Origin of the sequence: Flavivirga spongiicola (assembly GCF_030540825.1) — a bacterium.
Classification (GTDB): domain Bacteria; phylum Bacteroidota; class Bacteroidia; order Flavobacteriales; family Flavobacteriaceae; genus Flavivirga; species Flavivirga spongiicola.
In genome coordinates this window covers 3,033,702-3,091,372 of the sequence record NZ_JAUOEO010000001.1, presented here as the reverse complement: position 1 = coordinate 3,091,372, position 57,671 = coordinate 3,033,702, and the positions used below count along the sequence as shown (strand labels likewise).

Genomic DNA, 57,671 nt, shown 5'->3' with positions numbered 1-57,671 from the left:
TCTTTGAGGTAATAAAACGTCCAGAAACATCAAATACAGTTATGTCGACCTTACCACTAACCTTTTCTTTAAAGGCTATAGAAAGTTGTTTGTCAAAGGGATTGGGGAAGACAGTTAACTGAAGTCCTAATGGAATATTCTTATCTGTTATTTTAGCCAATACGTTTGGTTGGATAAAGCCTTGACGAAGTATATAATTATTATTAATGTATGTTCCAATAACACTAGACTGTCCAACACTTTCCTGAATCACGAATGTTTCACCGCCATTCTCTGAAACACCTGACGTTCCAGATCTACCTATAGTGGACCTTACTAAATAATCTGATTGTGATAAAACCTGTTGTTGAAAAATACAGATAAAACATATTAATAGAACTAGTTTCATAATGATAAGGTTAATTGGTTATTGTAAAATTTTATTTTCGTAATGTAGTTGGTTAGCTACGAAACAAACATAATCATAAAATTGTATTTCATCGATAAAAAAATACATTTAATCGATATTTTAATCAAATCAGTAAGAATTTATGTATTTCAATAACATAAATACTTCTTGAAAAAACAAAATATTCCTACATGAACAAGTTTAAAGAAGTAAATCGGATGGTTTTATTTGTCCATACAAAAAAAGAAAGAGGTCATAAAAGTCAGGGCAGCCTCATTTTTATTTGGATAGATATAGGTGGTAGAAAAAAATTCAAATACGCAATTCTCAGAGCGTTAAAAAACCGTAAAATTTAATTATTGAATTTTATTTAATTGATAAATATCAAACTTTTAATCTTAGTTTCTTTTATTTATGTAGAAAAAACAGTGTTAATTCGCTATTATTGTATTACTAATCGTTCAAATTAAGTGATAGAAGCATTTTTATTTTTGTTTACTGGCATTATTGGTGTAGTTACCCTTATATTAATGATAAGCTCCTATCGTACTAATCCTTTTTACAATGCGTTTCTATTCATTATTATTGTAATAATTTCTATTCGCTTTCTAATACATGGTAGTTATGAACTCCAAATACAAAATACTTTTAAACCAGACAAAGGAGCCATTTCTTTGTTGTATTTAGTTATCGTTCCCTGCTTTTATTTGTATCACAAAAATCTCGCCTTTGAAAGTAGAACTTATAACCTTAAAGATTTAAAACATCTTATATTTATTGGGTTTCTTTATTTCATAAATACTAATGCAACCATTCAAGGTAGTTTTTTATTCCATTATGGGATGATCACTAATCTTGTACTTATATGTCTATTTGTTGCTTATTATGTCATATCCATATTCAAAATATTAAGCAAGAAAATATGGTTTAAAAAAGACCTTCCTATTAATAGTAAGCACTTTAATTTAGTTAAAAACTGGACTATTTATTTGTTTACCATTAATATATTGGGAGCCATCGCTGTATTAAGTTCCATTTATACTGAAATTAATTCTGAACAAAGCCCATCCGGGAAGTCTATGGCTGCTGTTTTATTACTTTTTTGGTTATTTATCTATTTTAAAATTTTAACTTCTCCGGAAATATTATATGGTTTACCTATACTTAATAAAAAGCTTATTAAATTCAATACAGTAAAAATTGAGAATAGTAAAATAGAAGCACCAACAAAAGATAATTGGATATTAGAAACTAATTCACAAATGAGTACTCAAGATTTAAAGCTACATAATAAAATTCAATCGAACATTAACAACTATATTACTGAAATAGATGCACTAAGTTCTAAATCATATATCTTCAGAGATCCTAAAGTTTCTATCTCTGATATATCAAATAAACTTAATGTTCCTGCTAGCCATATTGTTTATTTATTTAAATATCATTCTAACAGCTCTTTTTCAGAATATAGAATGTATAGTAGAATTCAAGATTGCCTTACTTTAATAGAGAATGATTATTTAAAAACCAATACCTTAGAATCTTTAGCATACAAAGTAGGGTTCTCTTCTTATAATCCTTTCTTTATAGCTTTTAAAAAAATAACATCTTTATCTCCCCTAGATTATATAAGCACAATAAAGAAGCAACCAACTTCTTAGAACAATAGCCTAGGTATTTGAGATTGGAGCTTATTTATCTTAGCCTCCAAATTTTGAAGAAATCGTTGATGAGCTTCAGACTCTGGGTTAAACGGTTTATGCTGAAGTCCTTTTTGAATCGTATCAATCTCTTCCATAACATTTAATGCTTCATTAGAAATCCAAACTTTTAAAAACTTCTCCCAAATGTAAATGATAGCTGTTTCGCTAGGATGAACCATATCATCTTTATAAAAACGATAATCGCGAAGCTCGTCCATCATAATTTCATAGGAAGGAAAATAGAACGATTGACGATTGACGATTGACGATTTTTGATTTATGAACTGATGAATGGCCGAAATTAAATGTGCTTTACTCCATGTATTCTCAATAAAACCATCTTTTATATGACGTATAGGCGATACGGTGAAAATGATTGACGCTTTAGAATTCACACTTCTAATTGAGCTTACTATTGATGCTATTGATTTAGAAATTTCATCAACCGAAAGCAATTCCTTTGTAAATTGTTTTTGTGGAATTTTATGGCAATTCGCAACAATTTCCTTGGTATTTACAGAGCGATATACCCAAGCTGTCCCTAAAGTAATAACGACATGTGTTGATTCCTGTATTTGTTGATTCGTTGACTTGATGTTTCTATTTAAATCATCTAACAACCTTTCTTTAGAGGCATTACTCAACTTTGAATGCGTGCTATAGCAATGCCATTGCTCATTATGAAAAAAAACTGCTTCTTCTGAATAGACCTTTTCATTTATAGCATGGGTTATTAAATTTTCAATGGCTTTGGGGTGAAATAAAATACCAAATGGGTTTTGAGTATTTTGAAATTTGAAATAGTCTAATTTATTACCAATGTTTTCTACAAAGCATGAACCAATTAATAGCAGATTAGATTTGTAGTCTATTGGATTTTTAGACTGTTTTTCTAATGGTATTTTTGTTTGTAGTTTCATCAATTTTCTCGTAAAGAGTCAAAAAACACTATATTTTCTTCTTTCTCGCGAAGGCGCTAAGTCGCAAAGTAAAAGGTCATTTCACCTATTATAAACCATTAACTATTCTGGTTATTCCTGTTTTTATTAAAGGACTATTGAAATTAATTAATAGCCCAAGTTTTAATCCTGATAGTTTTAGATATGTCAATAATTGTTTAGGATGGACAGGGTGAATCTCTTGTACTGATTTGATTTCAATTATAACCTTGTCCTCTACAATTAAATCAGTCCTAAATCCCAAATCTAATGTTTTATTTTTCCAAACAACTGGCAATTGCTTTTGACGCTCTACTTTAAATCCTTTTTCAGTTAATTCAGAAAATAAAACCTCTTCATAAACAGACTCTAATAATCCTGGGCCTAAATTAACATGAATATGATAACAACAATCAACTATTTTTGTAGCTAAATAATTCTCAAAAAGTTGTTCTTTTTTATCCATAAAACTTTGCGTCTCCGCGCCTTTGCGAGATCAGTTCAAAATAATTCTTAACCTCTACGCCGTCTTTGCGAGGCTAACTCAAATACTCCCTAGCTTTTGCTAATGCCTCATCTATCCCAGCAGGATTCTTACCACCTGCGGTTGCAAAAAATGGTTGGCCGCCTCCGCCGCCTTGGATATACTTTCCAAGTTCTCTAACTACTAGCCCCGCATTTAGTTCTTTACTTACTACTAGTTCTTTTGAGATATAACAAGACAACAACGCTTTTCCGTTTTGCTCAGCTCCGAATAACAGAAATAAATTATCAAACTGACTACCCAACTCAAAAGCAACGTCTTTTATTCCGCCTGCATCTAAATCTATTTTTTTTGCTAAAAACTGAATCCCATTAACATCTTGCAATTCGTTTTTAAGCTCTCCTTTTATATTTTTGGCTTTGTCTTTTAATAAAGTTTCTATCTGTTTTTTAAGGTTAGTATTTTCCTCTTGCAGATTCTGAAGTGCTTTTACAGGTTCTTTTGCATTGTTAAGCAAATCTCTCATTTCAAAATAAGCACGATTATTTTCAAAATAAAAATCTTTGACAGCATCATTAGTAATGGCTTCAATTCGACGAATCCCTGCTGCTACTGCACCTTCAGATACTATTTTAAAATGCCAAATATCAGCAGTATTTTTAACGTGTGTTCCTCCACAAAGCTCAATAGATTGTCCAAAACGAATAGCACGAACCGTATCGCCATACTTCTCGCCAAATAAACTCATAGCACCGTCGGCTATAGCCTCTTCTTTAGGAATATTTCGTTTTTCCATTAAAGGTAATTTTCCTGCAATCCTGGCGTTTACAAAATTTTCAACATCTCGTAGTTCCTCAATAGTTAGTTTCGAAAAATGAGAAAAATCGAATCGTAAATATTTCGAGTGCACGGCGCTTCCTTTTTGCTCTACATGTGTACCTAAAACTTCTCTTAAAGCTTGGTGCAATAAATGAGTAGCGGTATGGTTACACTCCGTTCTATAGCGTTGTTTTGAATCCACAACTGCTTTAAACGGTTCTTCAATATGTTTCGGTAAATTTTTAGCAAAATGAATAATTACATTGTTTTCTTTCTTCGTGTCTAGAATATAAATAACATCGCCATGTGTATCTTCTAAATATCCTTTATCTCCCACTTGTCCGCCTCCTTCTGGATAAAATGGAGTTATGTTAAATACCAATTGATACATTTCCCCTTCCTTTTTAGAAATAATTTTTCTATATCGGGTTAATTTAACATGGGCCTCAAGTGTATCATAGCCTATAAATTCTTCCTCTGCATCATCAAATAAAATAGTCCAATCATCCGTTGACATCTCACTGGCCGCACGCGAACGGTCCTTCTGTTTTTGAAGCTCAGCATTAAAACCTTTCTCATCAAGTTTTAATTCTTTTTCACTTAAAATAAGAGCCGTTAAATCTATTGGAAAACCATAAGTATCGTATAATTCGAAAGCTTTTTCTCCTGATACTGTATCTCCTTTTGTTTCTTCAACAATTCTGTTTAGCAACACTAAACCTTGATCTAATGTTCTTAAAAACGATTGTTCCTCTTCTTTAATAACATTTTCAATAAGTTGTTTTTGAGCTTTCAATTCAGGGAAAGCGGTTCCCATTTTCTTACTCAAGATATCAACTAACCTATAAATGAATGCTTCTTTTTTTCCTAGAAATGTAAAACCGTAACGTACAGCACGGCGTAAAATTCTACGAATAACATAGCCTGCCCCAGTATTACTAGGTAGCTGCCCATCAGCTATAGAGAATGCTACGGCTCTAACATGATCGGCTATGACACGAATGGCAATATCGATCTCTTCAATCTTACCATATTTCTTTTTAGTAATCGTTTCTATTTCCCGAATTAAAGGCGTAAAAACATCTGTATCATAATTAGATTGAACGCCTTGCAATACCATACACAAACGTTCAAATCCCATGCCTGTATCAATATGTTTATCAGGAAGGTTCTCTAAGCTACCGTTTGCTTTCCGATTATATTGCATGAAAACCAAATTCCAAATTTCTACAACCTGTGGATGGTCTTGATTTACTAAATCTTTTCCTGAAACTTTTGCTTTTTCTTCAGCAGAACGAATATCAACATGTATTTCACTACAAGGACCACAAGGCCCCTGCTCTCCCATTTCCCAAAAATTATCTTTTTTATCGCCTTTTAAAATACGGTCTTCAGCAATGTATTGTTTCCAAAAATCGTAAGCTTCTGTATCCATTGAAAGATTATCTGCATCATCACTTCCTTCAAAAACAGTGACATATAATATATCTTTATCAATACCGTAAACTTCCGTTAATAACTCCCAGGCCCAGGCAATAGCTTCTTTTTTAAAGTAATCTCCAAAACTCCAATTACCAAGCATCTCAAAAAGCGTATGATGGTATGTATCATAACCAACTTCCTCTAAATCGTTATGTTTCCCCGAAACACGTAAACATTTTTGAGAATCGGAAATGCGGCTATTTTTTGGTTGTGCATTTCCTAAAAAATATTCTTTAAAAGGGGCCATTCCAGAATTTACAAACATTAATGTAGGGTCATCCTTTAAAACCATAGGTGCAGATGGGACAATACTATGTTTTTTTTCTTCAAAAAAACTTAAAAACTTCGAACGTATGTCTTGTGACTTCATGTATTCTTATTAAAACCTTGTTTCTGTTAAATTCTTTTTAATGAAATGGTTAACTGCCCAGTCAAGCTGAGCACATGTTTTTATAATTGGCTGTAAAATGTCTTTTCATCCCCACATCTTGTCTTTTTATTACTCCGTAACGATGCTATGCAGCTCTAAAAAGCCTTCATTTGGGAATAAAATTACTATTTTTCACTTCAATCAAAAAAGTTTAAACCACTTCAATTAGAAACAATTTTTATATTTACTCTTATTATTTATTTTTAAATTTAGGGCATCGTCAACCTACAATGAGAAATAATCGTAAATGATTATAATAATTTTTTGTAGGTTTGTCCGTTTGCATATAAAATGCAATGATTGAAATAACCACAATTTAGTTGCAAAAATAGTATAATTTAAGACATGAGTAAGGTAAAATATTATTACGATTCTGAATCGCTTTCTTACCGAAAAATAGAGCGAAGAAAAAGGACCACTTTTAAGTATGCTTCCTTTTTTATTTTAGGTTGTACTTTTTTCTCTTTTATCATTGTTTTTATCGCAAGTCAATATATTGAGTCGCCAAAAGAAAAAGCCTTAAAAAGAGAGTTACAGAATACACAATTACAATTCGAATTGCTTAATAAAAAAATGTCTGAAGCCGAAACTGTTTTAGCAAACATAGAAGATAGAGATAATAATATTTATCGTGTTTATTTTGAAGCCAATCCGATACCTGAAGCGCAACGTAGGGCTGGATTTGGTGGTATTAATAGATACAGAGATTTAGAAGGATTCGATAATTCTAAATTAATAATAGAAAGTAATAAACGTCTAGACATATTACAAAAGCAAATTGTGGTACAGTCTAAATCTCTTGATGAAATAGCCATATTAGCAGAGGAAAAAGAAAAGATTTTGGCTGCCATTCCTGCCATACAACCTGTAAGTAATGAAGATTTAACTAGAATGGCTTCAGGTTATGGTATGCGATCTGATCCTTTTACCAAAGCTCGAAAAATGCACTGGGGTATGGATTTTACCGCACCAAGAGGCACACCTATTTATGCTAGTGGTGATGGGGTCGTTGTTCGTGCCGATTCTGGGTCTAGCGGTTATGGTAAACATATACGAATTGATCACGGTTTTGGATACATCAGTTTATATGCACATATGTATAAATATAATGTGAAAAAAAATCAAAAGGTTAAACGTGGTGATTTAATTGGTTTCGTGGGTAGTACAGGTCGTTCTGAAGCGCCTCACTTACACTATGAAATTTTTAAAGATGGTGCACGTATTAACCCTATAAATTTCTACTATGGCAGTTTAACTGCTGAAGAGTTTAACAAACTATTGGAGCATGCTTCTTTAGAAAATCAATCTCTGGATTAATGCATATAGATTTACCTGAAAAACGCTATTACGGTATTGGTGAAGTAGCCAAAGCATTTAATGTTAACACCTCTTTAATTCGTTTTTGGGAAAAAGAATTTGATGTCCTGAAACCAAAGAAAAATGCTAAAGGCAATCGTAAGTTCACCCCTGTAGATATAAAGAATCTTAAATTTATTTATCACCTTGTCAAAGAGCGTGGATTTACTCTTGAAGGTGCAAAAACTCATTTAAAAGAAGATAAAAAAGATACACTTTCTAATTATGAAATTATAAGCAAGTTGGAAGATGTGAGAAATCAACTAATCAAAATAAAACAACATCTTTAAGAATTGACCGCTATAACTAAAAAATGCATTTAATTATGTAACATTTTTTAAAATTAAGTGTCTCATAAGAGTAACCATTAACACATTATATTAAACTAATTTATTATGAAGAAATTTTTACCATGGATCGTCATAGGAATTCTTGTAATTGGTCTATATTCTTGGGGAAAAGGATTTAACAATACTGCTGTTGATCTTAATGAAAATGTAAAAGAAGCTTGGGGAAATGTCCAAACATCTTACCAACGTAGAAATGATCTTATAGGCAATTTAGTTAATACTGTTAAAGGTGCTGCAGATTTTGAAAAAAGTACCTTAACAGCGGTTATTGAAGCTCGTGCTAAAGCAACTTCTATAAGTATTGACCCATCAAATGTTACACCGGAACAATTGGCACAATACAATCAGGTTCAAGGCGGCTTGAGTGGTGCTTTAAAAAGTTTATTAGTAACTGTAGAACGCTATCCAGAATTAAAAGCAAATCAAAATTTCTTAAAGCTGCAAGATGAATTAACCAGTACAGAAAACACTATTCAAACTGCAAGAACACGTTATAATGAACAAATAAAACCATATAACATACACGTAAATAGGTTCCCTAATTCCATACTTGCTGGTATATTAAATTTTAATGAAAAGCCATACTTTGATGCTGAAGTGGGAGCAGAAAAACCTGTTGATGTAGAGTTCGATTTTAATTAAAAGTACATGTCAAAAATAGAAGATTTCCTTTCTAAAGAAGAAGAACAGGAAATCGTTGAGGCTATTAGAATAGCTGAACAAAATACTTCTGGAGAAATTAGAGTTCATATTGAAAAAACATCAAATGGAGATGTTTTTAATCGTGCTATGGAAGTTTTTCATTATCTTAAAATGGACAATACTAAAGAACAAAACGGTGTTTTAATTTATGTTGCTGTTGAGGATAAAACCTTTGTTATATATGGAGATAAAGGCATTAATGATGTGGTGTCTAATAACTTCTGGGATAGCACAAAAGATCTTATGCAATCACATTTTAAAAATGGCAACTTTAAAAAAGGGATCTCCGAAGGTGTTTTAAAAGCTGGTAAACAGTTAGAAACTTATTTCCCCTGGCAGCATGGTGATGTTGATGAATTATCTAATGAAATTTCTAAAGGATAAGTTTTAAGTATGCAGCCTTCAATCTTCATTTTTCAATCATTTTCCAAAACAAAAAGTCTTATCATTGCTTTAATAATAACGCTTTCCTCTTTTGTTAATTCTTATGCGCAATTTGACATTCCTAAAAAACCCAAATTTCAAACAAGTGTTTATGATTATGTTAATTTGCTTTCCTCTTCTCAAAAAAACAATTTAGAACAAAAACTTGTTAAATACTCAGACACTACTTCTACTCAAATAGTTATTGCTATAATAAGTACAACGAAAGGTGAAAATATTGGCTTATTAGCGCCACGATGGGGACACAAATGGGGTATTGGGCAAGCTAAAGAAGATAATGGTGTGTTTGTTTTATTAGCCAGAGACGATCGAAAAATCTGGATTTCTCCTGGTTATGGCGTTGAACACAAGTTAACAGCAGGTATTACAGGTGAGATCGTTAGAAATATTATAATTCCAGAATTTAAACATGGTGACTATTATAGCGGATTAAACAAAGGGGCTGATACTATTTTTCAAGTTTTAAATGGTGAATATAAAGGTTCTCGCAAAAAATCATCAGATAATGGTTTCCCAATTGGGTTAGTATTTATTCTCATTTTTATTTTTATCATCATCCTCATTTCTATTTCTAAAAATAGACGTGGCGGCGGTGGCGGTGGCAATAGATCTAATGGTATTGATATTTTAGAAGCTATCATACTTAGTAATATGGGGCGTGGTAGTTACAATCGAGGTTCATCTAGTGGTTGGGGCGGAAGTTCATCAGGAGGTGGAAGCTTTGGCGGGGGCGGTTTTGGAGGTGGCTTCGGTGGCGGGGGCTTTTCTGGCGGTGGCGCTGGAGGAAGCTGGTAGTTAAAATTCTAAAAAGCCATTATCTCTAATCTCTCCTTTAGCTCCTAGAGTATTAAACTTCCAACAAAAGACCATAGTAATACTATTTGCTGAGACAATTATATTTTAAGTTCTATTTTACAACTTTAGATTTGTTATTCATTGTATTAATCTTATCCGTTATAGCCGCCTCTATTATATCTTCCTCTATTCATTTTCATTCCACCCATTTTATTTAGTTTCCAGCTAAAATTTAACATAAAATAACGTTTTAAAATATTACTTTGGGAATCTTGAATATAATCAGCGCTCGCAATACGTCTTGCATTTGTATTTTGATTAAGTAAATCGTAAACCTTTAGAGTTAAAGTGCCTTTTTCTTTAAGCATAGAATAAGAAACAGTAGAATTCCAAAACCAAGAGCTTTTTTGAAACCCCGGAGCTACGTTTGGATTATAATTAAAACTAATATCATTTCGCCAATCTATTTTTTTAGAGGCTGTTGTTGTTGTTCTTATACCTAATCCATGAGTTAAAAATTTCTGGTCTTGAAAAGCATCAATATCAAAAGCGGTTTCGTTATAGGACAATCTATAGTTAGGTGATAATTCTAATACTTCATCCCAACTAAAAGTGACTTCTGCATTTGGACTAAATGATAGATTTTGAGATGCATACTTTACGTCGTTGTTAAAATTAATTACTTTATTGAAACCGCTTCTAAAACCTAAACGATATCTAATCGTTTTTGATGTATCTATTTTTATAGATTTATTTAATGAAGCATATGCATTTAAATTATAATTTCCATTTACATTAGTATAAGTCGTTCTTCTTATTAAATCTTCATCAATACTAGTTTTACTAGCTATTTGATTATCTGTAAAGTTTGCATTTACAGTGGCAAAAACACCTGTACGTTCCTGAAAATTAAACTTTCTATACCTTAAATTAAATCTGTGATTATTAGCTGGGTCTAACTCTGGGTTACCTTTTATAATATTTAAAGGGTTACTAACATCTTCAAAAGTTTGCAATTGTGAAAGCTCTGGTGAATTGTTCCTTAGATTATAACGAAATCTCAATGACTCTGTTTTACTAAAACGATAATTAATATATGCACCTAATTCTAATGCTTTAAAATCTTGTTTGCCACTTAACTGTTCTCTTAATTTATCTGTATTATCTAATGTTCTTAATATGTGGCTTGAACTTAAACTTGAAGTAAATTTTTCTTTTTTATAGGTAAGCTCAACCCCAGTTGTACTATTGGTATTTACATATTTAAAGTCTGAACTTAAATCTTCATTAATAAAATCATTATAATCTTGTGTAACCTCATCAAAATCAAAAGTATTTCTTATGTTTTTCTGAGTATTCTTATTATAAGCATAAGAAGCATCTATGTATAATTCTTTCCCTATTATTGGTAATCTGTACTTTAAACCTAACCTTAGGTTATCCGTTTCCACATTTCCATCAACTATTTGATTTCTAACTATACTATTTTGAAGAACATTTTCCATAGTAGTAGGATTGTATTCAAAAAAGTCTGTTCTTGAATCTAGATTGCTATCAGATTTATTTGATCCTATAGTATTAGACATATTAAGTCTTAAAAAAGAACCATTATTTCCAAAACGCTTTGTAATATCAAAATCACTATTAAATGACTTGTTGTTACCTTTATTTAATGAATATGAATTAGATTTATTTATTGTATCATTTTGCATATTTAAAGAAGTTTCATCTCTTAATGAGTTCCTTTCATTTTTAGAATAGTTAAATGATGATGCCACATTAATATAAAATGTAGAATCAATCTTTATTTCGAAGTCAAGGTTAGCCTTATGATTTTTATTATCTCTTAACGAAGACGATAAAGAATTAGAAAAATATCTGGAATCTGGTAAAATATTTTCTCTCTCTGTTATAGTTTTACTCTCTGTATTACTTTCAGAATAAAAATAATCTCCAGAAATATCAATCATTTCACTCAATGAATTACTAAAATTAGCTCCTGTATTTTTTGAAGTTGTAATTCCGTTACTGCCTCCTCTTTGTCGTCTATTAAAATTTCCAAGCTCCCCAAAACTAAACCCTGGTGAGTTAATATTATTACCTCCAACTAAGACACTAAGTTGTTTTTCTTTCTTAAAAGAATTTAACATTCCAGAAAACTCGTATCTGTCGTTTGTACCAATTCCAGCAGCTATTTTCCCAAAAAGACCTTTATTATTTTCTTCTTTTATAGTAAAATTTATTGTTTTACTTATTTTCTCCCCTTCTTCTCCCGCGAATGCTTCCGCTTTAGTTCTTGTATCTGTAATTTGAACTTTTCTAATCATTTCTTTAGTTAAATTCCTAGTTGTAATAGTTGGGTCGTTGCCAAAAAAAGGTTTCCCGTTAACTAATACTTTATCTACATCTTTTCCATTAACTTTAATTTTCCCATCCATATCAACCTCTAACCCTGGAAGTTTTTTTAATAAGTCCTCGACATTAGCATTCTTTTTAGTTTTAAAAGAGTTGGCATTAAACTCTAGTGTATCCTTCTTTATAGTTACAGGTGCTACGCTAGTTATTATAATTTCATCTAAAGCACTTGTATCTGTTTTAAGAATGACATTTCCTAAATCTATTTTCCTTTCACTTAAACTCACTGTTTTTTTAATAGTCTCATACCCAACATACGACACAAATAAATTTAAAGACACTTCTTTAGTTTCATCTTCTAATACGAACTTCCCATTTTTATCAGAAATTGTATAGCCAACCAAAGTACTATCTTTAATTCTTTCAACATGAATAGTGGCGGCTTCTAAAGGTAATTTTTCTGTCTCAGAGATTAAAGTTCCAGAAATTTCAAATGTTTTAGACTGAGAAAAGGTTAATCCAACACAGAGCAATACAGCAATAAAGAAGAAATTTTTTTTCATGTCACTAAGGAGCTTAAAATATGAAGGACGAAGATATCCTTGATATTAAAAAAAGACTCTTAATGAAAGCATAAAATATTGCTAAAAAAATGTTATTATTTTTTACGCATATACACACTAATAGGCACTCCGTTAAAATCGAAGTGTTCGCGAAGTTTATTTTCTAAAAAACGTTTATAAGGGTCTTTTACGTATTGTGGTAAGTTACAGAAAAACGCAAATTGTGGTTGCGGTGTTGGCAACTGCATAATGTATTTAATCTTTACAAATTTAGCCTTATAAGCCGGTGGTGGGTAGTTTTCTATAATAGGAAGTAAGACATCATTAAGCTTACTCGTTTTTATTTTTTTAGAACGGTTTTTATAAACCTCAACAGCTGTTTCTATGGCTTTAAAAATACGTTGTTTAGTTAAAGCTGAAATAAATATAATAGGAACATCTACAAAAGGTTCCATTTGTTGTTTAATAGCCTTTTCGTATTCTTTCATTGATTTGTGGTCTTTCTCTACCAAATCCCACTTATTAACCAAAATAACAATACCTTTTCTATTTCGTTCTGCTAACCAAAATATATTTTGTACCTGCCCATCAAAACCACGTGTGGCATCTAAAACTAACAAACAAACATCGGCATGTTCGATAGCTCTAACACTACGCATTACCGAGTAAAACTCTAAATCTTCTTTTACTTTCGATTTTCTACGTATTCCTGCTGTGTCAACTAAATTGAACTCAAAACCAAAACGGTTATATTTTGTATCAATAGAATCTCTTGTGGTTCCTGCTATATCTGTTACTATGTATCTATCTTCACCTATTAACGCATTAATAAATGATGACTTCCCGGCATTAGGACGACCTACAACTGCAAAACGCGGTAACTCATCCTCTACCACTTCTTCCTTTTCTGGTAATGCTTCAACTAAAGCATCTAATAATTCTCCTGTGCCACTTCCATTTATACTTGCAACGCTATAATATTCTCCTAACCCTAACGAATAAAACTCAACAGCATCTTCTGAACGTTTTGCATTATCAACTTTATTAACTACCAAGAATACTGGCTTACTTACTTTTCTAAGTAAATTAGCAACATCCTCATCCATACCGGTAACACCATTTTCGACATCTACCATAAAAATAATAGCATCTGCTTCATCAATAGCTAATTCAACCTGTTTATCAATTTCAGCTTCAAAAACATCATCACTCCCTAATACATAGCCACCAGTATCGATAAGAGAAAACTCTTTTCCATTCCAATCACTTTTACCATAATGACGGTCTCTTGTAACACCACTCACAGCATCAACAATGGCTTCTCTTCGTTGTATTAAACGATTAAAAAAAGTTGATTTCCCTACATTTGGCCTTCCTACTATAGCTACTATATTGCTCATAATCTAAAAAATGATATGTATGAGGTTGTCTAAAAAGTCTTTATAATTTGATTTGTCAGGTTGAGCTTGTCGAAACCGATATTGATTACCAGTAATTTAAAAATATTTCGACAGGCTCAATATGACATCAAACTTACTTTTTAGACAGCTTCATTTATTTATATTCCTCTTTTGAAATATTTTGCAAAAATAGGAAATATAGTCTACTCAAAGTGTTTTTTATAAAGATTAAAACTATTTATGTTTTTTAGAAAAAAACAGTAATTTACTGTACGAAGTAGTTTAAACTTTTTATAATTGACTGCAAAATGCCCTTTCATTCCCACATTTTGTCTTTTTCTTACTCCATAGCGATGTTATGCAGCTCAAAAAAGCCTTCATTTGGGAATAAAATTACTATTTTTCGCTTCAATCAAAAAAGTTTAAACCACTTCTACTTAAAATATTGATGACATGCCAACAACTAATGACGTTGTTTTAAGACCTCGATTTAAAATTGAGCTTAGTACAAATAACCAATCTGTTTTAAAAGATTTTGAAGATTTAAAATCTAATCAATCTGAGTTTATAGTAACGCGGTTAGACAATCATGTCTTTATTAAATTCCCTAAAGAAAAACAGCATTTTTGGTCGCCACAACTACATTTAGAAATCGATGAGATTGATGACAATTCAAGTTTATTGCATGGATTATTTGGTCCTAATCCTACAGTTTGGACGATGTTCATGTTTTTTCATTTTATAGTTGCAAGTTTATTTATAGCCTTTGGCATATGGGCATATACTAACTCGTCTTTAGATAAAAGCTATGCGATACAAGTAAGTTTAATGCTTTTGATGGTTGTTATTTGGATTGTTTTATACTTTGCTGGTAGTATTGGAAAAGCTTCCAGTAAAAATGAAATGCGTGCGTTAAATGATTTTATGAACCATGTTATAGAAAGTAAAAAAATGCACCAATCTTAAATTAACGCTATTCTATTAAGAAAAAAGTATTAGGTTTTTCTATTGATTGTAACCAAAACGTTTTAGTTGGTTTTGATTACTTCTCCAATTCTTATTCACTTTAACATAAAGTTCCAGATGGATTTGCTTACCAAAGAATTTTTCTAAATCTTTTCTGGCTTCAACCCCTACTCTTTTTAAAGCGCTTCCTTTATGTCCTATAATAATACCTTTTTGAGTCTCGCGTTCAACCATAATAACAGAACGAATTCTGATAATTTTCTCTTCCTCAAAAAATTCTTCAGTATCAACCTCAACAGCGTAAGGAATTTCTTTTTTATAATGAAGCAGAATTTTTTCTCTTATACTTTCATTTATAAAAAAGCGCTCTGGTTTATCTGTTAATTGATCTTTAGGATAAAATGGCGGAGATTCTGGAAGTAATTCTATAATTCTATTAAACGTTTCTTTTACTTGAAAACCTTCAAGCGCCGAAATTGGTATAATCTCGGCATTAGGCACTTTTTTTGCCCAAAGCTGCACTTGTGCTTCCAGTTGTTCTTGATCTGACCTATCAATTTTATTTAAAAGTAATAATACGGGTATTTTTGATGATGTAATCTTCTTAAAAAAAGCGTCATCTTTTAATGCTTGCTCTCCTATTTCTACCATATAAATTAACACATCGGCATCCTCAAAAGCAGATTTCACAAAGCCCATCATTGATTCTTGTAACTCATAAGCTGGCTTTATAATTCCCGGTGTGTCACTAAACAATACTTGAAAATCATCACCATTTACAATACCTAAAATCCTATGACGAGTGGTTTGCGCCTTCGACGTTATAATAGATAACTTCTCACCCACAAAGGCATTCATTAATGTAGACTTGCCTACATTAGGATTACCAATAATATTTACAAAACCTGCTTTGTGGCTCATATACTTTTTGTTTTCATTAGTGAACTCATCCAGATTTTCCCTTTTTCTTAAAAAACAAAAAATCAAGGTGAGTTCTGTGCAAAGTTACAATGTTTGTTCTTTACTACGCTATGAACTCATCTAGACTTTTTTATTTAAGTGAAAAGCCATGCTTTTGTAGCAAATCATAAAAAGTCAAGATGAGTTCAATCTATATACTTTAAAAACAAAAGAACAGGAAGCATATGCTTCCTGTTCTTTTGTTTTATAACGTTAAGTAAATTTTAAATTACTTAACTATTTCTAATAGCTCTACTTCAAAAACTAAAGCATCAAAAGGCTTAATTGTACCTCCTTGGCGCGGAAAAGCACCATATGCCAATTCCTGTGGGATGAAAAATTTATATTTAGAACCAGCTTTCATAAGTTGAAGTCCTTCTATCCATCCAGGTATCACTTGATTAACTCCAAACTCTGATGGCTTCCCTCTATCTACAGAACTATCAAATACAGTTCCATCAATTCTAGTCCCATGATAATGAACTTTTACTTTTGAAGTTGCTTCTGGAGTTTCCCCACTTCCTTGTTTTAAAACAATGTATTGTAAACCACTTTCAGTCGTTTCTACGCCTTCTTTTGATATATTTTCAGCTAAAAAGGTTTCGCCAGCAACTTTATTTTCTCCAAATTGCTCTTCAGCTTTTTTCAACGCTTCTTCTTTTTGTTTTTTTACTTTTTCTTGTTGCTGTTTTTGCATATAGGTTTGAATAATCTGCTGAACTTTAGCTTCTTCAATTAAAACATTTGAAGAATCAGACATATTAACATACCCTTGTATAAATAAATCTTTATCAAACTCAGTAAAACTAGCTTTTACATTTCTAGCGACATCCATTCCAATAGCATAACTAATGGAATCTAATTCTGTTTTTAATGATTTATTTGTAACACCATTCTTATTACATGAAACTACAAGTAAAGCAATTGTTACTAAGCTTAAAATTTTTATTGTTTTCATCTTTTTGTTTTAGTTATTTTAATTGATGCCAAAAGTAACAAATTTACACACATAAAAAAAAAGAAAAGTCTTCCTGAAGACAGGAAGGTTTTAAGTAATGTCTATACCAGTTATAGTTTTAATTAGCTTTTAACATCTTGAATAAGCCTAATAGAAAACCTTATTAATTCTTCTATTCTAGCATAATCAAACTGTCCGTTGGCATCTTTGGCTATTAACTTAGACCCCATTCCAACACAAGTAACACCAGCTTTAAACCAAGCTTCTATGCTTTCTTTTGTTGGAGACACCCCTCCTGTTGGCATGATACTTGTCCAAGGTTGCGGTCCCTTAATACCTTTTACAAATTGCGGTCCGTAAATATCTCCAGGGAATAATTTAACAATCTCACAGCCTAATTCTTCTGCTTTGGCTATTTCTGATAAAGTACCACAACCAGGAGACCACAAAACTTTTCTTCTATTACAAGCAATGGCTATATCTTCTCTTAAAACTGGTGTTACTATAAAGTTAGCTCCTAAGGCCATAAACCTTGATGCAGCAGCAGCATCCGTTACAGAACCAACACCCATGACCATTCCGGGCAACTCTTTAATTGCATATCTTACTAATTCACCAAAAACCTCATGAGCAAAATCACCTCGAGCGGTAAACTCAAGTAATCTAGCACCCCCGTCGTAACAAGCTTTTAATACTTTTTTACTTGCTTCTATATCACTATTATAAAACAAAGGAACCAATCCTGTGCTTTTCATAATTTCTGCTACTTCTAATCTTGTAAATTGTGCCATTTAAATGTGTATTTGTTTATATGTTTAGTTGTTTAATTCGTTGAATCGTTTATTCGTGTTAACCAATTAAACCCAAATAAACATATAAACGATTCAACGGTTAATTACTATCTAGCAACTCTTCCTGAAGCATCACCACCCATTAACTTTTCTACTTCACTAACGGTAACCAAGTTCGCATCTCCTTTTATTGTGTGTTTTAAACATGATGCAGCTACAGCAAAGTCTAAAGCATTCTGGTCATCTTCCGGGTATTTTAATAATCCATAGATTAAACCTCCCATAAATGAATCTCCACCACCTACTCTATCAACAATGTCTGTGATTTGGTACTGACGTGTTTCGTACATTTTCTTACCATCATATAAAACACCAGCCCAAGTATTATGAGACGCAGAAATAGAACCTCTTAATGTTGTAATAACTTTTTTAGCTCTTGGGAATTTTTCCATCATTTGCTGACAAACAGATAAAAACGCTTCAGCTTTAACGTCATGCCCTTGAGTTTGAACTGTAATACCTTCTGGTTTGATACCAAAGTGCATTTCTGCATCTTCTTCATTTCCTAATATAATATCACAATATGACGTTAATTCTGTCATAATAGCCTCTCTATGAGCATCATCACAGTACTTCCATAATTTTGCACGGTAATTTAAATCAGTAGAAATAGTTATGCCCTTTGCTCTTGCAGCTTTTACAGCTTCTAAGCATGCATTAGCAGCTCCTTGAGAAATTGCAGGAGTAATACCTGTCCAATGAAACCATTCTACACCTTCAAAAACAGCATCCCAATCAATCATACCGGATTCAATTTCTGAAATCGCAGAGTGCGCTCTATCATAAACGACTTTACTTCCTCTTGAAACTGCTCCAGTTTCTAAAAAATAAATACCTAAACGATCACCACCATAAACGATCTTATCTACACCAACGCCTCTTTTACGCATTTCCATCATAGCACACTCGCCAATATCATTTTTTGGTAAGCGTGTTACAAAATCTACAGAAACACCGTAATTAGCTAATGATACTGCTACGTTTGATTCACCTCCACCATAAATAGCATCAAAACTATTAGCTTGTGAAAATCTTAAAAATCCTTGAGGAGCTAATCTTAACATGATTTCTCCAAATGTTACTACTTTACCCATTGTTTAAATTCTTATTCTAGGTTAATTTATTTTTTTGCTTAAACGTTTAAGCAAGTATTTTAAAATATAATCAAAACCTAAAAAACACGACGATTTTGATTATAAAAACTAACGCAGTATATTTGCTTAAACGTTTAAGCAAATATATAAAAAAATTGAGTATCAAAAAGAAAACCACCATAAAAGATATTGCGAACGTTTTAAATATTTCTCCTGCTGCTGTTTCTAAGGCTTTACATAACGACTCTCGCATAAGTGAAAAAACTAAAAAAGCTGTAAAACAAGTTGCTGTAGACCTAAATTACCAACCAAACCATCTTGCTAGTGCTTTGAGGAAGGGAAAAAGTAATTTAGTAGGCGTCATTGTACCCAGAACAAATAGTCACTTTTTTTCTTCTGTGATCCAAAATATAGAAGAGGTTTTAAACAAGGAGGGGTATAACATTATAATTACCCAATCTAACGAATCCTATAAAAAGGAATGTGATAATATTGATACCTTATTATTTACACAGGTAGACGGCATTATCGCATCTATGGCAAACGAAACCATTGATTTAAAACACTACGAAAAAATTAAATCTAAAGGCATTCCTTTGATTTTGTTTGATCGTGGAGAAAATAACTTAAATGTAGACTATATAGGTATTAATGACTATGATAGTAGCCATATGATTGTTGAACACCTTGTTAAACAAGGCTGCAAAAGAATCGCCCATATTGGCGGATACAAACATACCCGTATTTTTAATAATAGAATTAGAGGTTATATTGATGCTTTAAAGAAGTATAATCTTCCTATGGAAGATGAACTTCTAATTGAAAGTAGTCTTACCACCGAAGACGGGAGGAAAAAAATGACTCAATTATTAGCTTTACAAAATAGACCAGATGCTGTTTATGTTGCTGGTGATTATGCTGCTTTAGGAGCTCTGCAAGTGTTAAACGAACGTGGTATAAGAATGCCTAAGGATATTGCTTTAGTAGGTTTTGGTAATGAGCCCTTTACAGCCATGGTTACTCCTACAATTACTAGTATAACTCAGCATAGTTCTGAAATTGGAAAACAGGCGGCTAAAGCGTTTTTGGAACACGCAAAAAAAAAGGTTGTTAAACAGCAATTGAATAAAATAATATTGAATGCTGAATTAATTGTTAGAGATTCTTCTAATATTAAAAACTCATAATCTATATAAATACTTTTTAAGGCACAACTTAATTTATAATAGACCACTATCCAATTAAAATCCCTTTTAGGGAAATGCTTATCCTTTAAAGGGAAATTTAGTTTCCGAATTTTATATCTGAACTGATAAAAACATTGATTTTACTTAAAAAAATCATGAGACCTTATGATATCTGGTACTGCTAACAAACATCAAAAACTAGCTCAAATTCAATGTAATGATGTAGACTAAAAGTGTATGTTTTATAATCTATATTTACTCAATGATTTTTATATCTATTGATGTTCTAGCTTGCCAACCCGTTTCATCCGTTACAGAATAAGCACAGTGATAATCTCCAGTATCTATATCATCAGGGATTGTTATAGGGATATTAATTTCATAGCTCGTCAATTCATTTTCTATGGAATAATTTTTTATAAAAATTAATGGATTTATTGCTTGTTTTATATCCCCTAAATCACATTCGGTTATTTGATCATCATGAGTATGATGATCAAAATTATTGTGAATATCTATACTATAAGAAGCCAATGCTTTATTATCAGTAACCTTAGCTCTAAAATTATACGTTTCGCCTTTTACAAGTTGTGTACAGCCTTGTGGAAACCCACCATTGTAATTGATACTAATGGTGGGTTTTTCTTTGTCTATATCAGTGCCATCATTTGAACTACAGCCACATACTATCCATAATAATAAGGAAATTGGTTTTAAAATAATGTATTTTTTCATTGGGCTAGTTTGCTTCAAATTTGCGGACAAGTTTAACATATTCGTCTTCCCCTGTTTCTTTTACTTTTAATAAAAGATAATATACTCCTTTAGGGTATTCGTTTTCCCATTCTACATGAAAATGTACATTTGGATCCTTCTTATCTTGAAAATCAATATTTGTTTCGGATAGTATTTCTTTGTACTTCTGTTCTGTCGCTGATTCTTCATGGTACAAAGTGTATTTTATTTCTTCAAGAGTATTAGAGCCAGTTAAGTATTGAAATTCTATATGCAGTTCTTTTTCAAGACCATCTTCTTCTATTTCAACCTCTATGTCCTTAAATTTTTGCACAAAACTAAACTCTTTTAAGATTACAGCCTTGGAAAGATCTTCGTGCTCTACTACAATTCTAAACTGATAAGAGCCAGTTGCTGCCTTAAATTTAGGGCTTTCCTTTCCTTCAGGATCAACAAAAAGATGAAGGTGAATATTAGGGTTTAGCTTACCTTTATAATATTTGTCGTCTACAACATAATCTTTTAATTCGTACGTTTTTTCACCTTCCTGAACAGGGTCTACATTTATTGCAATTGCATGTAAAGTGATTTTTGATACTTTACTTTGTCCTTTATAATTATAATCGAAATTTAGATGAATATCGGCAGCCGATTGGGGGACTATAAAATTAGAGTTTCCAATTTCAAAATTAATAAAGCGTTCTGCGTTAAGGTTTTTATTCTCCGGAATAAAATCAACCCCGTCATCATCTGTGCTACATGAAAAAATGAGCAAGGTTAAAAATAATAATGAACTGATTTTAATGGTACTTTTCATAAGTAAAAAATTTAAATGATTAATTTATTTGTTATTGATTTAGTATCGTTCAAGATGTTTTGTGCACGATTCTCTTTATAAATACTTTACGGGATGATTTATTATTCTCTTTATATATTTATAGTATTTTCAATACATAAAATCGAATATATTTATTCCACTATGCTAAATGGAATAGATAGTTTCACAGCTTCGTTTTCTCCTGATTCTTTCACATATATATTTAGCCAATACTCTCCAAGAGGTGAATCAGGATTAATTTCTAAAGGAGTATTAATATTTGGAATACTCTGATTTTCATACAAATTTTTTGGAAGTACAACTATTTTGTTATCCCACTTACCTACAGCTACATTTTGTCCTTCTCGCCATTCTTCGAACCATAGCTCATATTTTACTTCGCTAACGGTATTGCTCCCTGCATCATATTTAAATTTAATATCTAATGCATCACTTCCAATTTTAACTTCATTATTACTACCAATTTCTATTTCTGAGAACTTTTTAACGATTTCAAACTGTTTCGTTATGTAACTTTCAGAATTATCTTCTTCGATTATTGTAATTTTTAAACTATAAACCCCTTTTGCAGGTCTTATCTTGGGAAAATTTTTATTTACAGGGTCAAAAAACACATGATAATGTATATGTGGATTTAATTTGCCCTCATAATAATCTTTTGGAACTAAATGGTTGGAGACTTGCCATTTTGCTTCTCCTGTATTGGGTTCTTCTACATTTACTGGACTAATATCATAAGTGATTTTTACTACCTTACTTTTTCCCATATAGTCAAATTGGGTGTGCAAGTCAGGGTTAAATTGTGGGACTTTAAAAGCGGCATTTCCAATTTCAATATCTTTAAATCTTTCAGAATTCTTATCTGCGTTTGGGTCGATAGCATCGTCATCACGACTACAAGAGTGTGAAAAGAGCCCTAGAAAAGCGACTATTGCTAAAAGTTTAAAATTTGATTTCATAATGTTTGTTTTCATGTGTTTAATTATTAATGTTTACTATTTATTAAAGGGTATTGTTAATGAAATAGATAGGTTTCTACCTGCTTCTGGCACATCTATCAATCGGTAAAAACTAGTATGGTCGAAATATTTGGTATTGAATGCATTGTTCAACTTTATGCGCATTTCAATGGGCAGATTATTTTTAAATAAATCCATTTCTGTTAAAAGAGAGATATTTAATACTTGATAACCATCCGTTTTTTCTTCTGGAGGCACAATTTCCTTTTGTGCTGCCGTAATTCTATAGTCAGCAATAAATTGTGGTTTATCAAAAAAGAATATTTTTTTAAACTGATAATTGGCTGAAAATAATCCTGATAATGGCGGTGAAAAAGGAATCGTAAACCCTTCTTTAGCTCCGCTAGTTTGTTTAGAGTACACGTATTCAGCAGATGCATCTAACTGTAGATTTTTGAATAGAGTAGTACTTGCTCTTATTTCTCCTCCAAACCTAAAAACCTTAGCTTGTGTATATTCATAAATCTGTAAGGTTTCATAGTAATTTGAAGTTGGATTCAAATAAATATAGTTTTCAAAAAAATTAACAAAAGGGCTAATACCTACTGAGAATTGTTTTGTTGTATGGTCTATATCGATATCCAATTGATACGATTCTTCGGGATCTAAATCAAGATTTCCTTTTTCATAGCGGTACATATGATAGTTCACACCATCTGAAGCCAATTCATTGGCTAATGGCATTCTAAAACTTTTACCTATATTTAGTTTGTATGTAGTATTCTTTTGAATGTAACTAAGCCCTGTTGAAGCACTAATATTTCCAAAACCCAAAGTTTTATTCTGAGCTCTTTGTAAATAAACATAAGATCTGGAGCCATCATTATTATTTATAGTGGATAGAAACCAATCGTAATACGGTTTGGTATCTACTAATCCGTAGTCATAACGTATCCCTGCCAAAAAATGTAAATCAGGACGAATCTCGAATTGGTCATAAGCAAATGCTCCAATAGTAAAACGGCTATATTCTGGAATCAAAAATCCCCATCCATTTATATTATTATCTTGAAATTCTACATTTATACCCACAACAATATCGTGTTGGTTATTTGGCTTAAAAGTATCTCTCATATTTAGGGAGTAAGTATTCTTATTAAACTCCCGTTCTTTACTATCTGACGGTTTTGGCATGTAGCCATGAGGCACAGGCTCAGAATGTTCTTCCCTATGATTGTTTTGATAGCCTAAATCAAAATGAAATGTATGTTTACCCATATTTATGGACGTATTATTCATAATTTTAAAATGATTTACTTTATGAAAAGGAAGGTCAATATCTCTATTAGAACTATCGTAATCAATGCTAGAGGTTCTAACTTCTAAACCGTGGGCATTGGCAAAAAAGCCATTTTTAGTATTCACATTACTAAAAAAAAATTCTGACTTTACATCATCTAAAACGTAGCCTATGCTAAAGCTTGCGTTTGCTTCTTTTCCTGCGGTGTTCCTTAAATTATTGTCATACAATTCAAAAATGTAATTCTCGTAATTAATTTGATCTGTAGGTACTTTATAATCCCCGTAGTCTCTATAAGTTAGGCGTCCGCGGTAAAACCATTTTTCTTTTCTTACCTCAATACTTGTAGAAATGCCTAATAAATCATTATTACTTTCCCCCAGAATATTTACATCCCCATCAAAGGAATTTTGTATTGGTATTTTATTAGGTTGAATATCTACAACACCTGCAATGGCATCAGAACCATAAACCAAAGATGCTGGACCTTTTATAATCTGTATATTTTCAATACCATATTGGTCTATTTCCAGTCCATGGTCATTGCCCCATTGTTGTGCTTCGTGTTTTATACCATTTTGAACAACTGCAACTCTATTAAACCCTAAACCTCTAATAACGGGCTTGGATTGCCCCGAACCAATATTGATCGTGCTTACCCCAGGAATTTCACTGAGAGTCTGCATAAGGCTGTTTTCTCTATTTTTATCAAGAAACTCTTTAGAAACTGTATGAGAAACTATAGGTGTTTCCTTTATTATTCTATGCTTAGATTTACCACGTACTTCAACTTCTTTAAGTGCTGTGGAAGATTCATTTAAGTAAACCTGGACTATCTCCATTTCTGATTCTACAATGACTGTAACTGTTTTGGGTACATAACCTATATGAGATATGGTAAAGGAATAAGTGTCTTCAACTACATTTTTTATTGTAAATGCACCTGTTGCTGATGAAATTGAAAATAGACCTTCACCAATAATATTGGCTCTCTCTATAGCCTGTAAAGTGTTGGCATTTTTCACAAAACCTTTTATCTGAAAAGAATTCTGCGAAAACGCAATCGAGTATAGGCTAAAACATAGCCATACACTGAGTATTTTATAAAACATAATTGAGATACTATAAGATTTGAACAATTGTTCCAAAAGGGAACCATCACAAAACCTATACATGAATTTATACGAGACTGAAATTGAACAACCTTATATATTAACTTTAAAGCTAACAAGGTTAAATCAAGTTTACTAAGAACAGGCTAAATTATTTATTTCAATTTATTTAGATGGACTGTAAATCTCAAATAGACGACTTAATGACCTATAATGTTAAATTGGTCAAGCTCTTAAATAAAATGTGTATAGGAAAACTTATAGTAAAAAAGGAGGGGGCCGAGAAAAGAGCTGATCTGAAGCAATAGTACTTGAGATAATAAAACTGTAGTTTTTAGTTATCTCTCTCTGAACAATTAGTTCAGTGTTTTCAACTATGAAAATTTGTAGATCAGGAGTAAGTGCTGGAGTTAAGTTATACGTAATGACATGGTCGCAAACAACACAATGTAGCCCATGATCTTTATCGTCTGTATGTAACAAGACATGAAGCCCTGCCATTTTCATTGAAAGAAAAAGAACAAGGAATAGATATGGGATACTCTTTTTTACGCGACTAACTTTCATTAAAATGAAAAAATCTTAATCTAATTAAGTGATTGTTCTGCAAATGCGACATGTTTGCATTAATTTAGTTTTGCAAATATACTATTTGTTTATAATATTGCAATACTTTCACAATAATTTATTGCAAATAAGTCGCATTAATGGAAAAAAGAAGAAATACACCTACTAAGGAAGCTGTTCTAAATGTATTAAAAAAGGAAGGAAAAGCAATGAGTCAAAATTCGATTGAAAAGAAGATTTCTATTGCTATCAATAGAGCTACAATTTATCGAGTTTTAAATCGCTTTTGTGATGATGGCATTTTACATAGGATTGTTGCTGAAGACGGGAAACAATATTTTGCCTTATCTACAAAGACAAATAAAATAAAATTAGTAGAGAATCATTTACATTTTATGTGTATTAAGTGTGAAACATTAGAATGTCTTCCTGCTGAAGTTAATTTTTCAATCCCTGATACTTACCTAGTTGAAAATGTGAACTGTGTTCTATCGGGAACATGTAAAGAATGCTCTTAATATTGGGATTCATGGCTCATTGAAATGTATAATATTAACTAAGGTTGTTTCTTTTTAAAAACAATTTTTATGCCCCTATGGGTACTTTCAAAATTCAAATGTAATTCGTCTTCAGAATATTGCTATACATTTTGAGGTATTTCCCTTTTGATGAACTGCAATTTAACAACACGAGATACCATTATTGCTGCATTGAATATGGCAGCTTTATCTACTGTTATTACAGAAGAGCTCATCTTTCATTCTGACAGAGGTTCTCAATATAATATAATTATAGGTCACAAGCAGAATTATCAGTCTTTTCCCAAAGCTTAATAAATGTCTCCTGAACAAGTTCTTCAGCATTATCTCTATCATTAACCACTTTAAAAGAATAATTAAAAAGCCTTTTATAATGTTTATCAAATAATGCTGAGAATATTTTTTTCTTAGTTCTTGCTAATTTCATTAGATAATAAATAAACTAGACCAAGTTATATTAACTTCTTTTTTAGAGAATTCATTTATTCGTTTTCTATTGGTAAATCTATAAAATATTGCCGATTGAAAAGTTAAACAAATACTAATAAATAAATTACGATTGTCATCATGCATATTAAAACCTATATTTAATTGGGTTTGACAAGTATTAATAATATTACTTAATACTACTAAGCGACAAACGTCTTATAATCAATAGTTTGAAATCAAGCTGTAACATATAGCACCAACTTAAATTAAGTATAAAAAGGTAAAACATTACACCTATGTGGTATCTAAACAAAAAAAGCTCCTCAAATTGAGAAGCTTTCATCTAATTTTTTGTAGTTGAAAAAGTTCGGGCGGAGAGACTCCCTTCGACTGCGTTCCTTTAGATTTGTTTTTTATAGATTTAATAAAAGAAACATCCATTTAATTTTAAAACCCAAAAACCGTTTCCAGTTTTTTATCTAGTGCATTGGCATGTAAGTTTTTTGCCAGTATAGTACCTTTGTCATCTACTAAATATGTAGTTGGTAAAAAGGGTACACTATATAGATCGCTAATTTCTGATGGTCCTCTTTTTACAAACCTATCAATAACTTGCAACCAAACTGTTTGGTCTTCTTCTATCGCTTTTAACCACTGTTCTGGCTTACGATCGGTTGAAATAGCAAGCACTTCAAACCCATTATTTTTATATTTTTTGTACACTTCCTTTAAATGAGGATAAGAAGCACGACAAGGTTTACACCAACTTGCCCAAAAATCTAATAACACATACTTTCCTTTTAAACCAGACAAAGAGACATCATTTCCTTCGGTATCTTTTAAAGTGAAATCTGGAGCCGGTTGACCAAGAGCTGTACGTTTTCTGATTTCATATTTATGTGAAAAATATTTAAAGTTTTGTGTTTGTTTAGCTGCTCCTTTAAATGCATTAAGTAGTGAGGTTAATTCCTCAAAAGTTGCTCTATCATTAAATAAAAACTCGACTATTTCAGGGGTAATTGGTGAACTCGGATTGTTTTTTAAATAATCCATTTGTAAGTCTTGTATTCTATTTGCTCTTTCTAAAGAAAGTTCTTTATAATCATCAAACTTTTTATACAATTCTTCTTGTAATTTCACATCTCTATTTCTCCCTGCTTCATTATATGTTTTATTTAGTTCTCTAAGTTCTTTGTATTTTTCATCGTTCTGAATAGCTTTTACTTGATTTTCAAATACTTCTAAGTCATCTTGTAACTTAGACCCCATAACTTTAGCTTCTAATATATTTGGAAATTCAGATGGATTTAAATCAACAAAAATATTAGTATTATCTATAAAAAAAGGGTGACTTCTATCCTTATCCAAAGTAATAATTACTTGATCGGAGAAGTCTATCTTGCCTTTAAATTGAAATTTCCCGTCAATAACTTTAGCACTGTCTATGACTTTATCAGTTTTTGTAATTAAATCTGTTATAACCAGCGTTGCTAAACCACTGGTGTCAGAGGTAGTTCCATTAATCACATAACCGTCATGTGCCCCCTCATTTTTGCAATTATATAGTAGTGAGATTATTAGTAATAATGCTATTCTATTTAATATTTTCATTTCATAGTATTTTAATATTTTTTATTCAATAAATAATTTAGCCAAATCACGATCCATATCATCGTCTGTTCCACCACCACCTCCATAACGGCCAATAATAACACCATCTGGATTCACTAATATTTTGGTTGGCAAGGAGCTAATATTATAGCCATTGCTTATGTCTTTATGCTTGTTAATTTGCCGGCGTGTTTCAGGGTCATATTCTAAACCTCTTAACACATGATGCCAGATTCCTATTTGGTCTTTTTCTACAGCCTTACGCCATTTATCATGATCTCTATCATCATCTGAAACGCCTAAAATTTCTAATCCTTTTTGATTGTATTTTTCAAATAAACTAATTAAATGCGGATTTCCTTTTCTACAAGGCACACACCAAGACGCCCAAAAATCTATTAGTAAGTATTTATCCTTAAAATCTTCTAATTTTAATGGGCTGCCGTTAATATCTACAGTATTGAAATTTCCTGCCAAGGCGCCAGGAATTCCTTTGCGCATATCTTCAATATCTTTAGCTAATCTAGCACCTATGCCAATTTTTAAATGCGCTGGATTAAATTGGTCTAAAATAGCCTTTGCCTCATCATACTGTATATGGCCTAATTGAAACATTAAAGATTGTACACTCACAAACGATTTAGGATTGTCTTTAATAAACTGCAATGTTACTTTACCTTGCTCTTCCCACATAGGCGCAAGTTTGCCTCTGGCTTCATTGTCTTCGTATTTAATAGCTTCTAATTCTTCTTCACTGGCTCCTGCTTTTGTGGCATCATCATATTTTTTTCTAACCGTTTCAAAAGCATCTTGCTCTGCTTTATAATTAGCCGCAATTTTACTTCTAATCTCATCTAATTGGTATTGTTCATCTTGTGTTTTAGAACCCATTAGTTTAGATTTTGAAAAATCTTCATAATTTAAATCAAGTGTCATTATAGATGGCTCTATAAAAAAGGAGATCATTAATTTAGAATCCATGTACTTTATGCTCGCATCTTTGGTTAAATTAACTTTCCCTACAACTTCCTTCAATTCCTTTTCAAGAGTAAATTTTCCTTTGACAACTTTTATGGTATCTGTTGGGTTTGGAAAATTGGTCAAATAAATGTCTCCATTCTCCAACCCATTAACCGTTCCATTAATACGGTACATGCCTTCTTCTAAAGGTTTTTGTTTTTCACCACAGCTAGAAATAATTAGTGTGATTATAAATAATTTGATGATATTCGTTAGTTTCATTTTAATGTGGTTTTGTTTTATTATTGCATTTGCCCAATGGCAAGTTTCAAATCTGTTACGCGTTTGTCTTCAACACCGCCTTTTTCGGTATTCTTTTTAATAAATATGTTGATGTTTTCTAATGCTTTACTTTTATTCCCAACTTTTTTGTACAGTTCTGCCAAACAATAATATGCCGCCAAAAATTCTGGGTCTTCTGAAGGTATTCTTTCTGTTAACTTTATGGCTCTTTCGTAAAGACCAGCTTGAGAAAAATCTGGATTTACTGCAATATTATAAGCTGTATTAATATACATGGACAAGCGCATGTTTTTTTCTGTGGCTTCATCTGCTTGCATTTTATTAGCCTCAAACCAGGTATCAAATTGTTTATTTGCTAAATAATAAGTATTGTAGTAATTAGTTTCTATCATTTCCTGTTGAGGATTGATAAAGTCTTTTTTTGTTTCTTCAATGGCTGATTTTAATTCCTCTAGTGTTCCAGTACTCGCTATTCCATTTATGTAAGAGCTAATAGCATTACTTAAGACATAATCTACACTTTGCTGACCAATCTTTTCGTTGGCTTCAAAAATTGCTCTATTATTTAAAATATAATTATAGGGCTCACTTTTAAAATCAACACCTGTATAGGCAACGATGGTAAATCCTTCTTCAGTATTGTATTGATCTTGGGTCAGTGATGGTATAAACTCCTGACCAATTTTTTTTGCCTCATCCTTTTTAAAAGATTCGAATAATGCCTTGATATAATTTGAAATGGTAGCAATATCTCGCTTACCGTCTTTATATTGTTTTTCTATATACCAAAATTGCTTTGTTGGATCATTAGCAGCTTTGGCTTCTGCAATAAACCCTGCAACATCTGCCCCGCCAACTTTTGTATGCATTACTTTACCATTTGCATCCATAAACAATAGTGTTGGAAATGCTTTTACTCCATACATTTTTGTAAGTTGTATCCCTTCTCCTTTTTCCATATCCATTTTAATACTTACAAAATGGGTATTCATGTAATCTCCTACTTCTTGTTGCGGGAATACTTCTTTAGACATTTTTTTACAGGGACCACACCAAGTGGTATAGCAGTCCATAAATATCATTTTATTTTCAGCTTTTGCTTTTGATAACGCATCAGCAAAAGTCCCGTGTTCAAACGAAACCCCCTGCGCATACATAAGATGACTGGTAACAAAGACTATTAATATGACTATAATTTTTTTCATTGTTTTCGATTGATTTAATTATTTGTATTTAATCCTTTTATGTAAGTAATATCTGTTTTGATTACCCAAAGACCAGATTGAAAGATTTCAACTTCAATAAAATCTTGTTTGTAGTATGCTTTTAGTTTTATAGGATAAGTGACATTGGTAAGCTCAATAAAATTATTGTTGTTTAATTGATATTGGTATTGTCCAGAATGTACTACGATATTTAATTGCGGGTTTTGCTCATATTGTTGATTAACTCTAATATAAAATCGTAAACTATTAATATTTTCTTGTGTTTTATTAAGGTTATAAGCTGATACATTTTGCGATTTATCAATTTTATTATAAGGTTTTTCAAATAAACCTATATAAACATCTTTTTTCCAAAAACCAGTAATAATACTGTCTGCTTTAAAACTCAGTTCGCCTTGTCCTTCTTTTTTACCTTTTTTAAATTGCCCTTTATATGTTTTCCCGTCATGCCATGTGTAAATTCCAAAGCCATGGGGCAACCCTTTTTTAAATGCTCCCAAGTATGTGTCTATTCCTTTAGCTAAACCTTCTCCATCTGCCTTTCCTTTTTTACAATCTCCTTGGTATGCATTATTTATGGTATTTAGTAATACTTTACAATTTTGAGCATATGTAATGTTTATGACTAACCATGCTAGAAGTAAGAGAATATAATGCTTCACACTCTTTAAAATTTAGATTAAGAAAGGAGAAAGACAACCCCTAACTTCAATGATTTGAGGTTAGGGATTTTAAAAATTTAGTACCCAGGGTTTTGTTCTATAATATTACCTCCAGCCTCTATAGTTTGTAAATCTATAGGCAAAATAAACTTATCAGGATCTGTTGCTGATGCCTTTATTGTAGTAACATCAAAGCCATCCACAAAATGGAATCTTACTAAGTCAAACCATTCTTCGCCAGATTCACCACCAACTTCAACCATTTTTTCGATACGAACAGCATCCAAAAATTGAGTTAATGAAATGGTAGCAGGATAGGTTTCAAAACCATCACCGCCAGTTGTAGTAGCACCTGCACGTAAGCGGACAGCATTTAGTGCATCTAGAGCTTCTAGTGTTACACTATTATTGGCACGTGCATTGGCTTCTGCAAAAATTAAATAAACTTCAGCCATTCTTAAATGGTATATTTTAGGATATGGCCTTCCAAATTTAAAATTATCGAATCCAAACATAGACGATACTCTGTTATTATCATAGCTAATCATTTGTCCGCCAACATCTGTTATTCCAGCAGCAACTGTACTTGGGAATGTTGAAGAAGGTGCTACAAAAAATGTTCCCCAAAAATTTTCTATACCAATAAATACTCCTGGCCCTCCACCAGTTATAAAAAGATATTCTGAAGAACTGAAAGTGGCTTCAGAACTGTTATCAAAAATTTCGGCGTATGTGCTTGCTAAAGCAAAGTTAGCCCCCGAATTATCAATAACATCTTTTGCTAATGTAGCAGCTTGGCTAAATTCACCTTTATACAAAAGTACTTTAGCTTTCAATGCTTTAGCATATGTTTTACTAATACCTAACTTAGAAGTAAAATCTGGTGCATTTGCTATGGCCTCATCCAAATCTGCAGTAATAGCATCATAGGTTTCAGCTACAGAATTTCGTGGAAAGGCTTCAGAACTTAAAGCCGGTGCTGTTCTGATGTTAATACCATATATAGAATTGACATCATAAAATTGACCCCATAAACGCAATAAATAAAAATTAGCTGTAGCTCTTAAAGCTTTTGTTTCTGCCAATACCTCTGCATATCTTGCGGGGTTATCAAATTTCGAACTATCTAAATTGTTTAGTCCTTGTATTAACCAATTGCATCGATTAATCAAATCGTACATACGCGTGTATGCTCCTAAATTACTAGTAGTATTTTGCGAAGTAGGATCGTTATTCTGATATGCATCAAATTCAACACTTGGTCTGGCACTTACTCCTACTCCACTTAATACAGAAGGAATCATAAATAACTCTGGAAGTCCAGAAGCAGTACTACGTTGCTTGAATCCGGAATAAGCTCCTACCAGTGCTAATTCTGCAGAGGCTTCATCTGCAATGGCATCAAAAGCATTTAAGGTAAATAAGCTTTCGTAATCGTCTATATCTTCAGTTAATTGGCATGAAGTAAAACAACTTACCGTTAAACAAAATAAACACTTATATATAAATTTTATTTTTTTCATCTTATTATTTTTTTTATTAGAAACTTAAATCTACTCCAAATGTAAACGTTCTGGTTTGCGGGTAAGAAAGCCCATTGTCACTTAGCAAGTCTACTGTGGCTCCTCCTCGGGTTGTAGGCGAATTTTCTGGGTCTTGACCTGGATAATCTGAAATGGTAAATAAGTTATTACCACTAATTGATATTCTAGCACGACTTAAACCTACTTTAGCTATAATATCTTGAGGTAAATTATACCCTATTGATGCTGAACGTAGCTTAATATAAGATGCATCTCCTACAGCTTTTGAAGTTGCTGCTCGCCCAAAATCAGGACTATGGGTAAACGATCCTAAACGGGCATACGTTGCATTAGTATTATCTGGTGTCCAAGTATCTAAAACTAAATCTAACTGATTTTCAAAAGCTCTAGGAAACCCTAGCCCTTCTATAGGACCAAATCTTTTGGCAGCACCTTCAACAAATTGAAAATTAAGACTTAAACTAAAGTTCTTATAGGTTAAAGTGTTATTCCATCCGCCAAAAAAATCTGGATTAATATCACCTATATTGGTTAAATCATCAGATGTTATTTCCCCGTCAGGTGTACCATTTGGACCACTTATATCTTTATATATATAGTCTCCAGGTTGTAATACTGTTCCTCTTTCGCTAAAGTAGGTCCCACTTGGGGCATTGGCATCTAGAGCGTCTATTTCTTGCTGTGTTTGTGCAATTCCATCTACTATATAACCATTAATAAACCCAATAGGCTCACCTTCTGCAAGGCCTCCAGCTCTAATTAAACCACCATTTAGAGCTTCTAAATTATTGTTTACAAAAGAAATGTTGAATGAAGAATGCCAAGTGAAATCCTTGGTGCGAATCACATCGCCGTACAAAGAAATTTCCCAACCTGTATTAGTTACGTCTGCAATATTTGCACTCCATTCAGAATCACCAGTTTCTGCTGCGATAGGTGTTTGTAAAATTAAACCACTGGTGTTTTTCTCAAAATAAACAACTTCTCCATTTAAGCGTCCGTTAAACAATCCAAACTCTACTCCTAAATCCAACTGATCTGTAGATTCCCATTTAATAGCTTGATTAGGGACATCTGGAACTGCTATTCCATTAACACCGTTATAAAATGAGTCTCCGTTACCTAATGTAAGATATTTAGGCTCAAAACTAAAAGCAGGCAAGTTATCTACTCCTGTACGCCCTAATGTGGCTCTTAATTTAAGGTTGCTTATTACATTACTATCATTATTAAAAAATTCTTCATTATGTACATTCCAAGCAAACCCTGCAGATGGGAAAAAACCACGTCTATTCTCAGGGCCAAATTTTACAGAAGCGTCATATCTTCCAGTCAGCGTTAGTAAATATCTATCTTTATAATTGTAATTGATACGACCAAACAAAGAATTTAAACCAAATTCAGTAGCATCACTAGCAAATTCTGAAACTTGATTTGCCGACTGTATATTTGTTAATACCTCATCATCTGGGAAACCATTGTAGGTTTGCGATTCTAAATTAATAAAATTTCTATCCCAAGAAATTCCCGCAACAGCATCTATTCTATGATCTTCAGATATAGTAGTATTATAGTTTAAAGTATTATTAAAACTGGTTGTTACGATTTCTGTTGTTTGGACAGCTAAAGAAGCACCACCAGGTCCAAAAAATGCACCAAACAAAGCTGCAGAGGTAAAAGATGGTGAAAATATTGTACTTTTATCATTAGTTATACCTATACTAAGTTGTGATTTAAACTTTAGGTCTTTTAATAGTTTTAGCTCTCCATAAACAGAACCGAAAAGGTTTTTAGAAATCGCTTTATTTCTTACTTTTGCTTCATTCCCTAAAGGATTTATTTGATTTAATCCGAAAAAATCTGTAATTGAAGTATGGTCTCCATTTTCATCAAATACACCAAGATCTGGTCTAAAATTTGCTTGATCTAAATTATTAACAGCAGATTGCTTATTTACAGAATAATTGTAGTTTATAGAAGCTCCAATTTTTAAGTTGTCTTTTAATTGAGAATCTATATTTGTTTGAAAATTATATCTAGAAAATTTGTTACCTATTAACTGTCCTTCCTGCTCGTTAACCGTAGCAGAAACCAAATAATTTGTTTTTTCAGATCCTCCACTCAAACTAAAGTTATACTGATTCCAAATAGCATTTTTATTTAGGATCTCATCTTGCCAGTTTGTGTTCGCATTACCAAAATAATTATCAGGGTCATTTACAATTTGGTATTCATTTGGGCGTAAATCAGGATATAAAAATGGAGGAAACGGGGCATTAGCTAATTCCTGTGGCGCCCATTCTTCTGCAAAAGTTCTATATTGTTCTGCATTAAGATAGTTTAATTTATCTGTTGGATTCTGTATCGTTGTATTGTATGAAAAATTAAATCGTGGTGCCTGGTTGCGTTTACCACGTTTTGTAGTTATAATTACAACACCGTTAGCTGCGCGAGACCCATAAATAGCGGCTGCTGATGCATCTTTTAATACATCTACACGCTCTATTTCATTGGGATTAATAGACAATAATGGGTTTTCGCGATCCCCAAATACTGAAATCCCTAGACCATCTTCGCTAAAACTTGGATTGATGGTAATAGGAACACCATCTACCACATAAAGCGGTTGATTATCACCATTTATTTGGCTTAAACCGCGAATATGAACAATGGCCCCAGAACCTGGAGCTCCACCACCTGAAGTTACGTGAACACCTGCAATTTTTCCGACTAAAGCTTGATCAATAGTTTGTGTTTTAATTTGTTGAATATCTTCAGATTTAACTGACCCTACAGACCCTGTAAGGTCTTTTTTAACAGTTGTTCCATAACCAACAACTAAAACTTCATCTAAAGCACTGGCTCTTTCTTTTAACGTAACATTATAAACCGTTTTACCTGCTGTGATTTGTTCCGTATAAAATTCATACCCTAGCCCTGAAGTTACTAAATAGTATCCTACTTCTGCTAGTAAAGAGAAGCTACCATCAAAATCGGTGGCAGTTCCTCGTACTAAAAAATCTTGGCTTATACGTTCTCCTTTTGGTTGCTGATCTGTAACATAAACCGTTATTCCAGGTATAGGCATACCATTTTCATCGACAATTTGACCAGAAATTTTTGTTTCTTGTAAAGTAACAGGGACAGACTCTCTAATGAGAATAGTATTTTTAGTTGTAAAATTGAAATTAAAATTTCCGCTTGAAAGACTTTGCTTCAGTAATCGATTTGCTTTTATAATGCCCTTTTTTAAAGATATTTTAGGGAAATTCTTAAACATATCTGATTTATATATAAATCTATATTCTGTTTGTTCTTTGATGATATCAAAGACTTCGTCAACTGTAACGGTTTTATCTTCTACAATGGTAACTTTAGCATTCTGCGATAGAACATTATCGGGAGTAAAGCTAAAAACAGTAGTACACAATAAGAATATAAAAGTCCTCATAATGATTTTTAGTAGTCTTTTTCTAAAAAAGAAAAGAACATTAGTTAATTTAATTTCCATAAATTTGCTTGTGTTAATTAGTTAAACATTTAATTGATTAATACGCTTTAGGGGAAATGAAGGTTTGTGTTGTGAGAAATTCGAACCTCGTTCCCTTTTTTTTATCTAAAAATGATGGTTTTGTTGTTTATTTCATATTTAATATTGTTGGTGTTATAGATAGTGAACAATATGTCTTCGATGGTTTGTTCTTTACCAAGTACACCGGTAAATTTATCTTCTTCCACATCTTTATTAATAAAAATAACTTCGGTATCGTACCACCTCGATAATACTTTCATTATTTTATTTAAAGGCATATCTTTAAAACTAAATACGCCTTTTTTCCATGCTGTTATACTATACATATCGACAACATTCAATAATAACATATCGTTATTAACATTACTCATAATATTCTGTTGATTAGGAGATAACACATTATTATTAGTGGCATTATTAACAAGTACTTTACCTTCAACTAAGGTTGTATAAATAAAATCTTCATCTTGATAGGCTTTAATATTAAATTCTGTACCTAATACCTCCACTTCTTGTGCTCCTGTTAATACTTTAAATTTAGATCCATTATGTTCTGTACTAGGTGATACATCAAAATAGGCTTCGCCATAAACCAATTCTACTTCTCGTGTTTCTCCTTCTGGAAATGATATTGGATATTTTATTTGAGATTCAGAATTTAACCATACTTGTGTCCCATCTGATAGCTTTACAAGATATTGTCCTCCTCTTGGGATGGTTAAATAGTTATAGGCAATTTGGTTCTTGGTTGTTGGTTGTTGGTTGTTGGCTACATTATTACCTGCCTGTCCGGTAGGCTGGTATACTATTTCCTCACCATTACTAGTTAAATTATCAGCGATATAATCCTGTCCTTTTTCTAAAGCGACATCTGTACCATCATCTAAAGTTAAAATAGCTTTATCTGTTCCAACTTCAATATTGTTGTTTACTATAATAGGTGTATTAAGATTAACCGTTTGGTTTTTATTTAAAAAGAAATAACCTACCGAAACAAAAATTAAAATGGCCGCTGCATATTTCAATAAACTACGCTTATAAAAAGGTATCACTTTAGTATTAGCCTTATCTCTTTTGGCAATTTCTAATTGTATTTTTGAATATATTTCCTCTCTATAGCCACTTTTGGCTTCAATTTCAAAAGGCCATTCATTCAATTTTTGATGACTGCTAAAAAAATTACTAAGGTTCTCTACTTCATTTTCGGATATATCTCCTTTAAATAATTTATCAATTAGTAACAGGAGATCATTTTTCTCTTTTATGCTCATTTTCTTTTATTAAAATATGACTGGATATAATTAAGTCGATAAAAATGATCCCTACCCTAACGGTAAATTCATTTTTTTTAATTTAAGAATATTTTTTGATAAAATTTTATCTAGTTAACTCACTAGGGTATAACATCTGAGAATAGAAAAATAATTAGTTCTAAACTGGCAATATTACTTATTGAAGCCTTTAAAATTCTTAAAGATTTTGTCATATGAGCTTCAACTGTTTTAATAGAAATATCAAGTAGTTGAGCAATTTCTTTATTACTCAATTGTTTTTCTCTTTTCAATTTAAACACCTCTCTATTTCTTTCTGGAAGATTTTCTATAGCAGTATTAAGGTGTTCTATCAGTTCTTTATGAATCATTTTAGACTCAGGGTTAGAAGTTTGTAGCCTTTTGTTGAAATTATCAACAAAACCTTCTGTAAATATGCCCTTATTCTTCCTAAAATAATCATATGTTTTATACAAAACACAAGAATACAAGTACCCTTTTAAGGACGTTTTTATTTCTATACTCCCCCTTTTTGTCCAAAGGTTAATAAATATCTCTTGAAGAATATCTTCAGCTACGTCTCTTTTCTTAACAATATTATATGCTGAGACCAATAAATGGTCCCAATAAAGATCATATAACATTTTAAATGCTCTTTCCTCACCATTATTTATGCGTGCAATTAGCTCTTGATTAGATTTTTGTTGAGAAATAGCCACTACTATAGATTAATAATAATGGCTAAAATAGATAATTAAAAAACATTTCCTGAAAAAATATTGGCTGAAAAAAATAAACGAATAACTAATAATCTAGATGTTTCTATAAAAACAGTAGAGGTAAATATCACGAAGACCTATTTTTTAAAATCATGTTTAAAGCCCAAATTGGACTTGCAACAAAAAAGCGGACAGTTAATTGAAAGTAAAGTCGTAAATCAATTTATAACATGAATTTTGAAGATGAACAAGATTCGTTTTTCCATTAAAAAATCAACTCAATTGATCTTAGAAATATTATTCAATAACAAATGATATCAAATACCCACAAACTAAATTATGGGTAGCTAAACAGCAAAATGTTGTACCTGTGTAAAAAAGATTCATTTTGAATAAAAAAAGCCGAAGAAAAACTTCGGGTTTTTGTGTGGACAGAGAGACTCCCTTCAACTGTGCTCAGAATAAACTTCTCGCCCACCGACTTTTATGGTATAAAAAAACGCTCCTTCATCAGAAGAAACGTCTTATTTTAATTTTGTGCGGGCGGAGAGACTCGAACTCTCACACCTCGCGGCACTAGATCCTAAGTCTAGCGTGTCTACCAATTCCACCACGCCCGCAAAAGGACTGCAAATATAAACAAGATTTTTAAATTGCAAAGTTGATATGGCAATTTAATTATAAAATAAATTGATATGCCATTTTATAATCAAATAGATAATAAGTATTAAAAACATTCTTTTTTTATATTTTTGAATAAACTATACGATCACTTCAATGAATAACATTCAATCTTATATAAAAGAAAATAAAGAACGCTTTCTAAATGAATTAATAGAACTCCTTAAAATACCATCTATAAGTGCAGATTCTGCTTATAGAAATGATGTTTTAAAAACAGCCGAAGCTATTAAAGTTAGTTTAGAAGAAGCTGGGTGTGATATAGTTGAAATTTGTAAAACAGATGGATACCCTGTTGTTTATGGCGAAAAGATTATTGATAAAAACCTACCAACGATATTGGTTTATGGGCATTACGATGTGCAACCACCAGACCCTTTAGATCTTTGGAACTCGCCTCCTTTTGAGCCCATAATTAAAAAAACAAAATCACATCCAGAAGGTGCTATTTATGCTCGTGGTGCTTGCGATGATAAAGGTCAAATGTACATGCATGTAAAAGCTATGGAATTTATGACATCCACGAACCAGCTACCGTGTAATGTAAAATTTATGATTGAAGGCGAAGAAGAAGTTGGTAGCGCTAATTTGGCAACATTTGTAAAAAACAATCAAGATAAATTAAAAAACGACGTCATTCTTATTTCTGATACTGGTATGATAGCTCAAGATGTACCATCTATTACCACAGGTCTACGTGGGTTAAGCTATGTAGAAGTTGAAGTCACAGGGCCTAATCGCGATTTGCATTCCGGCCTTTATGGAGGTGCAGTGGCTAACCCAATAAATGTTTTAACCAAAATGATTGCGTCACTTCATGACGAAAACAATCATATTACTATTCCAGGGTTTTATGATAAAGTAGAAGAGCTATCCAAAGAAGAGCGTGCAGAAATGGCAAAAGCACCATTTAATTTGGATCATTATAAAAAGGCCTTAGATATAAATGATATCTATGGTGAAACCGGGTATACAACCAACGAACGTAATTCCATTCGCCCTACTTTAGATGTTAATGGTATATGGGGAGGTTACACTGGAGAAGGTGCTAAAACGGTTATTGCAAGTAAAGCTTATGCAAAAATCTCAATGCGTTTAGTACCACACCAAGACTGGGAAGACATCACCCAATTATTCAAAAACCATTTTGAAAGTATAGCTCCTAAAGGTGTTACTATAAAAGTAAAACCTCATCATGGTGGTCAAGGCTATGTAACCCCTATAAATAGTATTGGTTATCAAGCTGCAAGTAAAGCATATCAAGACACCTTTGGCAAAACCCCTATTCCGCAACGTAGTGGTGGTAGCATTCCCATTGTGTCTCTTTTTGAGCAAGAACTAAAAAGTAAAACCATACTTATGGGCTTTGGATTAGATAGCGATGCCATTCATTCTCCAAACGAACATTTCGGGATTTTTAATTATTTAAAAGGTATCGAAACCATACCTTTATTCTATAAATATTTTACTGAATTATCTAAATAGTTTTTTGGGGATTCCTTACCTTTGAAGCGAAAAGTAGAATGCGTTTTAAAGCTATCTGTTTTGGATAAAAAGAATCAGGGATTATTTTCATAAGCAAATGAATTTAGAGGATTGTAATCTGCTTACACGACTGAGTAATATGCTATGAAAAACCAACATAATAATCACCTTTTACTACTCTTATTAGCAACTCTTTTTATTAGTACTTCTGGTGCTTTAGGTAAATTTATAGATATGCCCATTCCAGTTATTATTTGGTGGCGCTCTATATTGGCCTTCATATTATTATATGGTTTTTGTAGATATAAAAAAATAAGCTTAAAACTTAAGTCCAAGAAAGAAATCTTTTCCTTTATAATAAGCGCTCTTTTTTTAGCAGCACATTGGATTACTTATTTTTATGCCTTAAAACTCTCTAATGTCGCTATAGGCATGCTTTCTTTATTTGTATACCCTATAATTACTGCTTTTTTAGAGCCTTTATTTATTAAAGTTAAATTCGATCCTATTTATATTCTACTAGGACTTCAGGTTTTAATAGGCATCTACATATTAGCTCCGGAATTTAATCTAGAAAGCTCTCATGTTAAAGGACTTCTTTTTGGGCTCTCTTCTGCATTATTCTACGCACTACGCAATATTATATCAAAACAACTAATTAGCAACTATAATGGGACATCCATTATGTTATATCAAATAGGAATAATTAGCATTGTTCTATCTCCTATTTTATTTTTCATGGATACCTCAGGAATGTCTACTCAATTTCCTTATGTTATTATTTTAGCAGTTATAACAACTGCTGTAGGACATACTATGTTAGTTAATAGCCTAAAACATTTTACAGTGAGTACCGCAAGTATTATTAGTAGTACACAACCCATTTTAGGGATCATTATTGCATTCATTTTCTTAAACGAAATACCTACTTGGAATACTTTTTTTGGCGGACTTGTCATTCTCTCTACAGTTATTATAGAAAGTATTCGATCAAAAAAAGCTAGTTCTTAAACACATTTTTTTAACTCTACACTTGTAGAATAAAAATATTAACTCTACATTTGTAGAATAAATTCTAACATTGTAGAACATGCAACTATCAAAAACTGAAGAGGATTTAATGAATTATTTATGGAAGCTTGAAAAAGCTTTTATGAAAGATTTGTTAGAAGTTTATCCAGAACCAAAACCGGCAACTACAACAGTGGCAACGCTTTTAAAGCGTATGACAGACAAAGGCTTTATTTCTTATAATTTGTTTGGAAAATCTCGCGAATATTACCCTTTAGTTAAAAAGAAAGATTATTTCTCCAAACATGTTAATGGTTTAATTAAAAATTTTTTTAATGATAGTGCTTCTCAATTTGCATCATTTTTTACTAAAGAAACCAATCTAACCAAGGAAGAATTAGAACATTTAAAAACATTAATTGATTCAGAAATAAAAAAGAAGTAATTATGTTATTGCTCATATTAAAATCTAGTGTTTGCTTAGTTGTCTTTATAGTTTTTTACAAGTCATTCCTTGAAAAAGAAAGCATGCATGTCTTTAAAAGGTTTTATCTTTTGGCTGCTTTGTTTGCATCAATTGTTATTCCATTTATAACCTTTACACAATATATTGAAGTTGCTCCTACCCAAGATTTTGTTCTTATTCCACCTTTAGAGTTTACAACTACTGAGGCATTTACTTCAAAAACCACAACAACATGGCAAGATTATATCTCCACAGTATTATGGATTGTTTATTTTATTGGTGTCGTACTTTTCAGTTTTAGGTTTAGCTTAAACCTAAAAACTATTTTGCACAAAATAAAAGCAAACCCGAAACATAAATATCACTCGTTTACCAATGTCTTATTACAAGATCTAATACCGCCACATACCTTTTTTAATTACATATTTTTAAATAAAAACAAGTACGAACACAACCTAATACCTAATGAAGTTTTATTACACGAACAAACCCACGCCAGACAAAAACATGCATTAGACATTATAATTATAGAACTGCTACAAATTGCTTTTTGGTTTAATCCACTTATCTATTTAATAAAAAAAGACATTAAGCTTAATCATGAGTTTTTAGCAGACCAAACCGTTATAAATAAAGGTATCAATGTTATACAATACAAACAAACCTTATTAGCATTCTCATCACATGCTAACGAACCAACATTAGCAAATGCCATCAATTATTCATTAATCAAAAAACGATTCACAGTTATGAAAACACAAACATCAAAACGAGCCTTCTGGTTAAGAGGGCTTATTATTCTGCCTATGCTTGCCATTTTAATTTATGGTTTTAGTGAGAAAAAAATTGTTGAAAAGCAAGTACCAAATAACATTGAAAATCAAAATACAATTTCAAAAAATGAGATAAAGATTTTTATTGATAAACACCATAAAATATTTATTAATGACGAATTAATTGATTTTAATTCTCTATCGAAAAAACTGATAGAACTAAGCAGTACTCCTTCTAACAACAAGCCTATTAAGGCATCCGTTTTTATTAATATTGATGGGCATCTTACAAATGAATTTCTTCAACAAATTAAAAATGAAGTAAAAAAATCCAAACTTCAAATTTCTTTAATTCAGGCTAATTCTATTTCCTTAGATGAAAACAAGTTTGACAAAGATAATGATGAATATTTAAAAGGCACACAATTTACCGCAGATAGTATATACGTTCAAACTAAAAAAGAGGAAATTATAACAGGTGTTTCAACGCCAAAAAAAGTACAACACCAAAAAACAAACAAAATTCAAATATCAATAAATCTCAAAGGAGAACTTTTAGTAAATAGCCATGTTTGTAAAATTGAAAATCTAAAAAGTTATTTAAAAAAACTCACAACAGAAAAAAACAAAAAACCTGAAGTCGAAATAAAAACTTATACTAATACTCCAAATGATGTAATAAATAAGGTTAAAAACATTTTAAGAGACCTAAAGGTTTTGAAAGTTAATTTTAACAAGCTCCCTTCATTTACCAACAAACAAAAAAAAGCTACTCCAAAACAAATAGCAGAATATAACAAGTTAGCCAAGAAGTATAATGCCATGTCTCAGGGTAATGTTAATATAAAAAACAAAGAAGTTAAGCGTATAAATTATCTATATCGAATTATGTCTGTAGAACAACGTAAAAAAGCAGAACCTTTACCTGTCTTCCCTCCTCCTCCTCCAGTTGCACCTGCTCCTAAAATTATAGAGACAATAGAAGTACTTCCACCTCCACCTCCGCCTCATAAAAATGCGACTAAAGAACAAAAAGAAAATTATAAAAAAATAATTGCTCTGCACGCAAAAAAGAACTCTAAAGCTAAAATTGTTGAGGTTCCCCAACAACAATTCAATTATTTAACCACACCCTCTGACAAACAATTTGAAATAGTACTATCTGACGGAACAAAAGTTTTCTTAGATTCAGATTCAAAGTTAAAATATCCTCTTAAATTTATAAAAGGGCAAACTCGCAAAGTGGAGTTAACTTATGGAGAAGCTTTTTTTGACGTAGCAAATAGTGATGAATATCAAAATTCTTCTTTTATAGTCATTGCTAATGGTGTAGAAATTGATGCGTCTAAAAATAAGTCAATTAAAAAGAAAGAACGCAAAAACTAACATAGTTTAAACTATTGAATACAATATAGGGTTAACTTCATAGAAGAATGACTAATTATAATCCTGTCAGATTTTAATAATCTGACAGGATCTTTTTTATAAAATCATGTAACAAATTCATAGGCTTTGCGTTCTAATAGTCAATCAATCAAAATAAATCACATGATGTTAAAGCAATTTTTTATTATCTGCTCGGGCTCGGACACCGATATTTTAGAGCAATGTTCTAAAGGTGAGCAAAACAAATATGCTGGTATTGGTGCTACTGTTTTCTTTACAGCGGTTATGGCTTTTATTGCTGCTAGTTATGCTCTTTATACTGTTTTTGATAATCTATTTATTGCCATTGCTTTTGGCTTTATATGGGGGTTACTTATCTTTAATTTAGACAGATATATTGTTTCTACCATAAAAAAAACCGGAAATATTACCGACGAACTCATACAGGCATCTCCTAGAATAATTTTAGCCGTTATTATTGCCATTGTTATTTCTAAACCTCTGGAGTTAAAGATTTTTGAAAAAGAAATTAATCAAGTACTGTTAGAACAAAAGAACGAACTAACATTAGCCAATAAAACTCAGATTGCAGAACAATTCACTCCTACTATTGTTGCGCTCCAAAGTGACATAACTAGTTTACAAAATGATATAGATAATAAAGAAGCTGAAGTAAACGCATTATACGATACTTATATTTCTGAAGCCGAAGGAACTGCCGGCACTAAATTATTAGGCAAAGGCCCTGTATATAAAGAAAAAAGAGAGAAACATGATGCCCTGTTAGCCGAATTGCAACTATTAAAAGCTGAGAATAAAGCTAAAATCACTGCTGCTGAAACTCAAATAGCAGCACTTAAAGGTGATTATGAAGCCCAAATTGTAACCACGCAGCCCATCATCAATAATTTTGACGGGTTAATGGCACGTGTAAATGCATTAGGAAAGTTACCATGGTTACCTTCCTTTTTTATATTCTTGTTGTTTTTAGCTATTGAAACGTCCCCTATTATTGCAAAACTATTATCTTCAAAAAGCGTTTACGACTTTAAGTTGGAAGATCAGGAAACGGCTGTTAAAACTAATGTACTTCAAAATAAAAACCAAAGAGAAGCTTTATTAAAAACAGACTATGCTATTAACGACCGTATTTATAATGACATAGAAAAAGAAGACGAATTTTATACTTATAAGCGCAAAAAAGCGAGAGAACTTATGCAACTCCAAGCTGATGCTTTTTTCAAACATCAAAAAAACGCCTTCTGATTCTATCTATGCAGCGTTTTCCGCTTTAAAATGATTATATAAATCTTTACACCCTAAACCTATAATCGCTAAGTTTTTATTTTTTTCGATGGCCTCATTATGAAGTGCAGCTAAGGCATTAACACCATAGCGATCCATACTTTCTACATCTTGAATGCTAATGGTAAGATTATTTACTTTTTCAAAGATGTTTTTGAATTCATTTTGAAACACTTCCAAACTATTTCTGTTTAGAATGCCTTTAATTTTAAAAAAATTGTTGCAGCTTGAAATTTTTAAATCCATAATCATAATATTTTAAATGGTTTCAATGACAGATCTGAGGACGACTAATCGACTGATAACGAAACAAATGTATGTAAATTAAAAGTTAAAATGTTATTTTTTCGATCAATCGATTCCAACTTTAGATGAAAAAATATTCTGTGTCAATTTCATCGTCAAGTAACCATATTAATATCAGATTTCGTTACTTTTACCTTTACAAAACGTTTTAATTAATCAATAATGAAAAAATTAGTATTATTACTTTGCTTAGTATCTATTTTTAATGGTTATTCTCAAGCTTCTGAAGAGAGCGACAAAAAAGCTATTCTTAAAGTATTAAAAAAACAGCGTCTTGCCTGGTCTGATAATAATATTGAAGAATTTATGGAAAGTTATTGGAAAAGTGATTCGCTAAAGTTTTATGGTAGCAATGGTATAACTCATGGCTGGGAAAACACTTTAGACAGATACAAAAGGGCCTACCCTACTAAGGATCATACAGGAAAATTAAATTTTAAAATAAATGCTATTACTAAAATAGCTGAAGGCGCTTATTATGTTATGGGAGAATACCATTTAAAACGTGAAGTTGGAAATGCTGATGGTATTTTCATGATTATTTTTAAAAGAATTAATGGCAAGTGGAAAATTATTGCCGACACCTCTAGCTAAATCATGTCTATAATTATTAGAAAAGCGACCTTAAATGATTTGCCTGTTTTATTAGAATTTGAACAGGGAGTCATTATTGCAGAACGTCCCTTCGATCCTACCATAAAAGAAGGCTATATTAATTATTATGATATAAGTGAGTTAATAACAAGTGACAGCTCTGATATATTTGTTGCTGAATCTAATGGCGAAATAGTTGCATCAGGATATGCCAAAATTAAAACTGACAGACATTATTTAAAACATGCATATCAAGGTTATTTAGGTTTTATGTTTGTTTCTGAAACGCATAGAGGTAAACGTCTAAACAAAATGATTGTTGATGCCTTACTAAAATGGTGTAAAACACGAAATATTTTTGAAATCAGGCTAGATGTTTATGATGATAATATCTCCGCTATTAAAGCCTATGAAAAAGTAGGATTTAAAAAACATATGATTAATATGCGTCTGGATATTGAAAATTTAGATTTAGGGTGAACATCTTCCCTGAACTTATTTCAGGGTCTCATAAATTAATTTACTGATTTTATGATATGCAAAAACAAATTCAGTATGAGCTTATAAATTATTTTTTTTAATAACAGAAAGCCTAACCGCAATTAAATGTTTCAGCACCAAAGTATTATAATTTCTTTACGTATTTGGTAATAATTACAATTTGTTGTGCACCAACTTTACCTTCAATATATTCTGCATTCTCACGATCTAAACGAATATTTCTAACAGCAGTACCTTGTTTAGCGACCATACTAGCCCCCTTAACCTTTAAATCTTTTACTAAAACTACAGAATCCCCTGATTCTAAAATAACACCATTAACATCTCTATGAATAATCTTGTTAGCAGCATCTTCATGTTCGCCCGTTGCGCGTGCCAAAGCCAAAGCTTCACCATCTAAATACATCATGTCTAACAAATCTTTTGGCCAGCCTTCATTACGCAATCTTTGAAGCATTCTCCAAGCCATAATCTGTACAGCAACATGCTCACTCCACATACTATCGTTTAAACATCTCCAATGATTTGCATCCATATCTACCTGACCTTCAATTTGGTCTAAACAGGTTTTACAAACCAACACATCGTTAGCCACATTTTCGTTTAATGATGGCGGGATGGTATATTGTTTTAAACCTTCCTTTGAAGTACATAATTCGCAGGTATTGTTGCTTCTTTCTTGTAATGTTTGTAAAACGCTCATGGGCTATTATAGTTTTTGCAATAATACGTTTTAATAAAAGGTTTTACAAGTCCCGTTTTATTAATAAACAAAAGAGACCGAATTCTAAGTTAAAACCAAAGAATCCAGCCTCTTTAAAAAATATAAGCTTTATAGTTTTATAGCAGAATAAATATAATCACCATGTCCTTTAAAATATTTTTTTAATGTTTTCCCTTCTTCTTCTGTTAGTGCCTCTTTCATAAGTTCCATACTTCTATCAAACATTTTTTCTAAATCGCCTAACGAATCCATTAAAATAGCCTCATTAAAATCTCTCCTATCTGCACCCCAAGCATGCATGCTAGGGTAATATGCTTTAATATATTCATTCTTATAGATGACATTTTCAAGTATTTTTTTACGCAATGTCCTAAACTCTTCTCTAGTTCCATCCTCTGGAAAAGCTAATTTACTTTGACGTAAATACATCACCATATCTTTAGTCTTTTCACCTTCCATTAGTTTTGCTCCTGGTAAGGTCGCATAAATTTCATCTGAATGAAAAATGGAGTAAGCCGAATTCCTTTTCTTTAAAAAGGCTTTTCGAGCTTCTTCATCTGTCCAAGCCTCTTTTTCAAGTTCGCTATTTCTTTCTCCTGCTTTATCAATGGCTTCCCAATTTGGATAAGATTGTACATAAATCACCTCATTACTACTCTCCGTCATAAGATGTGTATAATACCCCGACCCCATAATGTATTCATTTTTTTTGGTAACCTTTTCTAAGTATTCCTTCTCTACGGCTTTCCATTCATCCATAGTACTGTCATTTTTACTATTCCAGTATGTTTTTGTAACTGTTATATACTCTGGTCTTTTTGGAGCTTCTTCTTGTGCAGAAATAAATGCAGTGTTAAATAATAGAAGCATCACTACAATGGTTGAGAAAAATTGATTGGTTGTTTTCATAATCTGTTAAAATTTAAAGTTAATATATTTGAATTAGTCAATACAACTTTAAGATTATGGGGCAACAAAAAGATTTAGGACAACCTATTTATGTACTTTTAATAAATGAAATGGAAGATTGAGAGTATCTAAATATACAACAAAAAAAGATACGCTTCTAATATTTAGCTATGCTTTACATATCTAACAAACTATCTCTCATCTTTTTTGTCATCCCTTTTACAACCATATCATAACTATGGTCAATAAGCTCAAAAATGAACTTTGGTTTTAGTTCTCCTTTGTATATATCAATGGTGTTCCAATGTTTATTGCTTACATAAGGCCCAGGGTAAACACTTCTAAATTGTTCTCTTAATTCTATAGTATAATCTGGGTTGCTCTTTAAAGTAATAGCAGCTTCTCCTTTCTCCCATTTGTTTAGAGGTGCTAACACAAACATTTTATTTAAGACTTTAAATACAAGTGTATGCTCATCAAAGGGAAATTCTTCTGTGCTGCCTTTTTTACTTAAACAGTATTCGCGAAGTTGATCTATATGCATTTTTTTATCTTTTATTCATTCCAGTCTTTCGTCTTTGCTCAAGAAAAACTACGGCAGGAATCTTATAAATTGAAATTAAAATCTCAATCATCATTGAAGTTTTTTAATAGGTTTATCTTCTATTTTTAAAGCTGAATAATCTAATTTCCATCCTATGGTTTCTACAATAGTTTCCATGAGCAAAATAGTTTCTAAAGCTTCTTTTCGAGCTATTTCAATGAGTCCGCTTTCTGGGATTTTCTCTTGGATGTGCTGTTTCGCTTCTTTATGTAAATCGGTTAAATCGGTCGCCTCAAACTTATTAAACAAACCATCAGATTTGTCATAATAATTCAAATTGGTTTCAATCGATAACACCTCAGGTTGTGGAAAATGTTGCAATAAAATTTTCTTTTTGTCATTTTCTGCCACCAATTCAATTTTTGATAAATCGTATCCTACATATGCTTTTGCATTTATGACAACCAAGGCTTTCTTTTTACTAGAAATCAATTTTAAAAAGCGCTCTTTAACGTCTTCATAATGGTATATCTCGGCAAAATCGCCTTCAACCGTTATAAACTTACAAACTGTTTTGATTTTATCTAAAAGTAATACTGATTGCGACTTAACTAATTGTTTTCTCTTAAATGACTTAAAGTAAGTAACAATACCTAAAGTCATTAAAATGCCTATTATAATTCCTAAAAATGCTTCCATAAATATAAAATGGTATTATTTGCCTATTCGGCCTAAGTGGGTATTCTTAAAACTATCAAAATATTTTAATCCATAACCAAAAACTCTATCGAAACAAGCGTGAGAAAACAAGATAATCCCTGTTAATTTTATGATATCATTCTGAACAATTATTCCAAAAAGATAAACACTTATAGCTACGGCTTTATGATGAAAAATATTATATATAACAGCCCCTACTTTAGGGCTCAACAAATAGCCTAACATCCCAATATCCGGAATTAAAATTAATGCAATAAACCACCACCAACTATAATCTAACCCGGAAAAAAGATATATTCCGAAAATAAACATAAATAATTCTTCAATTTTCAATGACGTTTTCATGTGTTTATAATTATTTGTTTTTATCGGTCATATGTAACTTCCATTATAATCATTCTTCTTCATTATGGAAGTTTCATCTTTTTATTGTTATTTTAATGATCGTAAATCATCGAAATAGGATTAATTTATAACTTTATATAAAACAGGTTTACTTGGTGAGGCATCATTTTCAAACGGGGCTATTTGAAGATTTAAAAAATACACCCCGTCTTCAACTGTGTTTGGTACAAAAATAAATTCTGTTATCGTTGCATCTAGTCGTATTTCACTTTTGGTATTCCAAAAGGCGTTATGGGCTAACAGTGCACATTCATCCTTTTCTTTATCTACACTGGGCAAATCAATTAGTAAATGTTTTACGCCTTTTTCACGCAAATAGACAGCAGCATCTTCTAATAAATAAGGTGGGTTGGTATGCGAATATTGCGCTGTCAATTTCTCTTTAGTGTTGGGAATCGTTCTTATAACTATGGCATCTCTTTTTTTATTTCCAATAGCAAATTTTAATTGCTTTTTAGAAATCACAAAATCACCATTTAATTTTTCTGGTGCTACGGTTACGACCTCTGCCAAAAAGAAAAATTGCTTTAAATTCTGGTTTACAGAGTGTATGTGTTCAGTGATATGTCCCACACATTCGGTATGGGTACCGTGAGCATGCGGATTAAAAAAAATATTGTTAAAATTTACACAGGCTCCTCCAGCTACACTAACAATCTGCTCGCCATCTTTTGCAGGCTCAATTGTAGGCGCATCTAAATACCATGCATTTACATTCCTTTTTGACGCACTAAGCGGTATTGAAATGTCAATGGGTAACGATAAATCTATTTGAAGTTTTTTTGAGTTGTATTGAATAGCTGCTAACATTTATGCTGAATTTGTTTCAGCATCTTATAATTAAGATACTATTTCAAATATAAGTTTTTTAATTCTGGATTTTGACATTTAATTCAGATTCTGAAACTAGTTCAGAATAAATAGCTCAGAAGCAATTCCATCGACTAAAAACTTACCTTTTTGTGTTGTTTTTAAGATCTCCATACGATTTTGATTCTCATCAAGATCACTCGAAGTAATAAGCAAACCGCTTTCTATAAATTTTCCTGATGAAGCTTTTAAATGCTCAGTAAAGCTTTCTCCAAAATCGTTTTCTATTTTATTTAAAGATACTCCCCAGATAGTTCGTAAACCCGTCATAATATACTCATTGTATTGGTCCTTCTCAGAAAGTATTTCTACAGTGTTTGGTAATACATTCCTTTGAAACGCCTGTATATATTTTGAATTATTTGACACATTCCAACTACGTTGATTACCATTAAATGAATGAGCAGAAGGCCCTATACCTATATAAGGCTTCCCTTGCCAATAGCTGGTATTATGTTTTGAAAAATAATTAGGCTTTCCAAAATTTGAGATTTCATAATGCACAAAACCTTGTTCTTTGGTTTTGTCAATTAAATGATTGAAGTGCTCTAATGCCAACGCTTCATCAATTGGAGGATAATTTCCTTTTTTTATAAAAGCATCAAGTGCTGTTTTGGGTTCAACAGTTAGTGCATAACTGGATATGTGGTTCACGCCATAACTAAAAGCTATTTCAAGGTTTTTATTCCATTTTTCTAAACCCATATTAGGGATGCCGTAAATAAGATCAATGGTTATATTATCAAAATATTGAGTTGCTAGCTCTAAACAAGTTTTAGCTTCTTCAGAACTATGCGCACGATTCATACTTTTTAAATCATCTTCAAAAAAAGATTGAATACCAATACTTAAACGGTTTATTCCAATAGCTCGATAACTTTCAAAAATAGTTTTATTTGTATGACCTCTGGACGGAGCTTGGGGTGACAGAGAGTTACTAATTAAGTCATCTGGGTTTGCTTCTAATGTTATTTCAGGATGGTCTATAACTGAATAATTTTTATAAACCTCGTCAATCAAAAATCGTAATTCGTCAATCGTCAGTAAAGAAGGCGTACCACCTCCAAAATAAATAGTTTCAATAGTTCGATTATTGAGTTCTTCTTTTCTAAGCTTTAACTCTTTTACTAAAGCTTGAATAAGTTCCTCCTTCTTTTTTAAAGACGTTGAAAAGTGAAAGTCACAATAATAACATGCTTGTTTACAGAATGGTATGTGGATGTAGAGAGCCCCTCCTATCCTCCCCAAAGGGGAGGGATTATTAACATTAAAATTATAATTTCTTTTTGGCAAACTGAAACTAATTTTTCTTTTTACGTAAGTCAACAACAGTTGTTTTTGTTCCCCCTTTGGGGGTTAGGGGGCTATTCTGTTTCACAAAAGCACCCCAACCAGAATAACTTTTACCAATATTCACTTTGCCGGAATTATAAAAATGGCAAACTGCTGCCGCCAAGCCATCAGTAGCATCTAAATTTTTAGGCAAGGTTTTCAACCCCAGCATGCTCTGCAACATTCTGGCAACTTGCTCTTTACTGGCATTTCCATTACCTGTTATTGCCATTTTTATCTTTTTAGGAAGGTATTCTGTAATTGGTATTTCTCGACTCAAGCCTGCTGCCATAGCCACGCCTTGGGCTCTACCAAGTTTTAGCATACTTTGCACATTTTTACCAAAAAAAGGTGCTTCAATGGCAATTTCATCTGGATTGTGAGTGTCAATAAGCTCAATAGTTCGTTCAAAAATGAGTTTTAGTTTTAGATAATGATCATCATACTTTTTTAGGTCGAGTTCATTAAGCTGCAAAAATTGCATCGTTTTTCCAACCACTTTTATAAGCCCAAAACCCATAATAGTTGTACCAGGATCAATACCTAAAATAATTCTTTCTTTATCCATTCTATTCACAATAATAACAGCCACTCAATGATATGGAAGCTCCTACAGTTAGTGTTAAAAGATTACCGTTAAATGCTCCAAATCCATCTGATATGGGTGCAAAATCTTTTGCAAACCCATGTATATACGAAACATCCGTATAAATAGAAAGTTTATCTGAAACTCCAAAATGGAGCTCTACACCAGCCATGGCATTCATAAACGATGTTTTATTTTGAGTAAAATTCCCCAAAGGCTTCACCGATGAGATCCCCGGTCCTGCATGAACAAACACGCCCTTATTTTGAGACAAGTTAAAGATTCTATTGGCATTATAAACTGCTTGCAAATTGATACGAGAGTAATTAAGCTTAAACGCCTGTGCTTCTTTTTGATTCGATATTCTACTAAAGCTATAATCCAATTTTGCACCAAGCATGGGTTTAAACATATATTGAATTCCTAAATTTACTGTTGGTAAATTATATGTTTTTCCTTCAAAACCAGTAACAAATCCATTCTTTGACGGGCTGTTTAAGCCTAATGCAAATTGCGCTTTAAAAGTACTTGTATCACCTTGTGAAGTCGATACAAGACTACTCATTACAAAAAGGATCGCACAAAAGGCTTTTATATATATTTTAAAATTTGAGGTCATAACGTAATAATGATTTAATTTGCATTTAATTATAGGTATATCACATACATGCTACCGTACAAAACTAAACAATTCTTTTTTGAGCTTATTAAATTAAGTATTGTTATTGGGGCTTTTTATTTTATATACCAAAAACTGATAAATAATCCAGAACTAGATTTTCATGATTTTATTGGTTTTTTATCAAAAAAAGACATTTTATCACTCAAAAGCATACTTTCATTGCTTTTTTTGACATTTTTTAATTGGTTTTTTGAGATTATAAAATGGCAAACACTAGTCTCCCCTATAAAAAAAATAAGTTTTAAAAATGCCTTCGAACAAAGTTTAGGTTCTTTAACAGCCTCATTATTTACACCTAATAGAATTGGCGAATATGGTGCTAAAGCTATTTATTATACTTCCAATTATAGAAAACGCATTCTTCTAATTAATTTATTGGGCAATATATTGCAAATGTTTACTACCACTGTTTTTGGGGTTATTGGTTTTTGTTTCTTTACAGCTAAACATCAAGTTAATATTGATTATTATAAATTCGCCCAATACCTTTTAATTGGACTCCTTATTATTGCTTTGATAGTTTTTATAGTGCTAAAAACAAAATTGACTATTAAAGGGTATTCTTTAGAAAAAATTAAACATTTTATTTTGGGATTTCCAAAAAAAACAATGGGCTTTGCCTTATTTTTATCCATGCTACGTTATATGATTTTTTCGTTTCAATTTTACCTTTTGTTACAATTATTCGGAACTGAAATATCATACTTCAATGCTATGACTGTTATTACTTCTATGTATTTATTAGCCTCCATAATTCCTTCTATTTTTATATTTGATGTTGTTATAAAAGGAAGCGTTGCTATTTATTTATTTGGTTTTATAGGTTTTAGCGAAATCACTATTTTAAGCACTATAGCTATGATGTGGCTGTTGAATTTTGTTTTACCAAGTATGATCGGGAGCTACTTTGTCATTAATTTTAACCTTCCAAAAGACCCTCATTAATTATGGTTTTGATAAGCATCTTTATCACTATAGGCTATCTATTTTTAATAGGGAGTTTCGTTTTTGGTTTTGATAAGATTAAATTGTTTAAATTAGAAGGTGGCCCTCCAAAAACCACATTTTCGGTTATTATCCCTTTTAGAAATGAGGCAAAAAATTTACCTGGTTTATTAGAATCTATAGACGCGTTAGGATATCCGAATCATTTATTTGAAATTATTTTTGTTGATGATGATTCGGTTGATAATTCGGTTGACTTAATTATGGGGTTTCTCGAGAATGTTCAACATGACATAAAAGTTATTAAGAATGAAAGAACTTCTAATGCCCCCAAAAAAGATGCGATAACAACGGCTGTTAATCATTCAAAAAACAAATGGATTATAACAACGGATGCTGATTGTTTATTGCCAAAATATTGGTTGGATAGCTTTGATGCCTTTATTCAAAAAACAAATGCAAAGTGCATGGCGGCTCCAATTACCTATACGAATTCCAGTAGTTTTTTAGAACAATTTCAATTATTGGATAGTTTGAGTTTACAGGGAGCGACGATAGGTGGTTTTGGTATAAAACAACCATTTCTTTGCAATGGTGCTAATTTTGGATATGAAAAAACATTATTTCGAGAACTAAACGGTTTTGAAGGCAATACAGATATTGCAAGTGGTGATGATATTTTTCTACTTGAAAAAGTGACTAAAACATACCCCAAACAACTTCATTATTTAAAATGCGAACAAGCTATTGTAAAAACACAATCACAGCCATCATGGAGAGATTTAATATCACAACGTATTCGGTGGGCTTCAAAAACGAGCGCTTACAATAATTGGTTTGGGAAATTTACCGGACTTATGGTTTTATTAATGAACGGATTAGTCCTTTCAACTTTGTTACTTTCGATCTTTAATCTTTTTAATTTTAAAATCTGGAGTTATATTTTAATAATAAAATTTAATATCGATTTCTTCCTAATCTATAAAGCAGCCTATTTTTTTAATCAGAAGTCCGTCTTAAGAAATTTTGCTTTCGGATTTATTATATATCCTTTTTTTAGTTTCTACGTCGCTTTTGTATCTCTTTTTAAAACCTATAAATGGAAAGGCAGGACGTTTAAAAAATAGTATCAGTTAACACCTATAATGATTGGTAATTTAAATTCTGTAGTCACCTGTTGTCCGCGTTTTATAGCTGGAAAAATTTTAGGTAAAGCCTCTAAGCTTTCGGTTAGCAAATCATTAATGTTTGGTATTTCCTGTATGGTCAGACTATCTATTTTGGTTTCCAACAAAATGATAGCGCCCATTTCCGATACTTGAAGCTTCAAATCTATAGTATCATTAATATCCTGAGTTACAACAATAATTTCTTCTTGCAGATGTTTAAATATATGTCCTGTTAAAACGCTTGTGAAACACTCTTTTTTTTCTTGTTTGGTAGACAAAGAATCACACAAGGAAAATGTTGGGTATTCATCAACATCGTTCCATTTAAAGGTTTGTAACTCTTCATTTAAAAAAGTTTCAGAAGATGTTTTTTTTACATTAAAATACCCACAGGAATTAAGCAATATGACTATTAGAAAAACACAAATCTGTCTCATGGATTAAAACTGAAACCGAAAAATACAATTTTTTTGTATGAACTCATCTTGACTTTCTATGATTTGCTACAAAATCATCATTTTATTCCCATATTTTGTCTTTTTATTACATCGTAGCCATGCTATGATGCACAAAAAAGACTTTATCTAGAAATAAAAGCATGACTTTTCGCTTAAATAAAAAAGTCAAGATGAGTTCTATTTTAATGACCTTTTAACCCGTCCTTCATGAATTTTTCTTTCTTTAACTCACTAATACGTCTATCAATGTATTCTATATGGAAACCTGACGGGAATTTCTTTTTAAAGTTATTATACATGACAAGTTTAGCATCTAAATCTGCATAATAAGCATCCTTCGTTATTAGTAAAAAGAAATGCGTACCCGTATTATCAGGGTTTTCTTTTATGGCTTTTTTTAGCGTTTCTATAGATTCACTATACTTTTTTTGCCTATTTAATGCGCGAGCCAATTTTGAATATTCTGCATCTAATGGTAAATCCTTTAAGGCTAAAAATTGTTTTATATACTTTTCTGCGTTAACAAAATCGTCAAGTTCATAATAGCATGCCCCTATAACATATATAGAAGTGACATCGTTCTTATTATATTTTAATACCAATTTTAGTTGCTCAATAGTCTTTTTAAATTCATAATGTTTATAATAACATGAACTAAGTTTTTCGTGAATAAATTCGGAAGATTCGCCAAGTTCTATTAGTTTTTCGAACCAAATAGCTGCTTTTCTATAATACTGTTGCCAATAATAATTTTGTGCTTTTAAACTTATAAGCTTCACATTACCTTCATAGACTTTTAAACCTTTATCAACATATTTGTTAACTAACGGGTGTTTTCTCTTTTGGAGATAATATTTTGCTATTTTATAAATAGCCTTTTGGTGGGTTTGGTCTAAATTATATGTAGCACGAAAATGATTCATTGCAGTGGAATCTTTTAATTGTTCTAAAACCAAACCAAGTTCATAATGGTAATTAGGGTTTTTATTATCTACATAAACCAAATCATTAAAAACATTTGTAGCAGCTCTATACTTTTTAGTTTTAGAAAGTAATTTAGCGTATTCGTATTTTAACAACGCATCTTTTGGATGCACATCTATACTCGTCTTATAATTCTTTAATGCTTCTTCGTAATTCCCAATAGCAATATATGCCTTAGCTATTTTGTCGGAAGCTTCAGATTGATTTTTATATGCTTTATAATACTCTATGGCTTTAGTGTAATGACCATGGGCATATAAACTATCTGCCATATGTAAAACCGAAATTTGCGCTTCGATTTTA

General features: G+C 31.7%; 53 protein-coding genes and 1 tRNA gene (2 of these 54 cut by a window edge). 18 read left to right on the top strand and 36 right to left on the bottom strand.

What is annotated here, in order from left to right:
• Positions 1-388, bottom strand: the 5' portion of a protein-coding gene (locus Q4Q47_RS12395; protein ID WP_303306972.1) for a T9SS type A sorting domain-containing protein. It extends 116 nt beyond the left edge of the window; only the first 388 of its 504 coding nucleotides appear in the window; its start codon is at positions 386-388; its stop codon lies beyond the left edge, outside the window.
• A 470-nt stretch (positions 389-858) separates the two neighbouring features.
• On the opposite strand from Q4Q47_RS12395, the gene Q4Q47_RS12390 reads away from it, so the two are divergent.
• A complete protein-coding gene (locus Q4Q47_RS12390) occupies positions 859-2,049 on the top strand; it encodes a helix-turn-helix domain-containing protein (RefSeq protein ID WP_303306971.1) in 1,191 nt (396 codons plus the stop codon).
• Here Q4Q47_RS12390 and Q4Q47_RS12385 read toward each other — a convergent pair.
• From Q4Q47_RS12385 to alaS, 3 genes are all read right to left on the bottom strand, one after another.
• Positions 2,046-3,011, bottom strand: a complete 966-nt coding sequence (locus Q4Q47_RS12385) for a GSCFA domain-containing protein (RefSeq protein WP_303306970.1) — start codon at positions 3,009-3,011, stop codon at positions 2,046-2,048. The two genes, Q4Q47_RS12390 and Q4Q47_RS12385, sit on opposite strands and share 4 nt — an antisense overlap.
• Before the next feature lie 88 nt (positions 3,012-3,099).
• Positions 3,100-3,495, bottom strand: a complete 396-nt coding sequence (locus tag Q4Q47_RS12380) for a GxxExxY protein (RefSeq protein ID WP_303306969.1) — start codon at positions 3,493-3,495, stop codon at positions 3,100-3,102.
• Between the two features lie 73 nt (positions 3,496-3,568).
• Positions 3,569-6,184, bottom strand: a complete 2,616-nt coding sequence (alaS, locus tag Q4Q47_RS12375; RefSeq protein ID WP_303306968.1) for an alanine--tRNA ligase — start codon at positions 6,182-6,184, stop codon at positions 3,569-3,571.
• A gap of 405 nt (positions 6,185-6,589) precedes the next feature.
• On the opposite strand from alaS, the gene Q4Q47_RS12370 reads away from it, so the two are divergent.
• From Q4Q47_RS12370 to Q4Q47_RS12350, 5 genes are all read left to right on the top strand, one after another.
• A complete protein-coding gene (locus tag Q4Q47_RS12370) occupies positions 6,590-7,561 on the top strand; it encodes a M23 family metallopeptidase (protein WP_303306967.1) in 972 nt (323 codons plus the stop codon).
• Entirely contained in the window at positions 7,561-7,890 is a 330-nt protein-coding gene (locus tag Q4Q47_RS12365; RefSeq protein ID WP_303306966.1) for a MerR family transcriptional regulator, read from the top strand. Before Q4Q47_RS12370 ends, Q4Q47_RS12365 begins: the two co-directional genes overlap by 1 nt.
• Before the next feature lie 105 nt (positions 7,891-7,995).
• Entirely contained in the window at positions 7,996-8,592 is a 597-nt protein-coding gene (locus Q4Q47_RS12360) for a LemA family protein (RefSeq protein ID WP_303306965.1), read from the top strand.
• Positions 8,593-8,598: 6 nt separating this feature from the next.
• The gene (locus Q4Q47_RS12355) at positions 8,599-9,036 is read left to right on the top strand and encodes a TPM domain-containing protein (RefSeq protein WP_303306964.1); all 438 of its coding nucleotides are present in this window, start codon (positions 8,599-8,601) and stop codon (positions 9,034-9,036) included.
• A 9-nt stretch (positions 9,037-9,045) separates the two neighbouring features.
• A complete protein-coding gene (locus Q4Q47_RS12350; RefSeq protein WP_303306963.1) occupies positions 9,046-9,891 on the top strand; it encodes a TPM domain-containing protein in 846 nt (281 codons plus the stop codon).
• A 152-nt stretch (positions 9,892-10,043) separates the two neighbouring features.
• Here the strand turns inward: Q4Q47_RS12350 and Q4Q47_RS12345 are convergent, their stop codons facing one another.
• A complete protein-coding gene (locus Q4Q47_RS12345; RefSeq protein WP_303306962.1) occupies positions 10,044-12,809 on the bottom strand; it encodes an outer membrane beta-barrel protein in 2,766 nt (921 codons plus the stop codon).
• Between the two features lie 95 nt (positions 12,810-12,904).
• Entirely contained in the window at positions 12,905-14,209 is a 1,305-nt protein-coding gene (gene der / locus Q4Q47_RS12340; RefSeq protein ID WP_303306961.1) for a ribosome biogenesis GTPase Der, read from the bottom strand.
• A gap of 453 nt (positions 14,210-14,662) precedes the next feature.
• Here der and Q4Q47_RS12335 point away from each other — a divergent pair, with 453 nt between their 5' ends.
• Positions 14,663-15,175, top strand: a complete 513-nt coding sequence (locus tag Q4Q47_RS12335) for a GTP-binding protein (RefSeq protein ID WP_303306960.1) — start codon at positions 14,663-14,665, stop codon at positions 15,173-15,175.
• Between the two features lie 39 nt (positions 15,176-15,214).
• Here Q4Q47_RS12335 and era read toward each other — a convergent pair whose 3' ends face one another.
• The 4 genes from era to Q4Q47_RS12315 form a co-directional block, all read right to left on the bottom strand.
• Positions 15,215-16,096, bottom strand: coding sequence for a GTPase Era (gene era / locus Q4Q47_RS12330; RefSeq protein WP_303306959.1), 882 nt, complete (start codon positions 16,094-16,096; stop codon positions 15,215-15,217).
• A gap of 268 nt (positions 16,097-16,364) precedes the next feature.
• Positions 16,365-17,093, bottom strand: a complete 729-nt coding sequence (locus Q4Q47_RS12325) for an FKBP-type peptidyl-prolyl cis-trans isomerase (RefSeq protein ID WP_303306958.1) — start codon at positions 17,091-17,093, stop codon at positions 16,365-16,367.
• Between the two features lie 122 nt (positions 17,094-17,215).
• Positions 17,216-17,884: a bifunctional 4-hydroxy-2-oxoglutarate aldolase/2-dehydro-3-deoxy-phosphogluconate aldolase gene (locus tag Q4Q47_RS12320; protein WP_303306957.1), complete on the bottom strand. Its 669-nt coding sequence runs from the start codon at positions 17,882-17,884 to the stop codon at positions 17,216-17,218.
• A gap of 107 nt (positions 17,885-17,991) precedes the next feature.
• Positions 17,992-19,038 carry a sugar kinase gene (locus Q4Q47_RS12315; protein ID WP_303306956.1) on the bottom strand — a complete coding sequence of 349 codons (1,047 nt, stop codon included), beginning with the start codon at positions 19,036-19,038 and terminating at the stop codon, positions 17,992-17,994.
• A 155-nt stretch (positions 19,039-19,193) separates the two neighbouring features.
• Here Q4Q47_RS12315 and Q4Q47_RS12310 point away from each other — a divergent pair, with 155 nt between their 5' ends.
• A complete protein-coding gene (locus tag Q4Q47_RS12310; protein ID WP_303306955.1) occupies positions 19,194-20,225 on the top strand; it encodes a LacI family DNA-binding transcriptional regulator in 1,032 nt (343 codons plus the stop codon).
• A gap of 255 nt (positions 20,226-20,480) precedes the next feature.
• Here Q4Q47_RS12310 and Q4Q47_RS12305 read toward each other — a convergent pair whose 3' ends face one another.
• From Q4Q47_RS12305 to Q4Q47_RS12290, 4 genes are all read right to left on the bottom strand, one after another.
• A complete protein-coding gene (locus Q4Q47_RS12305; RefSeq protein ID WP_303306954.1) occupies positions 20,481-20,960 on the bottom strand; it encodes a DUF4625 domain-containing protein in 480 nt (159 codons plus the stop codon).
• Positions 20,961-20,964: 4 nt separating this feature from the next.
• The gene (locus tag Q4Q47_RS12300) at positions 20,965-21,777 is read right to left on the bottom strand and encodes a hypothetical protein (RefSeq protein ID WP_303306953.1); all 813 of its coding nucleotides are present in this window, start codon (positions 21,775-21,777) and stop codon (positions 20,965-20,967) included.
• 152 nt (positions 21,778-21,929) lie between these two features.
• The gene (locus Q4Q47_RS12295; RefSeq protein ID WP_303306952.1) at positions 21,930-22,772 is read right to left on the bottom strand and encodes a hypothetical protein; all 843 of its coding nucleotides are present in this window, start codon (positions 22,770-22,772) and stop codon (positions 21,930-21,932) included.
• 21 nt (positions 22,773-22,793) lie between these two features.
• On the bottom strand, positions 22,794-25,082 hold the full coding sequence (locus Q4Q47_RS12290) for a TonB-dependent receptor (RefSeq protein WP_303306951.1): 2,289 nt from the start codon (positions 25,080-25,082) through the stop codon (positions 22,794-22,796).
• A gap of 794 nt (positions 25,083-25,876) precedes the next feature.
• Between Q4Q47_RS12290 and Q4Q47_RS12285 the strand changes: the two genes are divergently transcribed.
• On the top strand, positions 25,877-26,254 hold the full coding sequence (locus Q4Q47_RS12285; protein WP_303306950.1) for a Fur family transcriptional regulator: 378 nt from the start codon (positions 25,877-25,879) through the stop codon (positions 26,252-26,254).
• 271 nt (positions 26,255-26,525) lie between these two features.
• On the opposite strand, the gene Q4Q47_RS12280 is transcribed toward Q4Q47_RS12285, so the two are convergent.
• The 10 genes from Q4Q47_RS12280 to Q4Q47_RS12235 all read right to left on the bottom strand — a co-directional run bounded on the left by Q4Q47_RS12280 (position 26,526) and on the right by Q4Q47_RS12235 (position 39,152).
• On the bottom strand, positions 26,526-26,702 hold the full coding sequence (locus Q4Q47_RS12280; protein WP_303306949.1) for an RNA polymerase sigma factor: 177 nt from the start codon (positions 26,700-26,702) through the stop codon (positions 26,526-26,528).
• A 449-nt stretch (positions 26,703-27,151) separates the two neighbouring features.
• Complete coding sequence (locus Q4Q47_RS12275) at positions 27,152-28,315, bottom strand: TlpA disulfide reductase family protein (RefSeq protein WP_303306948.1); 1,164 nt, start codon at positions 28,313-28,315, stop codon at positions 27,152-27,154.
• Positions 28,316-28,336: 21 nt separating this feature from the next.
• Positions 28,337-29,557: a TlpA disulfide reductase family protein gene (locus tag Q4Q47_RS12270; protein ID WP_303306947.1), complete on the bottom strand. Its 1,221-nt coding sequence runs from the start codon at positions 29,555-29,557 to the stop codon at positions 28,337-28,339.
• Between the two features lie 20 nt (positions 29,558-29,577).
• Complete coding sequence (locus Q4Q47_RS12265; RefSeq protein WP_303306946.1) at positions 29,578-30,783, bottom strand: DUF255 domain-containing protein; 1,206 nt, start codon at positions 30,781-30,783, stop codon at positions 29,578-29,580.
• A 14-nt stretch (positions 30,784-30,797) separates the two neighbouring features.
• Positions 30,798-31,466: an MORN repeat-containing protein gene (locus Q4Q47_RS12260; RefSeq protein WP_303306945.1), complete on the bottom strand. Its 669-nt coding sequence runs from the start codon at positions 31,464-31,466 to the stop codon at positions 30,798-30,800.
• Positions 31,467-31,543: 77 nt separating this feature from the next.
• Positions 31,544-32,989, bottom strand: a complete 1,446-nt coding sequence (locus Q4Q47_RS12255; protein WP_303306944.1) for a RagB/SusD family nutrient uptake outer membrane protein — start codon at positions 32,987-32,989, stop codon at positions 31,544-31,546.
• Positions 32,990-33,005: 16 nt separating this feature from the next.
• On the bottom strand, positions 33,006-36,461 hold the full coding sequence (locus Q4Q47_RS12250; protein WP_303306943.1) for a SusC/RagA family TonB-linked outer membrane protein: 3,456 nt from the start codon (positions 36,459-36,461) through the stop codon (positions 33,006-33,008).
• Between the two features lie 161 nt (positions 36,462-36,622).
• Positions 36,623-37,813, bottom strand: a complete 1,191-nt coding sequence (locus tag Q4Q47_RS12245) for a FecR family protein (protein ID WP_303306942.1) — start codon at positions 37,811-37,813, stop codon at positions 36,623-36,625.
• Positions 37,814-37,935: 122 nt separating this feature from the next.
• The gene (locus Q4Q47_RS12240; RefSeq protein ID WP_303306941.1) at positions 37,936-38,532 is read right to left on the bottom strand and encodes an RNA polymerase sigma-70 factor; all 597 of its coding nucleotides are present in this window, start codon (positions 38,530-38,532) and stop codon (positions 37,936-37,938) included.
• Between the two features lie 538 nt (positions 38,533-39,070).
• Positions 39,071-39,152 (bottom strand) — tRNA-Leu (locus tag Q4Q47_RS12235).
• 157 nt (positions 39,153-39,309) lie between these two features.
• Between Q4Q47_RS12235 and Q4Q47_RS12230 the strand changes: the two genes are divergently transcribed.
• The 5 genes from Q4Q47_RS12230 to Q4Q47_RS12210 all read left to right on the top strand — a co-directional run bounded on the left by Q4Q47_RS12230 (position 39,310) and on the right by Q4Q47_RS12210 (position 45,600).
• On the top strand, positions 39,310-40,698 hold the full coding sequence (locus Q4Q47_RS12230) for a dipeptidase (protein WP_303306940.1): 1,389 nt from the start codon (positions 39,310-39,312) through the stop codon (positions 40,696-40,698).
• 144 nt (positions 40,699-40,842) lie between these two features.
• Entirely contained in the window at positions 40,843-41,709 is an 867-nt protein-coding gene (locus tag Q4Q47_RS12225) for a DMT family transporter (protein ID WP_303306939.1), read from the top strand.
• Between the two features lie 79 nt (positions 41,710-41,788).
• Positions 41,789-42,154 (top strand): BlaI/MecI/CopY family transcriptional regulator, encoded by a 366-nt coding sequence (locus tag Q4Q47_RS12220; RefSeq protein WP_303306938.1) that lies wholly within the window; start codon positions 41,789-41,791, stop codon positions 42,152-42,154.
• A gap of 83 nt (positions 42,155-42,237) precedes the next feature.
• On the top strand, positions 42,238-44,334 hold the full coding sequence (locus Q4Q47_RS12215; RefSeq protein ID WP_303306937.1) for a M56 family metallopeptidase: 2,097 nt from the start codon (positions 42,238-42,240) through the stop codon (positions 44,332-44,334).
• 165 nt (positions 44,335-44,499) lie between these two features.
• A complete protein-coding gene (locus Q4Q47_RS12210) occupies positions 44,500-45,600 on the top strand; it encodes a DUF4407 domain-containing protein (protein WP_303308470.1) in 1,101 nt (366 codons plus the stop codon).
• Between the two features lie 6 nt (positions 45,601-45,606).
• Here the strand turns inward: Q4Q47_RS12210 and Q4Q47_RS12205 are convergent, their stop codons facing one another.
• Positions 45,607-45,885, bottom strand: a complete 279-nt coding sequence (locus tag Q4Q47_RS12205; protein WP_303306936.1) for a hypothetical protein — start codon at positions 45,883-45,885, stop codon at positions 45,607-45,609.
• A 222-nt stretch (positions 45,886-46,107) separates the two neighbouring features.
• Between Q4Q47_RS12205 and Q4Q47_RS12200 the strand changes: the two genes are divergently transcribed.
• Together Q4Q47_RS12200 and Q4Q47_RS12195 are read left to right on the top strand one after the other, a co-directional pair.
• The gene (locus Q4Q47_RS12200; protein ID WP_303306935.1) at positions 46,108-46,539 is read left to right on the top strand and encodes a YybH family protein; all 432 of its coding nucleotides are present in this window, start codon (positions 46,108-46,110) and stop codon (positions 46,537-46,539) included.
• A gap of 3 nt (positions 46,540-46,542) precedes the next feature.
• Positions 46,543-47,019 (top strand): GNAT family N-acetyltransferase, encoded by a 477-nt coding sequence (locus Q4Q47_RS12195; protein WP_303306934.1) that lies wholly within the window; start codon positions 46,543-46,545, stop codon positions 47,017-47,019.
• 145 nt (positions 47,020-47,164) lie between these two features.
• Here the strand turns inward: Q4Q47_RS12195 and Q4Q47_RS12190 are convergent, their stop codons facing one another.
• The 9 genes from Q4Q47_RS12190 to Q4Q47_RS12150 form a co-directional block, all read right to left on the bottom strand.
• Positions 47,165-47,743, bottom strand: a complete 579-nt coding sequence (locus Q4Q47_RS12190) for a PhnA domain-containing protein (protein ID WP_303306933.1) — start codon at positions 47,741-47,743, stop codon at positions 47,165-47,167.
• Positions 47,744-47,872: 129 nt separating this feature from the next.
• Positions 47,873-48,673, bottom strand: a complete 801-nt coding sequence (locus Q4Q47_RS12185) for a hypothetical protein (protein WP_303306932.1) — start codon at positions 48,671-48,673, stop codon at positions 47,873-47,875.
• A 175-nt stretch (positions 48,674-48,848) separates the two neighbouring features.
• The gene (locus Q4Q47_RS12180) at positions 48,849-49,217 is read right to left on the bottom strand and encodes an MmcQ/YjbR family DNA-binding protein (RefSeq protein ID WP_303306931.1); all 369 of its coding nucleotides are present in this window, start codon (positions 49,215-49,217) and stop codon (positions 48,849-48,851) included.
• Positions 49,218-49,307: 90 nt separating this feature from the next.
• Complete coding sequence (locus Q4Q47_RS12175) at positions 49,308-49,916, bottom strand: DUF4230 domain-containing protein (protein WP_303306930.1); 609 nt, start codon at positions 49,914-49,916, stop codon at positions 49,308-49,310.
• Between the two features lie 15 nt (positions 49,917-49,931).
• The gene (locus tag Q4Q47_RS12170) at positions 49,932-50,282 is read right to left on the bottom strand and encodes a DUF4260 domain-containing protein (protein ID WP_303306929.1); all 351 of its coding nucleotides are present in this window, start codon (positions 50,280-50,282) and stop codon (positions 49,932-49,934) included.
• Between the two features lie 120 nt (positions 50,283-50,402).
• Positions 50,403-51,152, bottom strand: coding sequence for a cyclase family protein (locus tag Q4Q47_RS12165; protein ID WP_303306928.1), 750 nt, complete (start codon positions 51,150-51,152; stop codon positions 50,403-50,405).
• A 96-nt stretch (positions 51,153-51,248) separates the two neighbouring features.
• Positions 51,249-52,451 (bottom strand): radical SAM family heme chaperone HemW, encoded by a 1,203-nt coding sequence (gene hemW / locus Q4Q47_RS12160; RefSeq protein WP_303308469.1) that lies wholly within the window; start codon positions 52,449-52,451, stop codon positions 51,249-51,251.
• Positions 52,452-52,512: 61 nt separating this feature from the next.
• Positions 52,513-53,112, bottom strand: coding sequence for a crossover junction endodeoxyribonuclease RuvC (gene ruvC, locus Q4Q47_RS12155; protein WP_303306927.1), 600 nt, complete (start codon positions 53,110-53,112; stop codon positions 52,513-52,515).
• A gap of 1 nt (position 53,113) precedes the next feature.
• Complete coding sequence (locus Q4Q47_RS12150; RefSeq protein ID WP_303306926.1) at positions 53,114-53,749, bottom strand: outer membrane beta-barrel protein; 636 nt, start codon at positions 53,747-53,749, stop codon at positions 53,114-53,116.
• A gap of 39 nt (positions 53,750-53,788) precedes the next feature.
• On the opposite strand from Q4Q47_RS12150, the gene Q4Q47_RS12145 reads away from it, so the two are divergent.
• Positions 53,789-54,757, top strand: coding sequence for a lysylphosphatidylglycerol synthase domain-containing protein (locus tag Q4Q47_RS12145; protein ID WP_408612153.1), 969 nt, complete (start codon positions 53,789-53,791; stop codon positions 54,755-54,757).
• Positions 54,758-54,759: 2 nt separating this feature from the next.
• Positions 54,760-55,884, top strand: a complete 1,125-nt coding sequence (locus tag Q4Q47_RS12140) for a glycosyltransferase (protein ID WP_303306924.1) — start codon at positions 54,760-54,762, stop codon at positions 55,882-55,884.
• Between the two features lie 2 nt (positions 55,885-55,886).
• On the opposite strand, the gene Q4Q47_RS12135 is transcribed toward Q4Q47_RS12140, so the two are convergent.
• Both Q4Q47_RS12135 and Q4Q47_RS12130 read right to left on the bottom strand, forming a co-directional pair.
• On the bottom strand, positions 55,887-56,363 hold the full coding sequence (locus Q4Q47_RS12135; protein WP_303306923.1) for an energy transducer TonB: 477 nt from the start codon (positions 56,361-56,363) through the stop codon (positions 55,887-55,889).
• 203 nt (positions 56,364-56,566) lie between these two features.
• Positions 56,567-57,671: the 3' portion of a tetratricopeptide repeat protein gene (locus Q4Q47_RS12130; protein WP_303306922.1), read on the bottom strand. Its footprint extends 38 nt past the window's final position; only the last 1,105 of its 1,143 coding nucleotides appear in the window; its start codon lies off the right edge, out of view; the stop codon is at positions 56,567-56,569.

Coding starts and splice junctions, on each gene's coding strand:
- Q4Q47_RS12385 (WP_303306970.1), bottom strand. CDS start 3,011: ATGAAACTACAAACAAAAATACCATTAGAAAAACAGTCTAAAAATCCA.
- Q4Q47_RS12380 (WP_303306969.1), bottom strand. CDS start 3,495: ATGGATAAAAAAGAACAACTTTTTGAGAATTATTTAGCTACAAAAATA.
- alaS (WP_303306968.1), bottom strand. CDS start 6,184: ATGAAGTCACAAGACATACGTTCGAAGTTTTTAAGTTTTTTTGAAGAA.
- Q4Q47_RS12370 (WP_303306967.1), top strand. CDS start 6,590: ATGAGTAAGGTAAAATATTATTACGATTCTGAATCGCTTTCTTACCGA.
- Q4Q47_RS12365 (WP_303306966.1), top strand. CDS start 7,561: ATGCATATAGATTTACCTGAAAAACGCTATTACGGTATTGGTGAAGTA.
- Q4Q47_RS12360 (WP_303306965.1), top strand. CDS start 7,996: ATGAAGAAATTTTTACCATGGATCGTCATAGGAATTCTTGTAATTGGT.
- Q4Q47_RS12355 (WP_303306964.1), top strand. CDS start 8,599: ATGTCAAAAATAGAAGATTTCCTTTCTAAAGAAGAAGAACAGGAAATC.
- Q4Q47_RS12350 (WP_303306963.1), top strand. CDS start 9,046: ATGCAGCCTTCAATCTTCATTTTTCAATCATTTTCCAAAACAAAAAGT.
- Q4Q47_RS12345 (WP_303306962.1), bottom strand. CDS start 12,809: ATGAAAAAAAATTTCTTCTTTATTGCTGTATTGCTCTGTGTTGGATTA.
- der (WP_303306961.1), bottom strand. CDS start 14,209: ATGAGCAATATAGTAGCTATAGTAGGAAGGCCAAATGTAGGGAAATCA.
- Q4Q47_RS12335 (WP_303306960.1), top strand. CDS start 14,663: ATGCCAACAACTAATGACGTTGTTTTAAGACCTCGATTTAAAATTGAG.
- era (WP_303306959.1), bottom strand. CDS start 16,096: ATGAGCCACAAAGCAGGTTTTGTAAATATTATTGGTAATCCTAATGTA.
- Q4Q47_RS12325 (WP_303306958.1), bottom strand. CDS start 17,093: ATGAAAACAATAAAAATTTTAAGCTTAGTAACAATTGCTTTACTTGTA.
- Q4Q47_RS12320 (WP_303306957.1), bottom strand. CDS start 17,884: ATGGCACAATTTACAAGATTAGAAGTAGCAGAAATTATGAAAAGCACA.
- Q4Q47_RS12315 (WP_303306956.1), bottom strand. CDS start 19,038: ATGGGTAAAGTAGTAACATTTGGAGAAATCATGTTAAGATTAGCTCCT.
- Q4Q47_RS12305 (WP_303306954.1), bottom strand. CDS start 20,960: ATGAAAAAATACATTATTTTAAAACCAATTTCCTTATTATTATGGATA.
- Q4Q47_RS12300 (WP_303306953.1), bottom strand. CDS start 21,777: ATGAAAAGTACCATTAAAATCAGTTCATTATTATTTTTAACCTTGCTC.
- Q4Q47_RS12295 (WP_303306952.1), bottom strand. CDS start 22,772: ATGAAAACAAACATTATGAAATCAAATTTTAAACTTTTAGCAATAGTC.
- Q4Q47_RS12285 (WP_303306950.1), top strand. CDS start 25,877: ATGGAAAAAAGAAGAAATACACCTACTAAGGAAGCTGTTCTAAATGTA.
- Q4Q47_RS12280 (WP_303306949.1), bottom strand. CDS start 26,702: ATGAAATTAGCAAGAACTAAGAAAAAAATATTCTCAGCATTATTTGAT.
- Q4Q47_RS12275 (WP_303306948.1), bottom strand. CDS start 28,315: ATGAAAATATTAAATAGAATAGCATTATTACTAATAATCTCACTACTA.
- Q4Q47_RS12270 (WP_303306947.1), bottom strand. CDS start 29,557: ATGAAACTAACGAATATCATCAAATTATTTATAATCACACTAATTATT.
- Q4Q47_RS12265 (WP_303306946.1), bottom strand. CDS start 30,783: ATGAAAAAAATTATAGTCATATTAATAGTCTTTGTTACCAGTCATCTT.
- Q4Q47_RS12255 (WP_303306944.1), bottom strand. CDS start 32,989: ATGAAAAAAATAAAATTTATATATAAGTGTTTATTTTGTTTAACGGTA.
- Q4Q47_RS12250 (WP_303306943.1), bottom strand. CDS start 36,461: ATGAGGACTTTTATATTCTTATTGTGTACTACTGTTTTTAGCTTTACT.
- Q4Q47_RS12245 (WP_303306942.1), bottom strand. CDS start 37,813: ATGAGCATAAAAGAGAAAAATGATCTCCTGTTACTAATTGATAAATTA.
- Q4Q47_RS12230 (WP_303306940.1), top strand. CDS start 39,310: ATGAATAACATTCAATCTTATATAAAAGAAAATAAAGAACGCTTTCTA.
- Q4Q47_RS12225 (WP_303306939.1), top strand. CDS start 40,843: ATGAAAAACCAACATAATAATCACCTTTTACTACTCTTATTAGCAACT.
- Q4Q47_RS12220 (WP_303306938.1), top strand. CDS start 41,789: ATGCAACTATCAAAAACTGAAGAGGATTTAATGAATTATTTATGGAAG.
- Q4Q47_RS12215 (WP_303306937.1), top strand. CDS start 42,238: ATGCATGTCTTTAAAAGGTTTTATCTTTTGGCTGCTTTGTTTGCATCA.
- Q4Q47_RS12210 (WP_303308470.1), top strand. CDS start 44,500: ATGTTAAAGCAATTTTTTATTATCTGCTCGGGCTCGGACACCGATATT.
- Q4Q47_RS12205 (WP_303306936.1), bottom strand. CDS start 45,885: ATGGATTTAAAAATTTCAAGCTGCAACAATTTTTTTAAAATTAAAGGC.
- Q4Q47_RS12200 (WP_303306935.1), top strand. CDS start 46,108: ATGAAAAAATTAGTATTATTACTTTGCTTAGTATCTATTTTTAATGGT.
- Q4Q47_RS12195 (WP_303306934.1), top strand. CDS start 46,543: ATGTCTATAATTATTAGAAAAGCGACCTTAAATGATTTGCCTGTTTTA.
- Q4Q47_RS12190 (WP_303306933.1), bottom strand. CDS start 47,743: ATGAGCGTTTTACAAACATTACAAGAAAGAAGCAACAATACCTGCGAA.
- Q4Q47_RS12185 (WP_303306932.1), bottom strand. CDS start 48,673: ATGAAAACAACCAATCAATTTTTCTCAACCATTGTAGTGATGCTTCTA.
- Q4Q47_RS12180 (WP_303306931.1), bottom strand. CDS start 49,217: ATGCATATAGATCAACTTCGCGAATACTGTTTAAGTAAAAAAGGCAGC.
- Q4Q47_RS12175 (WP_303306930.1), bottom strand. CDS start 49,916: ATGGAAGCATTTTTAGGAATTATAATAGGCATTTTAATGACTTTAGGT.
- Q4Q47_RS12170 (WP_303306929.1), bottom strand. CDS start 50,282: ATGAAAACGTCATTGAAAATTGAAGAATTATTTATGTTTATTTTCGGA.
- Q4Q47_RS12165 (WP_303306928.1), bottom strand. CDS start 51,152: ATGTTAGCAGCTATTCAATACAACTCAAAAAAACTTCAAATAGATTTA.
- ruvC (WP_303306927.1), bottom strand. CDS start 53,112: ATGGATAAAGAAAGAATTATTTTAGGTATTGATCCTGGTACAACTATT.
- Q4Q47_RS12150 (WP_303306926.1), bottom strand. CDS start 53,749: ATGACCTCAAATTTTAAAATATATATAAAAGCCTTTTGTGCGATCCTT.
- Q4Q47_RS12140 (WP_303306924.1), top strand. CDS start 54,760: ATGGTTTTGATAAGCATCTTTATCACTATAGGCTATCTATTTTTAATA.
- Q4Q47_RS12135 (WP_303306923.1), bottom strand. CDS start 56,363: ATGAGACAGATTTGTGTTTTTCTAATAGTCATATTGCTTAATTCCTGT.